Origin of the sequence: Providencia sp. JUb39 (assembly GCF_012272845.1) — a bacterium.
GTDB lineage: Bacteria > Pseudomonadota > Gammaproteobacteria > Enterobacterales > Enterobacteriaceae > Providencia > Providencia lanzhouensis.
The window spans coordinates 2,417,657-2,475,327 of the sequence record NZ_JAAWXD020000001.1; the positions used below are offsets into that span (position 1 = coordinate 2,417,657).

Genomic DNA, 57,671 nt, shown 5'->3' on the forward strand with positions numbered 1-57,671 from the left:
TTCAACCATTACCTTCAATAATCGACGTGCAGTGGCATTGTGAATAGCGCATCCACTCGTCAATGTTTTGACAGTGAAATTATCGTAGCTACGCATCGCCTTGATCAAATCAATCCCTTGTTGATACATGTAATCTTTCACGCAGCCACCCCCATCTTTTTAGCTAACCACTGCGCTTGCTCTATGAATGCTTTGCCGCGCTGCTCTAGCTCTTCACGATTGATGTAATCAAATGCTTTGCCAGTCCAAGTTTTATCGAAAACAACAATTGCTCCGGCGAAAAATGCCCCGGTAGGTTTTTGTTTTTCATCAGCAGGGTTAAACCACTTAGGAACGTCGAAACCGATACGCCCACGAATAAAGCAGATGTGATCCGCATTTTGTGGCCACCAACTTTCACTTGTTGCTGCTTTCAATAAAAAGACATAACGACCGCCCTTTTCACGCATCGCTGAAGCGTAATTCATAATGTGAATAACACCTGTGATGGCCTGTTTATCGTGATATGAAGGTCTTGAATATGGAGGGTTACCAAATGCCACACCGCCGATTTCTTTTAGCTTTTCCGACCAATCTTGAGTGAGCGCATTGTCTTCTGCTGTGTAAAAATGTGGGGCTTTGTTATTTTCACCATCAGTAAATAAATCCAGCGTGAATGGTCCATAGATTGCGTTAGCGCCGTACACCAGGTTTTCGGGAGATTGCCACTGATCCCCAATCTCATTAAGTTTGTGAGTAGGCTTTGACTTCAATACATTGAGTTTTTTAACATACTCGCTCTGTTCTTCTTCCTGTTCGCATAGTAATGGCTCGCATGATTCACTGCATGAACCAGCATCATAGCCACCAGCACCACGGATAGTTGCCGCTATATCATCACGAGAATGATCCGCAAACATGGCAATAATGCCTTCGAGTGAATTATTACCTCGATACATGATTTTATTTTCTTGTTGGCGGCGTTCTACAACACGAACAGATTTATCGGTAATTACATTAAGGAATTGCTGGGCTAGTTCTGGTTCATCACGAGTTGCTAAAGCAATTTTATTAATGCCTTTTTTAACGCAGAAAACGCAATTACCTAAGTGTTCAGGTAGGTCTAGATCGAAAGGTTGTTCAGCCCACCAGTCAAGAATGTCTTGCTTCTCAACATCACTGATATCCGCCAAATATGAAACGCCTTCACGCTCTTTTAGTCGTTTTGGCTCATCAGCTCTAATGCCTAGCCATGTGTGGTACTCACCGTAAGTTTCTGTACAGTAACGAGTGAAAACCTCTGTTTTCATCGTTCGAGTACAAAATGCACCATGAACGTATGGAGTGCCGTATTTGCTGCAAGCATCTATCCACGGTTGTAAGTCATGCCCAATGTCATCAACTGAAATAACTTTGTAGGTGTTGGCTTTTCCAAGTTCCGGATCAATAACAAGTCGCAGGCAAATAAGGTCAATATTCCAGTTTTTGGCAACATTACGGATAAATTCATAGGTTTTAGGATGTTCCGCACCGGTATCCATAAAGACATGTTTTATTGTTAAATTTTCTTTAGCGGCTTTTCGTTCAAGTAAATGGACCATAAACGCTGAAGTGCGACCACCAGAAAAGCTTGATACATTAATCATCAGATGGCACCCCTCTCGCTGCTTGTTCTGCTGCCTGTTGCCAAATACCTGCCCATGCCTTGCGTCCAACAAAATCACTCATTCGACGTACGCCTGATTTACCTGCTAACTCTGCTGCAATTTCTTCGATGCGATTTCGAGGCTTAGAATGTGAGCCGATGATGCGAGTGAATGCCTCATCACGCTGAACTTGGTCGATGGAAACTTTTTGTTCACCCGCTAAACGGAGGGTTAAATCATCCCACTGGGTACGCAGTGTTCTTGGGCACTGAACGTTTTTCTTCCAGAACTCATCATGGCTAACGCGTTTGTAGAATTGGCAAATCTCTTTGTGGGTGCGACCGTCTTGGCTAACCATCAAGCGAACATCGTTAGCCCACTCAGTGAAATTTGGCTCTTTCGGCTCTTGCAGCCCAAGCTCTTTGAAAACTTCACACTTGCGACCAAACAACCACTCAGCACACTTGAGGTCATCCGCAGATCCCCATTTCTGGAAGTTAGGGCTGTAAATCACTGCCTCTGGGTAACGATTTAAAAAATCAATTTTAGGCTTGTCGCTGGATTCGCCAGAATTCTGCGACGAAGAGTTAGTTACTGATGGATCTTGTTTTGAAGTTACTGACGGATCGCCCCCAGATTCTGACGGGTCAAAACGATTATTTTTGCTCGATTCTGACGGAACGGATTTTGATGCAACAGATTTTGACGCGTCAGGATTTGACGTATCAGATTCTGCTGGTTGAGGTAATGCGGCTCTCGCTGGTGAAGCTAATTTATTAACATTAAGCTGATAGATATTGCTCGCATTACGGTTGCCTTTGCGACGCTTTTCTCTCGATAACCAGCCATCTTTTTCTAAATCTTTGATGGCGGTACGTACAGTGCTTTCACCCGCACCAATTTGGCGGGCAATCGTTGGCACCGATGGCCAGCACACGCCCTCATCGTTTGAGAAGTCAGCGAGACGAGCCATGATAGCAACTGAGGTTATCTTCAAACCTGCTGGCGCACAGCCATCCCAAACATAACTTGATAGTTTTACGCTCATACTTACTACCTACTCGACTCTTGTGAATTCATCTTTAAATTTGTACAAAGGGGCGAAGCATTCATGCTCATAGCCGTCACGCAAGTATATGACCCACTGCTTTTCTCGCTCATAACGTATGACACGAACACGAATACCGCGCTTATCCAGATACACCCGATTAAGATTATTTGGGTTTTCATTAGACATGCGCCTCGCCTTTGCTATTGAAATAAAAGTTAGCCCAGTCGTTTCTCAACTCAGCGATATCTACCAATTGCTGCTCAGTCTGGTAGTTGCCAGAGGTATCTGCTGAAGTTATGATTTCTACATATTGAAACGGACCACTTTTAGAAGCTGGTAAGCAGCGGAATTGCTTTTTAGCTCTGATTTGGTTTAAACTGCTCATGCTAATTACTCCACAAATGTTTTTAGCGACCCCGACGCCTCGGACCGCATATCTGGGGCGTCAACCTTTCTAGCTATGCTCATCATTGTTTAATCCCATAAACGCTTTCTAAAGAACCCACGAAGCCCAGTGCGTAAGCAAAGACTTTCTCCATTTTTCTGTAGATAGCTGTAATTTCATCTGGTGTTAAAACGCCGTCAGAAATACTGTCTTTGATTAAAACGCTTAACGCCCCCTGCATTGCCCCCAAACGCATTTGAATATCGAACAATTCAACTTTGTCTAAGCTTTCAGCTTCAATTTTTACTGACGGGGTAATCCCGTGGCGTTCCATGTGATAAGCCACCAGCAACTCAGTACCGGACAACTCTTCAATCGCTTCCAGCTCATCAATTTCAAAAAAGCGACAGCCGTTTTTCTCATACAGCTTGTTGTTGAACGTTGTTTCAGAAATACCCAAAGCACCCGCCATCGCTGAACGACCACCCGGGAATGCCTTACACATCTCTTTCACAACTTCTTTTAGTGTTTGTTTGCACATATCTACAATTCCGTTGTTTTGTTTGTAGTTAACTCTGTTAGTTGGTTTTGTTATTGTTTGCCTGTTCCAATTAATTCATAAAGGTCTGGTCTTATTTCATGAGGTAAGACTGCATTGTTGGTAGCTTTCACAATAGACATAACCAATCTTGCATCTACACCGCCACCATGAAGCCATCGCCAAACCGTCGGCTGGCTCACACCACACAGGTCAGCTAATTTTTTTTGTCCCCCAGCAATATCAATTGCTTTTTGAATTGCTTTGTTTTTCATTTTTTAACCCTTTTAGTATTGTTGTGAGATAAATAATAGCAATGAGTATTAATTTATACAATAGCAATGAGAATTTGATTTTTAATACGCATGACTATAAATTCGCATTCATGAAAACGACACTGTCTGAACGCCTCCAAGAGGCTATGAAATATAGGGGTAACATGACGCAAGGTGCTTTAGCTGAAGCATCGGGTGTTGCTCAGCCCACAATCTGGCGCTTAGTGAATGGAAAAGCTAAAGGATCGGTAAAATTAGTTGATATAGCTAATGCTCTTGGCGTGAATGTTGATTGGCTGGCAAATGGCATCGGCGAAATGGAAGGCCCTAATAGCGAACAAAAGTTTAGACTAGATAAATCTCTTAACATTTCAGTTTGGGATGAGTCTGGCGAAACTGATGATTTCGTCATATCCCCTATGGGTAAGCCATTACCATCTTATCGTGCGTATGTACTGAGCCGTAATACTGGGTGCGCTGAGGCACCGAACGGAAGTATTGCTATCGTAGATACTGAGATAACACCAGGAACGGGGGATCTGGTTATAGCACAGGTTAACAATTCTATTTCTGTATATAAATTTTTAGATGGCGGTAGTCACGGCTTCCTATCAGTTGATGATAACAGAGTGCCATTAATTGAGTTATCCTCTGCACAATTTATCGGTGTTGTCGTCTTTCTTGTTCGTGATTTCAGAAGGTAGCTTGTTCTTTCTTTTTGACTAACAAGCACCTCTCTATACTCACCAGCTCCATTCCTCACCAAAACTATCACCATCGTCTCATTCCTCTCGAATATAACATTATAGCTTTTGGTTGCTTACTGTATATTTATACAGTAAATTGTTTTATACTTTATATTCTCAGGTAAAATTTGCAAGAATTATTCTATGTTAATTCTAATACCCTTTCGTATTTTATTGAAAATGAAAAAAATAACCTCTTAGATTTCATTACCATACACATCACACCAAAATATATATAATATACCCATTGCTATATCTAATACTCATTGCTATATTCACCTTATCAATACAAACGACTAGGTGGGTACAATGCAAACCAATTCAAATGAACCAATCGTAACCTTTAGCGTGCCAATGTCGCAGGAAGATGCGCAGGCATGGATCCTTCAAAAGGCCGCTGAATTTAAAACGCTAGATTCGCTTAAGGCTAAACAGGCTCTGTACGAGCAAGAAAAAGAAGATCTGCAGCGCAAGATAGAAAAACTCGATGATGAAATTTTCGAGCAGGCCGAACGCTGTAAAGTCACTATTAGTGCATAGTTAATTTGATTTTGCGAGGTGATTAGCATGTCCAAAGTAACAAATGAAAGCGCTGGCAATATTATTGAGCTAAAAGTCAATGGCGCCGCGGTGTGTTACTTAAACACTAATGGTGCGGTCGCTGCTGATTACTTATCATTTATCGCTAAAACTACTGAAACCTTAATGTTGGATAGAAATTCGCTAGAACAAGAAGCTAATGCGTTTGGAAAAACCACCCAACATCAATATGGCGCATTTTCCGCAATTAAAGATCCCAAAGGTCTTTAATAAAAGAATCAACACGTATTTGGGAACTACCTTTTGAGAGATCTAGAAAGCGATTAGCAACATCATCAGACAATTCGGTGTTCCATTTATCAAAAGAATGCTTTGGAAAATACTCAGTAAAAATACTTTGCACCGCATATTCACCACCTTTTACGTCAGTGATCATATTGCATTGATAAAGACATTTAGAAATTAAGGTTGATTTTAGCATTTCAAATTCTCTTGGTTGTGTAGGGCTACCAAGAATACCACAGCCGCCTGATGTGGCTAAGTTAGTTCAGGTTCTCATTATCATCTCTATTGGTGTTTTAGTTATTGATAATTTTTGGCGGTGCCATGCCGCCTCTTTTTCTAAATATAAATAAGACCATTGGCATCAGTCCATACGGGTAAATATGTACTTAATTACTGCCAGTGGTCTTATTTATATTGTGGCTAAAATATACTTAATCTGTATGCGGCAGAATGTGGAGGTAATTATGCAAATGCTAACTTTGGAGGAATGGGCGAGCGAACGTTATAGAAGTCGCCCTCCTCGACTGGGGACATTACAACGCTATGCTAGGAGTGGCTTGTTCTATCCACCAGCACAAAAAGAAGGTGGTATTTGGCGCGTGAGAGAAGATGCCGACTTAGTCGGTAATTTGACATCACCGGTTATCAATAAGAGTGATAACCCTAAATTACAAAGGATTTTAAACGATGGCTGCCCGTCCACGTAAAAATAACGTCAATATCCCTAATCTCTACCCACTATTTAGCAGAAAAGCTAACAAGGTTTATTGGCGTTATCGCCACCCTATAACTGGCAAATATCATGCCCTCGGTGACAAGAGGCTGAAGCTCGTGAAATTGCGATTGAAGCTAATAACCGGTTAGCGGAACAACGCAGCCGTCAAGTCATGGCGATCAGCGATAGAGTAGCAAGAATTAAAGGTAAAGAGATCACCGTAAACACTTGGCTAGATCGCTACTGGGTAATACAAGAAGAGCGCCTTGCTGACGGTGATATAAAACAAAACACATATAAGCAAAAAAGAAAACCTGTGGACCTAATGCGCCACTCTCTCGCAATGAAGCCTTTGCCAGCAGTTGATGCGAGAGATATCGCATCAATACTCGATGAATATAAATCTAATGGCCAACATCGCATGGCACAAGTTATTCGATCCGTATTAATCGATGTGTTTAAAGAGGCACAACATGCTGGTGAAGTTCCACCAGGATATAACCCTGCACTCGCCACTAAGCAGCCAAAACGACGGATCACCCGCCAGCGCTTAAACTTGGAAGAATGGCAAAAAATATTTGATATTGCAGATAAGCAGCATAAGTATTTAGGTAATGCGATGCTATTAGCGGTAATTACCGGACAACGACTTGGCGATATTTCAGCAATGAAGTTTAGTGATATTTGGGATGACCATTTACATATCACACAAGAAAAGACTGGGAGTAAATTAGCTATTCCATTAGCGCTAAAATCTGATGCATTGAATATGTCATTGAGAGAAGTTATTTCAAGATGTCGTGACCGCGTTGTCAGTCAGTATCTTATCCATTATTTCCATACAACTTCTCAAGCAAATCGCGGTGAGCAAGTCACAGCAAATACAATAACCACAAATTTTAAAAAAGCGCGAAATAAAACTGATATTGATTGGGGTGAAGGAACGCCAGCTTCATTTCATGAACAACGTTCTTTGTCTGAAAGGCTCTATCGCGAGCAAGGGATAAACACTAAAGATTTGCTGGGTCATAAATCGCAAAGAATGACCGATAAATATAATGATGACCGGGGTAAGAATTGGGTGAAAGTAGTTATTTAACGATCACTATTTTGATTGGTTTTGATAATTCGTTTTGATAACTTTTTGATAACCGTTTCAAATGTTACAATAAAAAACGGGAACTATTAAGTTCCCGTTTTTTATCACACTACGTAATAAATTACATGTGTTTGATGATTGCGTCGCCGAATTCGCTACATTTCAGTAATTTAGCGCCTTCTAATTGACGTTCGAAATCGTAAGTTACAGTCTTAGCCGCGATTGCGCCTTCCATACCTTTAACGATTAAGTCTGCCGCTTCAACCCAACCCATGTGGCGCAGCATCATCTCTGCGGACAGAATGATAGAACCTGGGTTTACTTTATCTTGGCCTGCGTATTTCGGTGCGGTACCGTGAGTCGCTTCGAACAGCGCGCATTCAGAACCAATATTTGCGCCCGGTGCAATACCGATACCACCAACTTGTGCCGCTAATGCGTCAGAAATATAGTCACCGTTCAGGTTCATACACGCGATAACATCATACTCTGCTGGACGCAGCAGGATTTGTTGTAAGAATGCATCCGCGATAACGTCTTTAACGATGATATCTTTGCCAGTTTTTGGATTCTTGATTTTAACCCATGGACCGCCATCGATTAATTCACCACCGAATTCTTCTTGTGCTAATTGGTAACCCCAATCTTTAAATGCACCTTCAGTGAATTTCATAATGTTGCCTTTATGAACTAAAGTCACTGAATCACGGCTATTATCGATAGCATATTCAATCGCTGCACGAACTAAACGTTTTGTACCTTCTTCAGAACATGGCTTGATACCAATACCGCAATCTTGTGGGAAACGAATTTTCGTTACGCCCATTTCGTTTTGCAGGAATTTGATCACTTTATCTGCTTCTGCACTGCCCGCTTTCCACTCAATACCTGCATAGATATCTTCTGAGTTTTCACGGAAGATCACCATATCTGTGAGTTCAGGTTGTTTAACTGGACTTGGTGTGCCTTTGTAGTAACGAACTGGACGTAGGCAGATGTATAAATCAAGCTGTTGACGAAGTGCAACGTTGAGGGAACGAATGCCGCCACCTACTGGTGTGGTTAATGGGCCTTTAATAGAAACGCGGTAATCGCGGATTAAATCGAGAGTTTCTTGCGGTAACCAAACATCTTTACCATATAACTGAGTGGATTTTTCGCCGGTATAAATTTCCATCCAAGAAATTTTACGCTCACCGTTATAGGCTTTTTTAACTGCTGCATCGACAACTTTTAACATTGCTGGAGTGACATCAACCCCAATACCGTCACCTTCAATGAAAGGGATAATTGGGTTGTTCGGAACGTGTAATTTACCTTTTGCATCAATGGTTATTTTAGCGCCTTCTGCCGGAACTACTACTTTGCTATCCATTAACCTCTCCTTCACTTGCGTATTTTGCTTGTTAATTTTTTGTAAGAGACCTGTCAATACTACTGCAATCTGCGTCGAACGCCAATGATTACTAAGCTAAGCTTTTATACAGATCGCATTTAACGCATTATCTCCGCGTCCAAACACTCAATAAAATCAAAACAAATTCAATATAATCATGATATTAAAAAAAAATGTTAACACTCTAAAAAGTTAAATACTAAGCTAAATCACAACCTAAATACTGAACGACCTTATTCCATAGCTTATCTAAAATACCTTATCCAAACATTCGTACTGCTCACAGAAATTAATATATTCTCATATTATCTTTATGATTTAATAGATTTAATAGATTTAATTAAATTATTCGCACTTAATGGTTTTAATGCACGTAAACCGAAATCGCATTGATTTTAAACAATTTTAGATTGTTGCTAATTTGATTGAATTCTATCTAGATAAATAATGAAACACCGTAATAGATTAAGAAAGATAAACTTTTATTTATTAAAAATATAATTATTAATTCAAGATAATATGAAAGGTGAATATATGGAAAAGTTATCAGACTTAATCAATCTCAAACAAAAAGCATTTTCACAGCATCCTTTTTTTCACAATCCTATTAACCCATCGTTACCCATCAAGGAGTCACTGGCGTTCTTACCCAAAATAGCTTTCTTTATTTTGACGTTTGGAGACATTAATAAATACATTCTTCCCTTTGAAAATCCTCAAGATGATTTAGAAATTGCGGTGAATAATCATGCGTTAGAAGATTCGGATCATTGGTATTGGTATATCGATGATCTCCGCACATTGCGTATGAATGAGCCACAACTTTTTACGGATACCTTAGTATGGTTATGGTCGCCACAAATGGAAGCTAACCGTAAGCTCACCTATGAATTAATCAGTGCCATCGTCAATCAACCCGCTAAAATTCGCTTAGCTGTCATTGAAAGCATGGAAGCAACGGGGCGCGTATTCTTTACGTACATTAATCAAATCGCTAAATTATCTCCTGCGCCACTTAAATATTGCGGTGATCTTCATTTGACTCACGAATCTGGTCATGCGATGGGCAGTGATGCAGAATTAATTGATACCATTAATTATACGGATGAAGAACACATTCTTTGTGTGCATTTGATAGAGAAAATATTTATCGCTTTCTCTCGTTTTATCGATGAAATAAATCAGTAAGCCATAAGTCAATATCCGATAAATTAAGGGAGAGCTACCTGCTGATTGCTCGTATCCCTCCCTTAAATAACCAACCAAAACAGCCTTACTTTATCGCCAAAATATCGCTATTCTATTGCCCATTACATGAATGACTCTCAATAAAAGTATTATGAACGCACCTAATCGCAAGCATACTAAGAAAACTGCACCACATTCAAAGCAACGTCGTTCATTGGCAACGAATTCATCTTCTCGCGTGGCACGCCCAACCCAGCCGCACAAAGTGATTATTTTCAATAAACCATTTGATGTACTCCCGCAATTTACGGATGAGCAAGGGCGGGAAACGTTAAAAAACTATATTCCCATCTCTGATGTTTATGCCGCTGGGCGTTTGGATAGAGACAGTGAAGGTCTGTTAGTCCTCACTAATGATGGAAAATTACAAGCTCAGCTTACCCAACCACAGAAAAAAACAGGAAAAATCTACTATGCTCAAGTAGAAGGTATCCCCGATGAAATCGCCCTCGCAAAATTTCGTCAGGGATTAACCCTAAATGATGGACCTACCCTCCCCGCAGGCATCGAGTTAGTCAGTGAGCCAGAATGGTTATGGGTACGAGTTCCACCGATCCGTGAGCGTAAGAACATTCCCACATCTTGGTTAAAGATCACGCTTTATGAAGGAAGAAATCGACAAGTTCGTCGAATGACTGCCAATATTGGTTTTCCCACATTGCGATTAATACGCTACGCCATGGGAAATTTTACGCTCGATAACTTATCTTCCGGCGAATGGAAGGAGGTCACTGTTGTTTAAACCCAATGTTACTGTTGCCACCATTGTCCATGCCCAAGGGCGTTTTTTAGTGGTCGAAGAGTGGGTGAATAACAAACCCACATGGAATCAACCCGCAGGACACCTTGAAGCCGATGAAACATTAGTGAAAGCTGCCACTCGCGAACTGTATGAAGAGACGGGCATTATTGGCGAACCGCAGGCATTAATTAAAATTCACCAGTGGATAGCCCCAGATAAAACCCAATTTATTCGCGTCTTATTCGCCCTTGAACTGGATGCCCCTTGCGAAACCCATCCCCACGATGATGATATCAGCGCTTGTCATTGGGTTAGCGCAGAAGACATCCTGACTAGCCAATGCCTTCGATCCCCTTTAGTTGCCCAAAGTATCCGCTGCTACCAAGAAGGTACTCGCTATCCTTTGAGCGTTTTGGCCGCCTTCGGAGAGCATTACGAATAACATTATTCTCCTAACGCTGGTGCAACAAGGGGGCAACGTGCTAAAGTATGGGGCTTGATTTTTCCGCATTGAGACTATTTCCCATGTCAAATAACAGTACCAAATCAGATAATAGCCAAATTAAGGTCATCGTCGGTATGTCCGGTGGTGTTGATTCATCCGTTTCCGCTTACCTGCTCAAGCAGCAAGGGTATCAGGTGGTCGGTCTGTTTATGAAGAACTGGGAAGAAGACGATAACGAAGAATACTGCACCGCGGCGACTGACCTTGCAGATGCACAAGCGGTATGCGACAAACTCGGTATCGAACTGCGCACCATCAACTTTGCCGCTGAATATTGGGACAATGTATTCGAACACTTTTTAGAAGAATACAAAGCCGGTCGTACCCCAAACCCAGATATTCTGTGTAACAAAGAGATCAAATTTAAAGCGTTCTTAGAGTTTGCTGCCGAAGATCTGGGCGCAGATTATATTGCAACGGGTCACTATGTGCGTCGCCGTGATGTTGACGGCAAAAGCCAGCTATTACGGGGCTTAGACAATAATAAAGACCAAAGCTACTTCCTGTATACCCTCAGCCATGAACAAGTGGCAAAAAGCTTATTCCCAGTGGGTGAATTAGAAAAACCGGAAGTACGTCGCATCGCTGAAGAAATTGGCTTAGTGACTGCGAAGAAAAAAGATTCTACTGGAATCTGCTTTATTGGTGAGCGTAAATTCCGCGATTTCCTCGGGCGCTACCTCCCTGCTCAACCAGGTCCAATAGTCACCGTTGACGGTGAAACCATTGGTCAGCACGAAGGGTTGATGTACCACACATTAGGTCAACGTAAAGGATTAGGCATTGGCGGCACCAAAGACGGTTCTGAAGAGCCATGGTATGTAGTCGATAAAGACGTTGAAAACAATCAATTGATTGTAGCGCAAGGTCATGAGCATCCACGTTTAATGTCTACAGGCTTAATTGCTCAGCAATTAGATTGGGTTGATAGACAAACATTAACTGAGCCATTGCGCTGCGTGGTGAAAACTCGTTACCGTCAAGCGGATATCCCTTGTACAATCACCCCATTGAGCGCCGAGAAAATCCAAGTCACTTTCGATTATCCGGTTGCAGCTGTTACTCCGGGACAATCTGCGGTATTTTATATCGACGAAGTCTGCCTCGGTGGCGGCGTTATTGAAGCCCGTATTCAGGAGTAAATGTGGCTAAAAACTATTACGATATCACGCTAGCCTTAGCGGGTATCTGCCAAGCAAGTCTGATGGTACAAAAGCTCGCTCATGAAGGCACCTTTAATGAGCAAGATGGTAAAACCATGGTCAATAGCCTGACCAACATGAATCCATCCACCACACTGGATGTATTCGGTAATGACGAAGCGAATTTAAAAACCGGTTTAACTGCCCTGCTTGGCATGTTAACCGGGGGTAATAGTGGGATCTCTGCAGAGATGACCCGCTATATGCTTAGCATCATGGCGCTAGAACGCCGCTTAAGCAAAGATGACAATGCCATGAACCAACTCGGTCAACGAATTGAGCAATTTGAGCGTCAAGCTAGCTATTTCGAACCGATGTCTGAAGGTGTTTTTAACGCACTCGCCGGAATTTATGTGGATGTAGTCAGCCCAGCAGGTCCTCGAATTCAAGTGACAGGCTCCCCTGATATTCTGAAAAACACCGTTGTTCAAGCCAAAGTTAGAGCCACATTGCTCGCAGGTATTCGCTGTGCAGTTCTCTGGCAGCAAGTTGGTGGAAGTCGCCTCCAACTGATGTTTTCTCGAAGCCGTCTGTCTAATCAGGCGAAACAAATTTTGTCTCACCTATAAATCTGGAGTTGCTACCAATGGAATTATCCTCACTGACCGCTGTATCCCCGATTGACGGCCGTTACGGTGATAAAGTCAGCGCTTTACGCACTATTTTTAGTGAGTTTGGCTTACTGAAATTTCGTGTGCAAGTTGAAGTTCGCTGGCTGCAAAAACTGGCTGCAACCGCTCAAATCAAAGAAGTTCCTTCATTTGATGCTGACGCAATCGCTTACTTAGATGAAATCGTCGCGAACTTCTGCGAAAAAGATGCAATGCGTATCAAAGAAATTGAACGCACAACTAACCACGATGTTAAAGCAGTAGAATATTTCCTGAAAGAAAAAGTGGCGCACATCCCTGCTCTGCATGCGGTCTCTGAATTTATTCACTTTGCTTGTACGTCGGAAGACATCAATAACCTGTCCCATGCCTTAATGCTGAAAACCGCTCGTGAAGAGGTTTTACTGCCACAATGGCGTCAAATCATTGATAAAGTTAAAGCAATGGCGCACGAATACCGTACTTTACCTTTACTGTCACGTACTCATGGTCAACCAGCAACACCATCCACTATTGGTAAAGAATTTGCTAATGTTGCGTACCGTTTAGAGCGTCAATACCGCCAGTTAGAACAAGTGGAAATCTTAGGTAAAATCAATGGTGCCGTTGGTAACTATAACGCCCATATTGCCGCTTACCCAGAAGTTAACTGGCACGAATTCAGTGAAACATTCGTAACTTCACTGGGCATTCAATGGAACCCGTTCACCACCCAAATCGAACCGCACGACTATATCGCAGAACTGTTTGATTGTGTTGCGCGTTTCAACACTATCGTATTGGACTTTGACCGTGATATTTGGGGCTACGTTGCTTTAAATCACTTTAAGCAAAAAACCATTGCTGGTGAAATTGGCTCATCCACTATGCCACACAAAGTTAACCCTATCGACTTTGAAAACTCAGAAGGTAACTTAGGTTTAGCAAACGCGGTATTAGGCCATTTAGCAAGCAAATTGCCTGTTTCTCGCTGGCAGCGTGACCTGACAGACTCAACCGTTCTGCGTAACTTAGGTGTCGGTTTAGGCTATGCCCTGATTGCTTACCAATCCACAATGAAAGGCTTGAACAAATTAGAAGTTAACGAACAGCACTTACTGGATGAATTAGATCAAAACTGGGAAGTCCTCGCTGAGCCAATCCAGACGGTAATGCGCCGTTATGGCATCGAAAAACCGTATGAAAAACTGAAAGAATTGACTCGTGGTAAACGCGTTACCGCTGAAGGCATGAAACAGTTTATCGATGGTTTAGAACTTCCAGAAAGCGAAAAAGAGCGTCTCAAAGCGATGACGCCAGCCAACTACATTGGCTATGCGATTAATTTTATTGATGAAATCAAGTAATTTATAGTTATTCAAACAGGCGGCATTCGTGTCGCCTGTTTTTCTTTTCCAAAAAATCTCAGATTCGACTATTTTTCCGATCTGTTTGACTTATATTTAGTTAAGATCTTGTTCCCTATCCCATCTCTTTCTACCATACTCATTATAATATTCTCATTTGCATGCTTTCTTTATGTGAGGTTCTCAGATGCGCATTCTTATCGTCGAAGATAACGCCCTACTTCGTCACCATTTAACCGTTCAACTCAAAGAATTAGGTCATCAGGTAGATTCTGCTGAAGATGCAAAAGAAGCGGACTATTTTCTGAATGAAAGCCATCCCGATATTGCAGTCGTGGACTTAGGTCTTCCCGATGAAGATGGGCTTTCTATGATCAAACGCTGGCGCAGTAACCATGTCAGCATTCCGCTCCTCGTCCTAACTGCACGAGAAAGCTGGCAAGAAAAGGTTCAAGCTCTCAATAGTGGCGCTGATGACTATGTCACCAAACCTTTTCAACTAGAAGAGCTGGTCGCACGGATGCAAGCATTGATGCGCCGTAACAGTGGATTAGCCTCCCAAGTGCTTGAACTTGAAAACTTTGTTATTGACCTTTCCCGTAAAGAATTCACCGTTAATGGTGAGTCGGTCAAACTCACTGCATTTGAATACACCATTATTGAAACTTTGCTGCGCAATAATGGAAAAGTGGTCAGTAAAGACTCCCTCATGCGCCAGCTCTATCCAGATGCAGAGCTACGGGAAAGCCACACTATCGATGTGCTTATGGGACGTTTACGTAAAAAAATCCAACAGTTCCATGCCCAAGAAGTGATTGTGACTGTTCGAGGTCAAGGCTACCGTTTCGATGTGAACAGCTAATATGAAACTGCGTAAATTTAGGTTCAAACCCATCTCTTTACAGGCGCGTTTTATTTGTGCAACGTCAGCCGTCATTCTGGCGCTAACCCTCGCTTATGGAATTGTCGCTGTTGTGGGCTATTTGGTCAGTTTTGACCGAACGACCTACACGTTACTACGTAGCCAAAGTAACCTAATTTACAGCCTTGCTCAGTGGCAAGATAATAAAATTGATATTCGCGTTCCCCCAAACTTTACGTTGAACAACCCCTCGCTGATCATTATTTATGATAAAAATGGGCAAACTGTCTGGCGCCAACGAGAAGTCCCCAGCGTCGAGCGTCTTATTCAACTCGATTGGTTAAAAAAGAATGGGTTATACGAAATTGATACCGATTTCGATGAGACGCGCCAATTGATGAACAATAACCCAGACTACAGCCATCGACTCAATGATATAGATAATATCGATGAGCCATTAACTCACTCCGTTTCAGTTAACCAGTATTTAGAAACTGAAACCATGCCAGCACTGACGATTGTCGTCGTCGATACGTTACCTCAAGACTTACAAAGCACGGGCGTTGTCTGGGACTGGTTTGGTTACGTGTTACTCGCCAACTTTATACTGGTGATCCCGCTGTTATGGCTTGCAGCCTATTGGAGTGTGCGCCCCATTAAGTCACTGATTTCACAAATTAGTAGCCTTGAAAAAGGGGAGCGAGAAACGCTGGATGAAAACCCGCCAGCAGAACTGCGAGGCTTGGTACGGAATTTGAATATTTTGCTGAGTAACGAACGCAAACGCTATAGCAAATATCGCACTACATTGTCCGATTTAACCCACAGCCTAAAAACCCCGTTGGCTGTATTACAATCCACATTGCGGCTTCTACGCTCTGGTAAGCAAATGACCATCGAACAAGCAGAACCTATCATGTTGGAACAAATAGGACGCATTTCTCAGCAAGTTGGCTACTATTTGCATCGCGCCTCGAATCAAGGGGATGAAAACCTGATGCTGCGGGAAATCGCTTCAGTACCTTCTATCTTAGATAGTCTCTCTAGCGCACTGCATAAAGTGTACCTCAACAAAGGTGTCTCCATCACCGTCGATATCTCCCCTGAAATCACATGGCTAGGTCAGCCTAATGATTTTATGGAAGTGATGGGCAATATTATGGAAAACGCCTGTAAATATTGCCTTGAATTTGTGGAAGTCACTGCCCTTGTCGATCACGATAGCCTAACCATTTTTGTGGATGACGATGGTCCTGGCGTCCCAGAGAGTAAGCGCAGCATGATATTTATGCGAGGTCAACGCGCTGACACCCTAAGACCAGGGCAAGGTTTGGGGCTATCAATCGCGGTGGATATCATCGACCAATATGATGGTGAAATTACCATTTCAGATAGTCCACTTGGCGGTGCTCGCGTCGCCGTCACCTTTAGGCAGCAAGCAGTGATTGAAGATGCTTAGGTCTTGAATTGAGATAGCTAGGGCATAAACGAAGATAATTCGTTCATCTGCATATGAAGATGGCTAATCTGTGAACTGACGCCCTCTAAGCCCTGTTTTACAATCCATTTCCGGTATACTATTTAGGAAGTTTTGTCATAACTAGGGAACAATAAGATGGATTATAAACTGAATCTTGACTGGCAGAGTTTTCTGGACAGTCATTGGCAGAAACGACCTCTGCTTATCAAACAGGGTTTTACGCGTTTTATTGATCCTATCTCGCCTGATGAACTCGCGGGATTAGCGATGGAAGATGAGGTTGATAGCCGTTTAGTCAGCCATCAAAACGGGCTCTGGCAAGTCGCCCACGGTCCATTCGAAAGCTACGATCATTTAGGTGAAGAAAACTGGTCAATCTTGGTTCAAGCCGTTGACCACTGGCACTACCCAAGTGCCCAACTGATGAAACCTTTCCGTGTCCTTTCTGACTGGCGTATGGATGATTTAATGATCTCCTACTCCGTTCCGGGTGGTGGTGTAGGTCCTCATCTCGACCAATACGATGTATTCATTATTCAAGGCGAAGGTCGTCGTCACTGGCGTGTTGGGGAAAAGATCCCAATGAAACAGCACTCCCCGCATCCTGACTTACTGCAAGTACAGCCTTTTGATGCCATTATTGACGAAGAGATGGAACCCGGTGATATCCTGTATATCCCACCTGGATTCCCCCACGAAGGTTATGCCATTGAGCCATCACTGAATTTCTCTGTCGGTTTCCGCGCGCCTAATGCCCGTGAATTAATGAGCAGCTTTGCTGACCATTTAATTTCCAATGATTTAGGCAGCTATCGCTACAGCGACCCTGACCTTTCTTTCCGTGATAATCCGGCTGAAATTTTGCAAGGCGAACAGATTAAGCTGCGCGAAATGATGGAATCACTGATTCATGATCCAGAGCTATTCCGTAAGTGGTTAGGTGAATTTATTTCTCAATCACGTCATGAGCTGGATTTGGCACCGCCAGAGCCGCCTTATGAACAAGATGAGATTTATAATTTATTGAAAGAACAGCAAGAAACTCTATATAAACTCAATGGGTTGCGTGCTCTTCGTGTTGGTGATCAGTTCTTTGTTAACGGTGAGTCTTTAGAGACTAAATGCTATGAAGCCGCTGATAGCCTGTGCCGTTTCGATTCCGTCAACCATGCAAATCTTGGTGACGCATTAGACGATGTCAATTTTATCGCCTTAATGACAGCATTGATTAATAGCGGATATTGGTATTTTGACGACTAATTAGTCCTATAATTAACCGCCAACAAACAGCAAATGCCCCGAATATCATCACTTCACATCGGGGCATTTTTATCGCTGTTTTTTATATTAAGCACGCATCAAAGCTATTTATCAGTATTGCGTTTTGCATGAATAGCCGTTAATTCCGCAATTCTCATAATCACGCTCACCGCCTGCTCCATTCCTTCTTGAGTAATAAACTCATGTTTACTATGGAAGTTATAGCCACCAGTAAAAATATTCGGGCATGGTAAGCCCCGATATGATAACTGCGCACCGTCCGTTCCCCCACGGATAGGCTTGATAACAGGCTCAATATCACAATCCAGCATCGCTTGTTTCGCTAATTCAACAACATGCGGATATTTCATCACTTCTTTATGCATATTGTAGTAGCTATCATCCAATGTCAGCTCGATATAGCAGCTTGGGTGCAGCCCTTCACCCACTTTTTCTGCGATACGAATAATATTTTTCTTTCTCGCTTCAAAATTGGCTAAATCAAAATCACGGATAATGTAGTTCATTTCCGCTTTTTCCACGTTACCTTTAATGGACGTTAAGTGATAAAAGCCTTCGTAACCTTCCGTATTTTCAGGTGTTTCATCCGGTGGTAACATAGAATGGATTCGCGTTGCTAAACCCAACGCATTGACCATCACACCTTTGGCGCTACCAGGATGTGTATTGTTACCCACAATTTTAATAGAGACATTGGCAGCGTTAAAGTTTTCGAATTCGAGTTCACCGACACCACCACCATCAACGGTATAAGCCCAGCGAGCATCAAATTCTTTAAAATCGATATGTTGTGCACCACGACCAATTTCTTCATCTGGCGTAAAGGCAACACAGATTTTTCCGTGTGGAACATTTTGCCCTTCTAAACGCACAATCGCGGTAATAATTTCTGCGATACCCGCTTTATCATCCGCCCCTAATAAGGTTTTGCCATCGGTCATAATCAGCGTTTTGCCAATCATTTCGTGCAATACAGGGAACATAACGGGGGATAAAACTTCATCACCAATGCCGAGAGCAATATCGCCACCACGATAATTCTCAAGCACTTGCGGGCACACATTTTTGCCCGAATAATCTGGGGCGGTATCCAAATGCGAAATGAAGCCTATCGCAGGCACATCCCAATCGACATTGGATGGCATGATAGCCGTTAAACAGCCATGTTCCGACAGCGTCACTTTTTCAAAGCCAAGGATATTTAATTCTTTGGCTAACGCGCGGGCAAATTTTAGCTGGCCAGTGCTACTAGGTACTGTTTTTGCATTCAGTTTTGATTGTGTATCAAACGCAGTGTATTCAAAAAACCGCTCCAAGAGTTTGTCCATACTTCCTCCCCCTAAATATCAATGGGGATATTATGGGAAAGATCACAGAAACAATTATTGTTTCAAATCAGATTTGCAGCTAAAGAGTGAGGAAGATAACTAATTAATTTAATTTATTGTTCATTTTCGGCTGCACTTTTGGATAACACAACGCGTTAAGTACCATGTTATATAATGGCTATCTTATATAACGAAATGCGCTATAGAATGATTTTTAAGGTGGGAATACGATGGCAAAAACATTTTTAATTTACGGTGTTAGTAAAGGGTTAGGTAAAGCATTAATTGAAGGAGTGCCTGACCAAACGGATACTGTGTACGGAGTTTCTCGCACTGAACCACCTTTTGGTGGTGCGCAATTTCACTGGATACCCGCTGATCTTAGTGATATTCAATCGGCTTCAATTATCAAAAAGCAGCTAGGCGAAAAACCCATTGATACCCTAATTTATAATGTCGGCATTTGGGAAAAACTCGCCTTTACTGAAGAATATGATTTCGAGTCCACCAGTGATGTTGAATTACTCACCATGATCCAGACCAATATCAGTGCCTGCCTGTTGAATTTGAAAGCACTACTCAGTAACTTGCGTTTAGGCAACAATAGTAAAATTATTTTAATTGGCTCTACGTGGGGGCTGGATAATCATAATGGCAAAGAAGTCACCTTTAGCGCGACCAAGTATGCCCTACGCGGGATTGTGCAATCATTGAGAGAAACCTTGCGCCAAGATAATATCGGTATTTCTATTTTGAACTTAGGTTATCTCGCCACGGAATATCCGTTATCTATGCCAGTGAATGAGGTGATTGAAAAAAGTGAAGGTGCGTTAATTCCGCTGCAAGATGTGGTCAATGCCGTGCGCTTTATTCTTAGCACCAGCAGCGCCACCTGCGTAAAAGAAATTACCATGCCCGCCATGTTAGATGAAAACGTGTGATATAAACCTAATTTGCTCAGTGCATAAAAAAGGGAGCAAAAGCTCCCTTTTATGTTTATTCTTCGCTGTTTAACTTTGCCAGTAAGTCATCCACATATTCACTAACCACTTTACTCGCCAGCCCATAATGGCGCTCTTCAAATTCGCTTTCCACTTGGCTTGGTTCTAAATTCAATTGCACGGTATGAGCGCCTTGTAAACGCGCTTCATGCACAAACCCTGCCGCTGGATAAACATGCCCCGATGTCCCGATGGAAATAAACAGCGTGGCTTCTCCAAGTGCTTGATAGATCCTGTCCATTTCAAACGGCATTTCACCAAACCACACAATATGTGGGCGTAGTGGCTGAGGGAACTGGCAGCAGTGGCAACGCTCTTCTACGGATAAATCCCCTTTCCATTCGAGGACTTGGTTTGACCAATTACAACGTACTTTTAATAATTCACCGTGCATATGAACCACGCGCTTGCTCCCCGCACGCTCATGTAAATTATCAATATTCTGCGTCACTAGCAGGAATCTATCCCCTAGCGCTTGTTCTAATTTTGCTAATGCATAGTGCGCTGCATTCGGTTGAATATTCTCTTGTTGCAGCTGGCGACGACGTTCATTGTAAAAGCGCTGAACTAATTGTGGATCACGGGCAAAGCCTTCAGGCGTTGCGACATCTTCCACGCGATGCTCTTCCCATAAACCATCTGCCGAACGGAAGGTTTGAATGCCTGATTCTGCAGAAATACCCGCACCGGTTAATACAACCACGTTAATGTTTTGCATACTGAGCAGTCTATTATCAATGTAGTAAGAACGATTGCGAAGTCGCTGACGGCGTTTACATTTATTTTTACTTATTTTTTTCAATCTACGGCGAAATCGCAACATCGGAAATTTCCTTTCATCCTTGCAGTGAATTTGTCGGTATAAAAAGTGAAAATATAAACATGGTAAATTATGTTATTTATACATAATTTGGATAGTAACATACTAAAACCCTTCATCTCCTGCAAAGTAAAACAAATATCTCAATAACCTCGATTTAATAACTTTTTTATCATCAAAAAGACATTTTTTTCACTTTCAGATGACAAAAAACTTTATCCCCATCACACCTAACGGCTAAAATAGCTGCCATCTCACTATTTTGATTTCTCTTATTTGAAGGATTTCCATGGAAAAGTTTTTTGAAAGAATGATGTACGCTTCACGTTGGATCCTGGCGCCCATTTATTTGGGGCTATCACTGACATTGCTGGCGTTAACCATCAAATTTTTCCAAGAAGTATTTCATATTCTGCCAAGCATTTTTAGCATTCCAGAATCTGATTTGATCCTCACACTGCTATCGCTCATTGATATGGCGCTGGTAGGTGGATTACTGGTGATGGTGATGTTCTCAGGTTACGAAAACTTCGTCTCCCAATTAAATTTATCTGATCATCATGAAAAGCTAAATTGGATTGGTACCATGGATGCAACGTCACTGAAAAATAAAGTGGCTGCCTCCATTGTCGCCATCTCATCCATCCACTTATTGAAGATTTTCATGAACCTCAAAAACGTCGAAAATGATAAGTTGATGTGGTATGTGATCCTTCATTTAACTTTCGTGCTGTCAGCGTTTGTGATGGGTTATTTGGATAAAATGACCAAGAAAGCTAAGTATTAGTTCTCTCTCAATACACACGATTTGGCATAAAATAAGGGAAGCTCACTGTAGCTTCCCTTATTGTTTCAAATATTATTTTTTCAAGAACGGTAAAATGTGGCTCATTAACTGTTCAGGACACTCCTCCGTCACGAAATGACCGCACTCCCCAAGCATCGCCCCTTGTAATTGGGTTGCTCGCCCCTGTAACGTCAATTGCGGCGCATCTCGGGTTGCCTGATCCGCCCCAATCGCCAATACTGGCATGGTGAGCTTTTTCTGCGCTCGCTGTTTATTTTGCTCAATCGTCTGTGGAATAGCACGATAATAAGCAAAACCAGCTCGCAGTCCCCCCGGAGAAGCATACGCATCAATATACGTCTGTGCGGCAACGCGATCACGACGATAAGCCCAATTATCAAAAATAAAGTTAAGATACTCACGCTCTTTACCTGCCGTCAGCGTTTCCGGTAAATCTCGCACTTGGTTGAACATAAAATGCCAGAGGAAAATATTCTCCTCAGGATCAACGAAAATACTCGGTGCTGGCGCTAATCCTGGAATAACCGCTTCAGTTAAGGCTATCTTTTTCACGTCTGCGGGATAATCACTGGCCAGCGCATACCCTACCCACATACCAATATCATGCCCTATCACTGAATAGTGAGTATGACCCAGTTGCTTCATCATTTCGTGCAATGTGGTTGCGGCAGCGCCCGTATCATAGCCACTTTCTGGCTTATCAGAATACCCTGTTCCCAATGGATCAACAGCAATAGCGGTATAACCATTAGCAGCGAGATCCGTCATCACGTAGCGCCACGTGTACCATGTTTGTGGCCAACCGGGGATCAATAAAACTGGCTCACCTTCCCCAGCGGTAACATAGTGAAGGCGCTGCCCGTTCACTTTCACATAGTGATGTTGAAAGCTGGCTTCATTCGCCTCAATGGCTGGAAGAGTAGCACTTTTGGCTGTTTGAGCTAGGTTTCCTGCTACTAACGTAGCTGTTGCTTGCAAAGAGAGCGTCATCAGAGAAACGAGTAACACCTTTTTAAATACCGAATTCATATTTGTTCCATACACTTTTATGTGGGTAAAAAAGCCACTCATTCACGAGTTGCATTAATTATTTGTCGATCAACAATGAATAGGTTAAAGGTTTTTTTAATTCTTTGTCAATCGATAAATAATAATTATTTGTCATTCGACAAAGAAGTGATAATATGAACGCATTCTCATTCAGCGCATCATTATCATGTTTTAAGGGGATCATCGTTATGGCGGGAAGACCAAGAGAGTTCGACCGAGACGCGGCATTAAATAAAGCAAAACTTGTCTTTTGGCAAAGAGGTTATGAAGGTACGTCGATGTCAGATTTAGTCTCTGCTCTAGGCATCGCTTCTGCTCGCATTTATGCGGCATTTGGCTCGAAAGAGAACCTATTTCGCGAAGCTATCGCCCTGTATCTAAGCCAAGAAGGCGCTTTTGCTGATACTGCATTACAAGAGCCTAATACGCGTCTAGCAATAACACAGTTATTAACCCAAGCTGTCGAAACTTACACCCAACAAACGCATCCACAGGGGTGCATGGTAGTTTTATCACTGACCAACTATGCCAGTGAAAATGAAAACATTATGTCTTGGCTAGCGAATTACCGGAAAGACCGTACCACCGCCATCATACAACGTTTAAATGAGGGTGTAACTCAAGGGGATTTACCCAAGGAAACAAACACCCAAGCACTTGGCGATTATATCTCAACACTATTTCACGGCATTTCGATTCAAGCTCGCGACGGGGTGAGTAAAGTGCATTTACTCGCGATGGTTGACGTTGCTATGACTGGGTTTGATTCCTTTATCTCAGCATCAACTGCCCACTGATTATCCGTTTCAATTTTAGGAAAAATTGCTATGTCCTCATTCGGTTCATCTCCCAGTCGTGCATGGGTTTGCACATGGCTTTCAACATCTCAGCCCACCAGCGGTGAAGCATTTCCGTTTCCATTGGAGATCCCAACCTTATTGAATAACCAAACCCTACAGCAAACGCTGCGCATCACATTAGGCGGGCAACAATTACGCCTTGTGTTTTCGAATCGTTATGGCTCTCAGCCCCTAGTGTTGGGTGAAAATGTCATTGTTGTAAAATCGCCATCTGGACAGTCATGGAGCGCCCCTGTTCTGTTTAATGGACAATCTTGTGTTTCTATCCCCGCAGGGCAAATAGTGTACAGTGATGAAATCATCCATCCTATTGACGATTTGTCTGAAGTCACCCTACGAACCTATCTGCCGGCTCCTACCCTTGTAGAGACCTTTCATTGGGATGCGCGACATTATTCTCAATTAACATCGGGTAATGGTGTTCATTCCAAAATGATGAAAGAAAGCCTACCAATCAGTTCGCGTTTATTATTAGAAGCTGTTGAAATTCAGAATCAGGCGCCAAGCCAAGCGATTGTCGTTATTGGCGATTCCATGGTGGATGGCAATGGTGTCGAAATGGGAACTTATCACCGTTGGGTAGATTTTTTTGCTGAGCGTACCGTTTCTCAGCACACAGCGGTGATCAATGCGGGGCAATCGGGTTCTCGCTTACTCAAAGATGGTATTGGTATCAGTACATTATCTCGCTTTACTCGGGATGTTATTGAGCAAGCTGGCGTAACCACTTGCATTGTACAAGTGGGTCTCAATGATATTGGGCTTGCACAAACCGCCCTAGCGCCTGCGGATATGACACCTTCCGCTAGCCAGTTGATTGAAGGTTATCGTCAATTACTTGATATGGCGCATCAGCATCATATTCGCGTTGTCGGCATTACGCTTGTTCCGCTACGCTGTGCAGACGAGTATGGATTAGATAACTTCTATACCTCCGAAAAAGAAGCTATTCGCCAAGAAGTGAACGAATGGATACGCACTAGCGGTGAATTTGATGCATTAATTGACACTGAACAACTTGTGCGCGACTCACAAAATCCTCAGCAATTAGCATTAATCTATGATTCCGGGGATCATCTCCACCTTAACCACGCAGGGCATCTGTTGGTTGCGAATTCAATTTCCCTTGATACTGTTATTGGAGTTTAAAACAGTCATTAGCATTGAAACCATAGGTATGAGAATAACTTTTCGTACCTAATTATTCCGCTATTCTTTGATACAGCTTAACATTACCTTCAGCCACACCATCATTCCTTATGTTACTATCCACCGACCTAATCCATCATTTAAAACAGCCTTGGATAATAGAATGAGTGACCATTTTGTCGGGAAATTTGAAGCTGAAATTAAATTCAAACTACCCAATTCTGACACTTTTCTTAAGCAGCTTATCAATGATAATGCTGAAGCATTTACCGTAAATAATCATGAAATTGATGACTTTTTTGACTATCAAGATGGGCAGTTAGCCGCGCAAAATATCAGTATGTCCGTGCGGGAGATGACACCCTCTGGGATTAAGCTCTGGATAGTCAAAGGACCAAGCAGTGCCGAGTGTAAAGCGATTGATATTGCAGATTGCCAACATGTCAAAAACATGCTGAGCACCTTGGGATATCAATGTTACCTAACGATTGCTAAACAGCGCAGCATCTATTTTCTAGATGATATTCATATCACCATTGATTACTTGGAAGGTATTGGTTGGTTTGCTGAATTTGCGATTATGACAGACGATGAGAGCGAGTTAGACAACTTGTACACCAAATTACTGTCTACCGCGCAACATTATGGTTTTACAGAAGCATTAATTGAAACTCGCAGCTATAAGCAGATGTACCTTGAGAATTTGATGAAATAGCCTTAGTTAACATGATGAAATAAGGCGCGACTGTTTCCACTCGCGCCTTATTGATTACTGACCGCTTAGAATGCGGGCTGGGTCTAACTTACTTGCGCGTCTTGCTGGATACCAGCTAGCTAATAAGCTCAGAACAACCGCGGTGGACAGCACGTAAATCACATCCATCACATGCAGTTCGGAAGGCAGGAAGTCAATAAAATAGATATCCCCTGATAAGATAGGATGACCGATAATCACTTCAAGTCCCTTAATTATTGTGGTTAAATTCAAGGAGATTAGTACCCCCAGCACCACACCGATAAGTGAACCAACCAGTCCCCCGATTAAGCCATACCACAGGAAGATTGCGCGAATTTGCCTATCTTTTGCCCCCAATGTCCGCAGAACTGCAATATCACTGCTTTTATCTTTGACTGCCATCACTAGCGTGGAGACAATATTAAAACAAGCGACCCCGATGACTAAAATCATCGCCAAGTACATGACACTGCGAACCACTTGAATGTCGTTGTACATATAGCCGTAATCGCCTATCCAGCTTTTCACGACCACATGATGCATCGTTTTAAGCCCAGCGTCATACACCACTTTATCGGCTTCGAAAGGATCTTTAGCTTTAATTTCAAAACCGCTAATGCCGTTTCCATAACCGAGATATTCCTGTGCATCCGCTAGCGGAACTAAAGCAAGCTGATGGTCGAGTAATCCACTTAAACGAAAAATTCCCGTCACTTGGACACGAATACGCTTAGGTTGCTGAATTTTCATGCTGTCATCGGTATTCGGAATCATAATTGTTATCCAATCCCCGACTTTTACATTCAGCGAATTCGCCACCCCTTGCCCTAAAATGATTGACTGTTTACCCGCCTCAAAATGTTGCCACGCATCATTTAGGATAAACTCAGGCAATGCACTGACTTGGGATTCCGTCTCGTGAGAAACGCCCATAATCTGGATGGCTTTCAGGTTCGCGCCGCGCTCAAGTAGCCCCGTAAAATTCACATAGGGGCTGACCCCTTGCACACCCGGCGTTTTACGGATCACATTTTGGGCAAATTCCCAATCTTGATAAGGGGCTTCAACCGCGTAGATTTGCCCGTGAGGCACTACCGAGAGTACGCGGTTATTCAGTTCTCGCTCAAAGCCATTCATGGCACTTAAGCCTATAATTAACACCGCCACACCTAAGACAATGCCAAGGGTCGAAACAATCGACACCAAAGACACCATTTCTGTCCGGCGACGTCCTCGGCTAAATCGCAATGCCGCTAATAGCGTCAGAGGCATTTTAATCATTACATTGCCCCCAGCATAATTTCCTGTTGCAAATGACCATCACGCATTTCTAAACGTCGGGATAGACGACTCGCCAGTTTCATATCATGGGTGACCACTAAAAATGCCGTTTTTTGCTTGCGGTTTAGTTCACCCAATAATTCAAAAATCGCATCCGCATTACGCAAATCGAGGTTACCTGTTGGTTCATCCGCCAGCACTAACGCGGGGTCATTCACCAATGCACGGGCAATAGCAACACGTTGGCGCTCACCACCAGATAATTCAGATGGGCGATGATTAGCTCGGTGATCTAACCCTACCGCTTTTAACATTTCGGTGGCTTTCGCAAACGCCGTTGCTTTCGCAATACCGCCAATTAACAGTGGCATCGCCACATTTTCTAGTGCCGTAAAATCAGGTAATAAATGGTGGAATTGATAAATAAAACCGAGATCTTTATTACGAATTGCCGCACGGGCGTCGGAAGAAAGCTGATTAATCTGCTGCCCACGGAAAATGACATTACCTTGAGATGGCGTATCTAACCCGCCAAGCAGGTGTAATAAGGTACTTTTACCGGAACCTGAGCTACCCACGATAGCCATAGTTTCGCCTTCATTCATCGTGAAGCTGACATTCTTTAACACTTCTGTGGAGAGTGCGCCTTCTTGATAAATCTTACTTAAATGTTCACAGACCAGAAGTGGTTGGTTATTCATATCGTAAAGCCTCAGCAGGTTGTACCGCTGCCGCACGCCAAGAAGGATAAAGCGTCGCCAGCAAAGAAATCAGCATCGCGCACAGCGCAATAATTAAAATACCCGGATAATCAAGTACAATCGGGAGTGCCACTCCCCGTGGTAATAAGCCAATTAACGGCATAATTACGTTCAATTGGCTCGATAGCAGCGTACCCAACACGGTACCAATCAATGTACCGATAATGCCCGCGCCCGCACCTTGGATCATAAAGATAGTCAGGATTTTGCTACGTTTGAGCCCTAAGGTTTTCAAAATCGCCACTTCGCCTTGTTTTTCCATGACTAATAAGGATAACGACGTAATGATGTTAAAGGCCGCCACCGCGATAATCAGGCTCAGCAGCAGACCCATCATGTTTTTTTCCATTCTTACTGCTTGGAAAAATTCGCCTTTACGCTCACGCCAATCTGTCCAAACTAACCCTTCCGGCAGTGTCTGTTTGCTCGCCACATCCACTTGCAGAGGTTCGTCCAGATATAAACGCCAGCCAGTAATATTTCCGGTTGGATAACGTAGCATTCGCGCTGCATCAGGCTGAGCAACAATCAATTCGCTCGTATCCGCTTCGCCATTCGTTTGAAAAATACCCGCAACCGTAAATAAACGCTGGCTAGGTATACGCCCCATTGGGGTTAATTGGCTCACGCCGGGAATAATCAAGCGTACTTGGTCGCCGCGTTTTACGCCGAGGGTTTCCGCCAGTCGATTACCGAGAAAAACGTTGTATTCCCCATCGATTAAATCTCGGCGATCCCCGCTTATCAGCTTATCGAGTAACAAGGAGGACTCATCGGAACGAATTCCTCCCATCACGCCCACCCCCACGTTAGTTCGACTTTGTAAAACCACTTCCGACTGAACAATCGGCTCAATTTTCTTAACGCCTTTGAGGTTTTTTAAGTCCGTGATGGGATGTTGATTGGGATCGATATTTCCCGTATTTGAGGTCAATATGGCCTGTGGCATATAAGCAAGTATGCTATCTTGTAACGAACGTTCAAAACCATTCATCACAGACGTCACGGCAATCAATGCCGCAACACCAAGGGTTATGCCTATTGCCGACAAGCTGGACACAAAACGTCCAAATTTATCGACTGCGCGTCCACGCATATAGCGCAGACCTATAAAGAGTGAGACAGATTGATGCATGAAAACGTAATGTCCCTGTTGCCAAAGCGAAGTGTTCAGGGATAATAAAGGGTACGATTGATGAATGGAACCACCCAACCGCGCTTTTGTGGTTTTTTTTATTATAAATACTATTTGTTTAGATCACTTTCAGACTACTCAATGAGTTCTGTGGGTCGTTTAATTAATTTTTAATTGCCTAACTAATCATTAATTAACTAGTTAGCTATGAGAAGCTGAATATTTCTATGTCGTCAAATTATCGTTATGAACTGCCCAGTCGTGCTGGAGATGTCCGCCATTTAGGCTGCTTAATTGGTGCTGCGGGTCCCTTAGAATGCGCAGAAATGATTGAACGCCATCAAGGTCCTGTCGTGATTGTTACGCGTGATATGCAAAACGCATTACGCGTTCGTGATGAACTTCAACAGTTTACCCAACATCCTATAGAGACACTGTCGGATTGGGAAACGCTACCCTACGATAATTTTTCGCCGCATCAAGAAATCATCTCTCACCGTTTATCCACTCTATACCGCTTGCCAACACTGCAAAAAGGGGCGCTGATCCTCCCTGTTAATACCTTAATGCAGAAGGTGTGCCCTGCTGACTTTCTAACGGGACATGCTTTAGTGATGGCTAAAGGCGATAAGCTCTCACGCGATAGCCTGCGAGACGAACTAGATAAAGCCGGATATCGCCATGTTGAGCAAGTACTTGAGCATGGTGAATATGCGATTCGCGGAGCATTACTCGACTTATTCCCAATGGGTAGTGACCTGCCATTTCGTATCGACTTTTTTGATGATGAAATTGATAGCCTACGCACCTTTGACGTCGATACCCAACGCACTTTAGAAGAAGTCAGCGCAATCAACTTATTGCCAGCTCACGAGTTTCCGACCGATAAAGACGCTATCGAGCGTTTTCGTAGCCAATGGCGCGAACGCTTTGAAGTTCGTCGTGATCCGGAACATATCTATCAGCAAGTGAGTAAAAATACCCTTCCAAGTGGGATTGAGTATTGGCAGCCCCTGTTTTTCGCTGAACCGTTGCCCTCTTTATTTGAATATTTACCCGCTAACACCCTGTTTGTTTCGCAAAATCTGCAAGAACCCGCAGAGCGGTTCCAGCAAGATGCTCAGCAACGCTATGAAAGCCGTGGTGTTGACCCAATGCGCCCATTGCTTCCCCCTGCCGAGTTATGGTTAACCGTTGAGCAGCTGAATCAGAACTTAAAAAATTGGCCTCGGGTACAGCTGTCTACGGAAAAATTACCGAAGAAAACCGCCAATACCAATTTAGACTATCAGCCACTTCCGGATATTAGCACTCAAGGGCAAAGTAAAAACCCATTAGAAAAACTGCGTCAGTTCACCGAACAGTTTAATGGCACGATTGTGTTCTCCGTGGAGAGTGAAGGACGCCGAGAAACGGTGAGTGAATTACTCGCTCGCCTGAAAATCCGCCCTGAAATTATCAGCAATTATTTTGATCAAACCCAAGACCGTTTTGCCATTACGATTGGCGCAGCAGAGCACGGCTTTATTCAGCCAGAAAGCCACCGCGCATTAATTTGCGAAAGCGATTTACTGGGTGAACGAGTTGTTCGCCGCCGCAGTGACCAACGCCGCACCATCAATACCGATACGCTCATTCGTAACCTTGCTGAGCTACGCCCGGGTCAACCCGTGGTTCATATTGAGCATGGTGTCGGACGCTATCAAGGCTTAATCACCTTAGAAGCGGGTGGTGTTCCCGCCGAGTATTTGATCCTCACCTATGCAGGCGAAGATAAACTGTATGTCCCTGTTTCTTCATTACATTTAATTAGCCGCTATGCAGGTGGAGCCGATGAAAATGCACCGCTGCATAAGTTGGGTAGTGACAGTTGGGGACGCGCTCGCCAAAAAGCGGCGGAAAAAGTGCGAGATGTGGCAGCCGAACTTCTGGATATTTATGCTCAGCGAGCCGCAAAAGCCGGATTCGCCTTCAAACATGATAAAGAGCAGTACCAAGAATTTTGCCAAGGTTTCCCATTCGAAACTACCACCGACCAAGAGATGGCGATTAATGCAGTATTGAGTGATATGTGCCAGCCGCTGGCAATGGATCGCTTAGTCTGTGGCGATGTGGGCTTTGGTAAAACAGAAGTCGCCATGCGAGCTGCATTTTTAGCGGTCAACAATAATAAGCAAGTGGCTGTACTGGTTCCTACCACTCTATTAGCCCAGCAACATTATGATAATTTCCGCGACCGCTTTGCGAATTGGCCAGTACGTATCGAAATGCTATCGCGCTTTAAAACGGCCAAAGAACAGCAACAAATTATTGCGGAGGCCGCAGAAGGCAAAGTGGATATTTTGATTGGTACCCATAAATTGCTACAAAGCGATATTCAATGGAAAGATCTGGGTTTACTGGTTGTGGATGAAGAGCACCGTTTCGGAGTTCGTCATAAAGAGCGCATTAAAGCGATGCGTGCTGACGTGGATATTCTGACCTTAACGGCGACACCTATTCCACGTACCCTGAATATGGCGATGAGTGGTATGCGGGATTTATCAATTATCGCAACCCCACCCGCTCGCCGCTTAGCCGTAAAAACCTTTGTTCGCCAATATGATGATTTAGTGGTGCGCGAAGCGATTCTGCGGGAAACCTTACGCGGCGGTCAGGTTTATTATCTCTATAATGATGTGGAAAATATCGAAAAAGCCAAAGCGCGTCTTGAAGCTTTAGTGCCAGAAGCGCGATTTGTTGTGGGTCATGGGCAGATGCGTGAGCGCGAACTTGAGCGAGTCATGACGGACTTCCACCATCAACGGTTTAATGTCCTGATCTGCACCACGATTATTGAAACGGGTATCGACATCCCAACCGCAAATACCATTATTATTGAACGTGCTGACCACTTTGGTTTAGCGCAGTTGCATCAGCTACGCGGTCGTGTGGGTCGTTCCCATCACCAAGCTTATGCTTACCTGCTGACACCGCATCCAAAAGCCATGACCACCGATGCACAGAAACGCCTTGAAGCAATATCGTCTCTTGAAGATTTAGGGGCCGGGTTTGCGCTAGCGACTCATGACCTTGAAATTCGTGGAGCTGGAGAGCTATTGGGGGAAGACCAAAGTGGGCAGATGACTACCATCGGTTTCACCTTATATATGGAGTTACTCGAAAGTGCGGTCGATGCACTGAAAGAAGGACGCGAGCCATCCCTGGAGGATCTTACCAGTCAGCAAACTGAAGTGGAACTGCGTATGCCAGTACTGCTGCCTGATGAGTATATCCATGATGTGAATATCCGCCTGTCTTTCTATAAACGTATTGCCAGCGCTAAAAATCAGACCGAACTGGATGAGCTGCGTATCGAGCTAATCGACCGCTTTGGTACTTTACCTGATGCAGGTAAATTCTTGCTGTCGACAGCAGGCATTCGTTTACAAGCCCAGAAACTGGGCATGAAGCGGATTGAAGCTCATGAGAAAGGCGGATTTATTGAGTTTAATGAACGCAACAAAGTCGACCCAATGTTCTTGATCAGCTTACTGCAAAATCAGCCGAAAACGTTCCGCATGGAAGGGCCTGTCCGTTTGAAATTCTTCCACGATTTAGCCGACAGAGCGACGCGTTTAGACTTTATCAAGCAGCTAGTCGCTGATTTTGATGAGCATCAGCTGGTGTCGTAGGGGCAACCATTCTCAACAAGAAAGCCATCGATTCATTACGATTCGATGGCTTTCTTTTATGTGGTTTTAACCAATAAATGACTACTTTTTATTATCTATCGAATGACCTATCGCTTCTAAGTGCCCCAGAGCATCGCTATTGCCCTGCGCCGCAGATTTCTGAAGCCATTCTAAGGATTGGTGAGAGTCATCAGATAAACGCTCACTGGTTTCATACATCATGCCCATCATATATTGCGCTTGAGCATGCCCTTGGCTAGCCGCTTTTAGATACCACTCAATGGCTTTTTCCTCATTCTCTTCAACGCCTTCCCCCACATCATACAGAGTACCAATCTCGTACTGTGCATCGAGGTCACCACTTTTGGCTTTCAACATGAGTTCATTAAATGAGGGGATATTGCGTGACCTGAAACCTAAAAATTCCAATAATTTTTTCAGCATGGTTTCTCTTTCTACTCAAACATTCCAAAGGTATTTTTACCCGTTTTAACTTCCAGTACGGTAGACGGTTGGTAAGCTTTTGGTAGGTCATCTGGCTTCATACAGTAGAATGGCAAAATGCCTTTTGCCCCTTCACGCAGGGTTTCACATGCCGCTTTACTGGACATGGTTAAATCTAACTGCCCATTTTCATTTAGAGGAATAAACACCGTTGGCTCATATGGCATTCTCACTTTACCAATCGTATCGCCAATACGGTAAATCACATCATAACCCACAATAATCTGCTCTAAACTTTTGGTGATCACACACGTTCTTGGTTCATTGCTGGAGAATGGAGGTAGCGACCTGCCCTGTAAGGATTGGATCATCAAAATGGTTCTGCATTCGCGTTGAGCGGGATGCCAACGAGATAACGACTCTTGCGTGAATGTGCCTAAAATACCCGTGACCGAACAGTTTTCATGTTCCACCATACGCGTTGCCCTAATGGGTTCGGTAGATAAAACAGTGGCAATTTTCACTTCGTCACTGCGCACAAAAGAGAAATAAACGACAGCAATTAGGCAAACAACAACGAATGCGGCTAACAACAACTTAATTTTTAGCTTCATCGCTTGCCCTTTTTTTAAATAGTGAATGTGTTAGCTATTGTAGCTTATCTAGTATCAACTACATTAATTACATACAATAAATATGGTTTTTTAGATTAGTCTGAGTATGAGACATACATCTTATTTACTTACGCGTAATAAGTTTACCGTGAATAGTCGTAAATAATTAACTAAATCCATTTCAATATATTACACCAAATAAAAACCCATCTACTTCTTTGTTTTATAACAAAAAAATAAATACCCCAATGAATAGATATCATGAGTGATTTAAATTAACAATATGATGCCTTTTTGTATTAAATCACACTTAACCCAAACTCATTAGGGTAATTAGCTGACTTTATGGCGTTTATTTAATGAATAAATATTTAAAATATATGTACCGCTTTAACAGAAGACTATTATTTTAAATACATCTTTATTCTGATTTGAGGATACACACGATTATTCACTGATAACCGTGTGTATCCTTGCGATTGCAGAACTGAAAAAAACGATAACGACAGATTAATGTAATTTCAGTTTAGGTCGAATAATACGGTTAATACTACCAACCAGCATCATTAAGCCCGTTTTTATATAGCCATGTAATGCAATTTGGTGCATGCGATATAGGGAAATGTAGACAAAACGCGCTATACGCCCTTCTACCATCATATCTCCACGCATTAAGTTCCCCATCAAGCTACCTACAGTACTAAAGCGAGATAACGAAACTAATGAACCATGATCTTTGTAAATGTAGTTTTTCAGTGGCTTATCTTTCATTAATGCCACGATATTGTCATAGCATAAGCTCGCCATTTGATGAGCGGATTGTGCTCTTGGTGGGACAAAACCACCTTCTGGTTTTGCACAAGACGCACAGTCACCAATAGCGAAAATCCCATCATCCAACGTGGTTTGTAATGTCGGCTTAACCACCAACTGATTGATACGGTTTGTTTCTAAACCTGCAATATCTTTCATAAAATCAGGAGCTTTGATCCCAGCCGCCCACACCATTAAGTCAGCATAAATTTTGCCGTCTTCTTTGGTATTTAAGCCATCGGCATCCGCGCTGGTCACCATGGTTTTGGTTAACACTTTCACGCCCAATTTATTCAGTTCTTGGTGTGCTGCGCTTGAAATGCGTGGAGGTAGCGCAGGTAAAATACGCTCACCCGCTTCCACTAGCGTCACATTTAACGCATCAGTGTCTAACCCTTTAAAGCCATAGCTTGTTAACTGCTCCACTGCATTATACAGCTCAGCAGAAAGCTCAACCCCCGTTGCCCCACCGCCGACAATGGCGATATTCACTTTTTCTTCCGCATTATCACATACTGAATAACGCAAGAATAAATTCAGCATTTCATCGTGAAAGCGGTGAGCTTGTGCAGGACTATCAAGGAAAATGCAGTTTTCTTTTACACCTGGAGTGCCAAAATCATTTGAGGTACTTCCCAACGCCATGACTAAAATATCGTAATCAATTTCACGCAATGGCACTAACAGCTCGCCATCTTTGTCACGCAATTCACCGAGAACCACTCTTTTATTTTCTCGGTCGATATTCGTGAGGGAGCCTAATTGGAAGTGAAATGCATTGTGACGAGCATGGGCTAAATAGCTAATAGCATCAACACCATCATCCAGTGAACCTGTCGCTACTTCATGAAGTAATGGCTTCCATAAATGGCTTGGGTTACGGTCAATCAGCGTGATATCCGCACGTTTTTTACGCCCTAATTTACGTCCTAAACGTGTTGCCAGTTCTAAACCACCAGCACCACCGCCTACAACAACGATTTTAGGTTGAGTTAAGGTCATACGCCCCTCATATAAAATATATTAATGTTATTTAAGATTTCTAATAACAAAAAACTTAAATAACACCAATTCGCCATCTTTTATTTTGTTTGGGTTTGAAGAATATCATGCCTGGTTATTTGGTCATACCAAATGTTGATGCAAATCAATTTAGTTGATTATTATGACAACGATCACGCTCGTCAAATCATTTTTTGAAAAAAAAGAAACGAGTCAGCTTTATTTAACTTAGAGACAAAAAAGCCCGAGAATGGCGTTATTCTCGGGCTTGGAAACCTAGCATTTTGTGAGGATATTTTACTTCACTTTCTTAATACGCTCGTCCGTCGGTAACTGAATTGGCGAGTTATCTTTGAAGTATTTCATCAGCGCTTCGTTATCCGGCAGGCTATAGATACGGTCTTTACCTTGTTTAAAGGCAGAGAAACGGCTACCACCGGTTGCCAGAAATTCATTGGCAGCGACACGATAGCTTTTCTTCATATCGATTGGCTTACCATTTAATTTCATTGAGCTTGCAATCACTTTATCGCCTACCGCACGACTGTCATCCCATTCGTAATAAAAACCATGGGAAACTGGCATGACTTGCGGGCGTTCACGATCCCACTGTTGCTCTAACGCTTGTTTGATTTGCGCGCCAGTTAATGATTGCGTAACGACCACATTCGAGAATGGCTGCACTGTAAAGATATCACCGTAAGTCAGCTCCCCTGCTTTGAGATCAGCACGAATACCGCCGCTGTTCATAAAGGCAATTTGAGCGCCGCCCGCATCTGGAGTTGCAGCAACATATAACTGAGCATCGGCGATAATTTTACCTAATGTTGAATCCCCACCCGCCGCTAGTTTTTTATCCGCCGGCGCACTCAACGTACCCATCACTTGTTCAGCAATCGGTTTGGAGATACGTTCATAGTTTTGGATAAAACGGCTTAATTGTGGATCTTTCTCATAACGGCTGGTTTCAACCGGAATGTTTTTCGCGTTAATGCTAACAATATCCTTGGTTTTTCTATCGATTTCAATATTCAATTGAGACAATAATGTCCCGTTAGATTGCGCTGAAATCACTTTTTTACCATTGATATCACAGTTATACGCTTGATGCGTATGGCCGCTCACCACAAAGTCCACATCCGCATCGAGCTGCTTAACGATCTCGACAATAGGTCCTTTGATGTTATCGCAACGGTTAATATCTTTAACCTTGGTATCCACTTGCTGAGTTGCCCCTTCGTGGATCAAAACACCAATACTGCGAATACCTTGCGCCTTAAGCAATTTCACTTGCTGGTTAATGGTTTCGGCTTCATTGTTAAACTCTAAGCCCGCAGTACCACTTGGTGTAACGATGGCAGGCGTTCCTTCCAGCGTTAAGCCAATAAATGCCATTGGTACGCCATCAAATTTCTTAACGTAATAAGATGGGAATAGTGTTTCACCGGTCTCTTTGACAATCACGTTCGCGGCTAAATAGTTAAAGTCTGCACCAGCAAAAGACTCTTTACCCACACAGCCTGCGGTAGGATGGCATCCCCCATTTTGCTTTCTCAGTAACTCGATTTTACCTTTGTCGAACTCATGGTTACCGACTGCACTGGTCTCAAGACCAATTGCGCTAAGCGCTTCAATGGTCGGCTCATCGTAGAACATCGATGACAGTAATGGACTCGCACCCACTAAATCCCCTGCTCCGACAATAATGGTGTTGTCGTTTTCCGCTTTTAATTGCTTAACCAGTGTCGCAATGGATTCGATTCCACCGAGTTTACCATCCCCCGGCGCTTGTAATGCACCGTGGAAATCGTTAATACCAATGACTTGAACTTTTACGGTATCGCTCTGTTTTGTGGCACAACCTGCTAATAAAGCACCTGATACCAGCAATGTCACTAAACTGATTTTATGATTCATCTATTCATTGCCCTCAATTACATTTTAAAGCGATAAGTGGTTGTCATCGAACCGGATAAAGAATGTGCACGACGCGACTCACCATCATACAGTTTTGGCGTGGAGTTATCAGACTCTTGCTGATGGTGCCAGCCCATACCGCCACTTAATGAAACGGAAAGGTTTTCAGTTGGTTTCCAGTAAGTAAATAAGCCAACCTGACCTTGTTTTAAACGCTCACCTGAGTAAGAGAATTCACTGTAGTTACTGTTAGCCCCGACAGACCAAGTTGGGTTAACTTGATATTCGGCTTTTAACGCCAACATGGTTTCGCCATCACGAACATAGTCGATATCGGCATAGGCTGGTGAATTAAAACGTCCACGAGTGTTACCAATTGGGTTACGTGCAAATTGCCCTACGCCATTGGTTTTATGTGCGGTGGTATGCGTGATGCCCGTCATTAAAGTCCATGGTGTTTCTGGAACGCGCCACTCAATTTCACCCGCATAGTGCCAAGCACGCTTATCAAAGTTTTGTTTGCCACGTTTGGTATCTGTCGATGTACGCTTACCATCGCTACCGTATTCATGACCATAAATTTGAGAAGATAAGGTGATATCTGAGTTAAGCTTATATTTGATCTCTAAGCCTTGTTGACGGAAAACATCATCGGCCTGACCAATAAAATAAGAAGCTTTCAATGGTTTGGTGTTGTAGTTAATGCCACCTGTAACCACATGGTTGATATCGTGATTAACACCATTTCCGTCACGGAAATACATTCTGTCAATATTCGGGCTATCACGACGCATCACTTTGCCATCGAGATAGAGCAAATCTAAGTTCCAATCGCTAATTGCGGTGTTGGTATAATAACCATTATAGGTGTTTAAAGATAAACGCTGAGAGTTGGTAAAAATCCCCGTATTTTTCAACGTGAACCAACCCGCTTTACCTTTGAAATTAACTGGTTCAAAATCTAATTTGAATTTAGCGTAACGCTGACCAATTTTGTTATAGCCTTTCGCTTCACCATCATCGTTATACAAAATAGCTCGAGAGGCGAAGTCTTTACTTGCTGCCAGTTTGATCGCGCCATAATAAGAAGCATCAAATCCGATAAAATCAGCAAAATATCCTGATTGGTAATCTAACTGAATATTCTGACCCCAAGCTTGTGCAACTTGTTTTCTGTAACGTTGCTCATTAGCATCGTAACGGTTTTCTGACTTCAGATATTTCCACATATTTCGCGTAGAAAGTTCTAATTCAGAATCTGCAACAAATGAGTTTTCCTTGATGGCATTTTCCCAATCGCCAGCATTAGCCCCAAATGCAACGAAACAAGATGGAAACAATATTAACGCTATTTTTTTGACTGTCATTTAAATTAAACCTAGTCGTGATTATTAGAATATAACTACCCGCACCCAATTTTCATTGAGTGTTATGGCACCTTGCTATCTTTCAATAAGTAACAATTTTATTTAGCTTTAATTACTGCAATAGTCTTTAATGATTATTTAATTTAAGTTGCATCCTCTATTCTTTAAGCACAATTTATTTTCTTGGCGTTAAGAATAAAATTTAATTATTTTATAAGTCGAAATAATTAATCCAAACGTGCGAATTTAATTTAAGTTCACACCATGATTTCAAACTTATTTGGGCAATATTCAACCGCACTCTGATAAGGAGCACTTTGCGCTGATATTCATAATGAAAAGTATGCTAACGTAATTTTATGTCAATTAACACGATCATCGTCACAACAAACCAGATACATTGCAAATCACACATCATTCGATGTGATATCAATCACTTTATTGGCTCTTGCAGCTATTAATTGAATTCCATATTTAAACAATAATTTTGCTATTTTAGTCATCTATATTTTAATGAAATGTTATTTACTAAAGTGAAATAACATTTTTATTTAAATCAATAACATTAACCCATAACTCAGACCTTCTATTTAAATAAATGGCTAAGTCAATCATTCTGTTTTTAAGCGATATACTGGTTTGATTAGTTGAAATGAAGAATATTTATCGTCTATAGGGAAATTATTTAATGCCAATTAATCATTCTAACTAGGAATTATTCCTAGTTAATTCCATGTAGCAACTAATATTAACGTGTGATTTTTACACACATATTGAATATATATACAGTATTACTAATCAAATTAGACAATCTCTATCTTTGCTCCTATTCAATTTATATCACTGAGGTTACCCGTAACTTATTCAATGAATTTAGGATAAAAAAAACCGATGGGTGATTATCCCATCGGTTCAATTTCAACACAGTTTAATTAGCGGTTACGGTGTTCTTGCCATTTTTCATGTAATTCGACTAATTGACGGTGACTTTGCTTCCAACGATCCACCGATTGTAGCTCATTCAGTGAATACTGGCGGCCACTGTGGTACAGCTTAGAAGCGCGGCTGTCACTTTGTTTCGGTAAATTATCCAGTACGCTCACCGCACCTTCACGATTATTACAAACAAGGATCATGTCACAGCCCGCATTCAATGAGACTTTCGCTCTCTCTGGGTAACTTCCCATAATGGCAGCACCTTCCATCGATAAGTCATCAGAGAAGATAACGCCATCGAAACCAAGCTGCTCACGTAATACCGATTTTAGCCAGAATGGTGAACCACTCGCAGGACGGTCGTCCGCTTGAGTATAAACCACGTGAGCAGGCATAATCGCATCAAGCAATTCACGCTGAATAAAGTCTTTAAAAATAGACATATCTTTGCCACGAATTTGCTCCAGTGGGCGATCATCTCGTGGCGTTTCTTTATGGGAATCGGCTTTGACGGCGCCATGCCCTGGGAAGTGTTTACCTGTGGTTTTCATTCCTGCGCTATGCATACCGCGAATAAAACGCTCTGCCATCACCATCGCAATTTCAGGATCTGCATGGAATGAACGCTCACCAATAGCGATGCTTTCATGCCCTAAATCCAGTACAGGTGCAAAGCTAATGTCGATATCCATAGCAATCATTTCTGCGGCCATTAACCAGCCTGCTTCTTGTGCTAATTTAGCACCATCCATCTGATTGTTCAGTGCAGCAAAAGCTTGTGCAGAAGGTAATGCGGTAAACCCATCACGAAAACGCTGTACACGGCCACCCTCTTGATCCACAGCAATCAATAAACGGTGTCTTGATGCATCACGGATTTGTCGCACTAGCTCACGCAACTGTGCCGCATCATGGAAGTTACGGGTAAATAAAATCAACCCGCCTACCAGTGGATGAGCTAAAATTTCACGCTCTTCGTTGTCCAGTTCATAACCCTGAACATCCAGCATTATCGGACCCATAACATGCCTCACTTGATTAATTTTCACAAATTCTCGTGTATTCACAGAGATTTTATATTACCCAATCAAAGACCAAAATAGTCTCGTAATGGGGAAGAATCGTTTAAAAACTGCGCTTCTTGACGCTGGCTCCACTGGACTTCATACCACATCAACGTCATGTATTTGACCCACGGCTCCCATTGCAGGCAGTGCTCTGCCAAACGGAATTTATCTTTATAGGCGCCATAGGTGTAGCAATATTGCGTCAAGAAATAATCTCGCTGTTCTACCGTCAAGCTATTGAATTGAAAATAGGTTTCTAGGGACAAACCAATATCGGTATTTGCCGCATATTCCCAATCCACCAGCATTTTTGGTACTCCTTGCTCACACAGCACATTGCCCGGATGAATATCCATATGAGCGGGTGCGAGCTTTAATACCTTTGGCATTGGCGTGCGTAGGAAGTGACGATGTACCCGCTTCCAGCGTGCAGAGACTCTTTTATTATCAATTAAATAGCCGTAATGAGCAATCTCATTGCGTAACGGTAATCGGTAATTTAATACGTCATGATTATGGAGCTTAGCAACGATCTCTGCCAAGTTTTTTTGAAATTCAGAGGAAAGAAATTGTTCGTAGCTAGGATGGTTTCCATCAACCCATTCCAATAATAACCAATGGGTATTACGCCCGATGACTTGAGGTGAATAAGGAAAATCTTTCAGTTGCTTAAGAATATGCGCTTCTTTACGGCGATTAACATACAACGCATTTTGCGCTTGCCCATCTGAGCGGGCGATTAATTTAATGGAGGGAACCGTATCTTGAGTTTGAGTCGAGCATCGATATTCAACTAAATAGCTGCCACCTGATAACCCTGCTAATGGCGAGACTTCCCAGCATGATGCTAAAACAGCTGGGAAGCATTCAGCAAGTAATGCAAACAGTAATGATTGATTACTCAATACTCTGTTTTCCAGACCACACAATCTCACCGGTTTGCACGTCCATTAACTGCATTTCAATGCTGCGTTCTTTAGAAGAGCCTGACATGACACTGTAAATCACATATTGCGCTTGGACGTAACGTCCTAAACCAATCGCTTTACTGCGAGTTACCAGACTATCATCCTGCGACAGTCCCAATGTTTTGCGGGCAGCACTGACGACACCTTGAGGAACCACTTTAAACTTATTGGTTTTCATGACTTCATTGGTTAATGCAGCTGTGACTGCCTGTGAAGGTAAGCTTCCGCTGGTATTATTTTTGACAGAATCGACCAGCAAAACTTTGCCACTTTCAACACCATCGTCCGCGACCATTTTCTTGACTAACGGCTGTAATGCTCCAGCCCAATCAATGGTTTGCTGCTTTGGTGGCATCGGTACTGTGTCCGTTGGTGGTGGAGGTGTTAATTCCGGCTGCTTTTCAGGCTGTTTCGGTGTTACACCCGGTTCAACTGGAACAATCGGGGGTTTAGGCCCTTGAGGGACTGACGGACAACCTGCCAAAATAAATGCTGCTGCTGCGACCAATAAGATCCGTTTCATTGTGACTCTCCAGCTATTGAAGGTAAGAAAACATAGATACGCGCATTACGTGCAAGCGGGGATGTTGTGACTTCTTTTAGCATCACTGACGAATTAGCAGGGATGACTTGAGGTTGACTCTTTGTTGAATCCACTCTCAGTCCTTGCTCGTCATACCAAAAGATACGATACATCACAGTGACCGGTTTCTTTTCAATATTGCTCATATTGATAGTTGCGGTCGCCGTTACACTACCGACCTTGATCACTGGTTTTTCTACAATCACGCCCGCGGCTAGCACGGAAGGCTCCATCACGATGCGCTGCTGATCATTAAATGATAACCCTGTTTTTTTATTCCAAGCACAACCACTGAGAAACAACATGAGTAAGCTCAGTGTGGCGATGTATTTTAAGGTTGATGCAGCGCGTTTCATGATGAATTACTTAGCCAATAATGGGCCTAATGGACGTCCACCCACTAAGTGCATATGAATGTGGAAGACTTCTTGCCCTGAATGCTTGTTGCAGTTCATAATCAGGCGATAGCCATCTTCAGCAATCCCTTCTTCTTTCGCAATTTTCGCCGCCACGGTAAATAAGCGACCTAATGCCTGCTCATCATCAATCGTCACATCATTCACGGTTGGAATTAATTTGTTCGGAATAATCAAAATATGTGTCGGCGCTTGTGCCGCAATATCACGAAATGCAGTGACCAGTTCATCTTGATACACGATCTCAGATGGGATTTCACGTCGAATAATTTTACTGAAAATAGTCTCTTCTGCCATGACAAATTCCTTAATAATTTAATCGTTATCTATTTATTGCCCAGCGTGTAAATGGAATAAACGGTTGAAGTTTTCGGTGGTGATGCGTGCCATTTCTTCAACGCTCACCCCTTTCAATACAGCCATATACTCCACCACATCACGCACATATGCAGGTTGGTTCTCTTTGCCACGATGCGGTACTGGGGCTAAGTAAGGTGAATCTGTTTCCACTAAAATTCTATCTAATGGCACAACTCGCGCCGCTTCTCGGATCTGTTCAGCATTACGGAACGTGACAATACCAGAAAAAGAGATATACATCCCTAAATCCAGTAAGTCGATGGCCGTTTGTTGGTCTTCCGTAAAGCAATGCAACACACCGCCACACTCGTCAACTTTCTCTTCACGTAAAATAGACAATGTATCTTCTCGAGCGGAACGAGTATGCACAATCACGGGCTTATTCACTTGACGACCAATGCGAATATGCTGACGAAATGACTCTTGTTGTAGTGCCGCATTTTCTTGCTGATAATAGTAATCTAAGCCCGTTTCACCGAGCGCGACTACTTCACTCCCCGCCGCTAATTGCGCCAATTTTTCAAAATCATAACCTTCATCCAAGTTTAATGGATGAATACCGCAAGAAAACGCGACATTGTCGCGCTTCCCAATTAACTGTTTCATGCTTTCAAAACCAGGCAAAGTGGTTGCCACGGCTAACATAAAGCCGACATCTCGTACAGATGCCTTTGCGATAACATCATCGACGTTAGTGTGTAATTTTTCATAATCTAAACAGTCGAGATGGCAGTGTGAATCAACAACAAACATAGTCTACTCTTTTTATCTTGAAGGCGAAGCGAATAACGCTTCCCAGTGTAATAATTGGTTGGTCAGGATCAATTCCTGATTCAGTGCAGGCACGGTTAATAGCTGGTAACGACACGCTTGCCACTGGCTATACACATCCAATAGCTGCGAGCTGCTCATGGATGTCGCCAATAAAGTGACGCACGCTATTTTATCTTGGTTAACAACGTACTGTCCTGCTTTTTGCTGCAATTTTATGCCATCGGCAATTAACCCGAGTAGCCAATTAATGCATTCAGGCCCATTGTCAGTATTTAACGCTGGCAAAAGCTTTAAAAAATCTTTCTGACGTAAGCTCTGCTCTAACTCATTGCACAATAGCTGACGTCGTTGCCACTGCTCCGGCTTAAGCAACTGTAATGCGGCAACAGGCGCGCCTTGGCACAATTTTAACGCAGTCACAGCATCTTCTGCGGATAAGCCAGCCTGCTGTTTTTGCAGCCAATACAACGCAACTTGCTGATCCGGTGCAGATAAAAAATGAGTTAAACAGCGACTTCTTAATGTCGCCAGCAAACTATCAATTTTTTCACAACCTAATAAAAAGTAGGTTTGCCCTGCGGGCTCTTCTAAGGTTTTGAGCAGCGCATTAGCCGCGGCATCCGTCAGTGCTTGTGCATCGGGAATGGAAACGACTTTTGCGCCACTTTGCTGCGCATGACCACTTAACGTTTCTGTCAGCTTACGAACCGCATCAACACTGATGGTTGTTTTCCCTTTTTCAGGCTCTAGAACATGATAATCAGGATGTGTACCTGCCAACATTAAGCGGCAGCTATGACACTCTCCACAGCTTTTTAAACCGTCTTTATCTTGGCAAATCAACCAACGGCTCACCCCATAGCTTAATGCCTCAGCCCCATTGCCCGCTATTGAGTGAATCAACAACGCGTGGTGTCCACGCCCTGCTTGATAGGCGCTAATTAATTGACGATAAGTCTCATTAAGCCACGGATACCAATTCATCATTAGTGCCTTATTTTGCCAGCCACGTCAGTAAAGTACTGCGAATATCGGCTTGCACTTGTTCAATATTTTGGCTCGCATCGATGGTTAAAATCGTGTCGTCTGCCGCTGCCAATTCTAAATAACGCGCTCGGGTACGTTCAAAGAAAGCCAGTGATTCTTTCTCAATACGGTCTAATTCACCGCGAGAGCGGGCGCGTTGTAAACCCAATTCTGGCGGTAAATCTAAATAGAGCGTCAGTGCAGGTTTAAATTCACCAAGGACGAGATCTCTTAATGAAGCCATTAAGTGGCGATCGATTTCACGGCCACCACCTTGATAAGCTTGGGAGGATAAATCATGTCTGTCACCGATAACCCATTTTCCTGCAGAAAGCGCAGGCTTGATGACGGTATCAACTAACTGAACACGCGCCGCGTACAACATTAATAGCTCAGCTTTGTCGGTGACTCTATCACCTTCAATGCCTTGCTTTATCAATTCACGTAGTTTTTCCGCAAGCGGCGTACCACCCGGTTCACGGGTAAACACCATATCATGGATGCCAGCTTGTTTTAATGTGTCAACAACGGTATTGATTGCCGTCGTTTTACCCGCACCTTCTAATCCTTCAATAACAATAAATTGGTTTTTCATTTCGTTTATCAATTCTTTTGCTCAATTTGTCGGTAAACCTTAACAGCGCGGTTATGGTCGTTAAGATTGCGACTAAAAGTATGTCCGCCTGTACCGTCGGCGACAAAGTATAAATAATCTGTTTTTGCTGGGTGAGCTGCCGCTTTTATCGAAGCCAGACCCGGCATGGCAATTGGCGTTGGCGGTAAACCATCGATTTTATATGTGTTATACGCGGTATAGTTATCCAAATCACTACGGTAAATTTTACCACGATAGTTTTCCCCTAACCCGTAGATAACCGTAGGATCTGTTTGTAAGCGCATGTTTTTCTTCAAGCGATTCACAAACACCGAAGCAACCTGCGCACGTTCGTTGTCCACTCCAGTCTCTTTTTCAACAATCGATGCCATGATCAACATTTCATAGGCATTCTTATAGGGTAGATCTTTATCGCGACCTTTCCACTCTTCGTCCACCGCAGCTTGCATGCGTTTATAAGCGCGCTTGAGTATCTCAACGTCGCTGGTTCCCGCAGTGTATAAATAGGTATCGGGGTATAACCAACCTTCGAGGTTATCTCCCTCTTTAAAATCCAGCATGGCATAAAGCTCAGTTGGCGTAGCATCTTGAGTTTTATGTTGCATATAGGGAGCATCACGCAAAATATTGCTCCAATCAGCCAATTTGTTACCTTCAATAAAACGAATACTAAATTGTGCTTCTTTTCCACTGGCGATCAATGCTAATAATTGCTCCACAGTCATATTTGGCTGTAAGCGATAGGTGCCCGCTTTGAATTGAGCTAATTCAGGACGCGCTTTAAGAAGAAGTTGGAAATTATGCCCTTCTTCAATGAATTTTTCTTTGATAAGCAACGCTTCTAAGGCCACTCGCCCTGTTCCAGAAGGCACAGTAAAAATTGTTTCTTGGACAATGTTTATGGGCTTTTTCGCATAATCAAGAATTTGGCGATATTGCAGATACACCACAATTGCGCCAATAACCGCAAGGACAAAGACAATCAGTGTTATTTTTTTCGCTAATTTCATTATGGGTCACTTAAGTGCATTGTTTGTCGATGAATGATATTAGTTAAATGGTTATCAGCTTTAAATTTGTCGCTGTAATAATAAATACTCAAACAGTTCTCTTGATTGATAACTGATTGTTTTATCTCCTGAAAACCGGATGCTTTTCACCGGTAAAACAGGCATTAAAGCATTGCAAATAATCACTTCATCACATTGAGTCAAAATGGCGGGAAAGCGCTCGACTTCTGCCAGATGGTACTGACTATTATTGAGCTGCGCTATGATCTTTTGTCTCATTAATCCATTGACGCCGGAGTGACTAAGAATCGGAGTGTAAACATCACTCCCTATACGCCAAAAAATATTGGCGCTACAGCATTCAACGATGGCGCCATTCGTATCTAACACCACGGCCTCGTCTAATTTTACATCATCAATTTCTTGGCGGATCAACACTTGCTCTAATCGATTTAAGTGCTTCATGCCAGCTAAGAGTGGATTGCGGCTTAATGGAATTTGACTGAGCAGCAACGATGCCCCTTGGCACTGTAATGCTGTGTAGTGTTTTGGGAAAGGAGAAACCATCACGATAATCGTCGGATGTTCAAATCCTTGAGAGCTATAACCTCGACCGCCCTGACCACGACTTAACATGACTTTCACCACAAACTCTTCATCCGTTTGCTGCTCACAAACTTCTTCAATATGTCGCGTCAGTTGTGGCCAATCTATCACGGGTAATTTGAGACGAGCGGAATCTTGCTGTAAGCGTAAAATATGCTTATCTAACATCTTCGCTTGCTGATTCACACCATGAATAGTCGTAAAGCAGCCATCACCAAAGGCGATAGCGCGATCGGTGATATCAATTTGTTGACAAGAAACCCCGTTAACCCAATAAGTCATGACCATTTCTTATAATAAAAGCTGATAAATCAGGCAGTAACATAGTGTGTAATATCATAAACTAAAGCAAAGAGTACTGCAAAAAGAAGGCAAAAATAAAGCCCCAGTATCAAAGACACTGGAGCTTAGAAATGCACGGTATTATTAATTATTCCGCGTGATAACGACGGAAAATTAAGGAACCATTAGTACCACCAAAGCCGAATGAGTTACACAGAGCATACTCCATGTTTTCAACTTTACGAGCTTCACCCGGAACAAAATCAAGCTTACAACCTTCATCAGGATTATCTAAGTTGATTGTTGGTGGAATGATTTGGTCGCACAGAGACAGAATAGTAAAGATAGATTCAACCGCACCCGCAGCACCTAATAAGTGACCTGTCATGGATTTTGTTGAACTGACTAATACATTCGTGTCTTCACCAAATACAGAGATAACCGCTTGCGCTTCCGCTAAGTCACCTGCTGGTGTTGATGTACCGTGAGCATTGATATAGCCAATATCACTTGGCTTAATGCCTGCATCATTTAACGCATTTTTCATCGCTAATGCAGCGCCTTCACCATTTTCTGGTGGTGACGTCATGTGGTAAGCATCACTGCTCATACCAAAGCCTGCGACTTCTGCGTAAATTTTCGCACCGCGCGCTTTAGCATGTTCATATTCTTCAAGTACGATAACCCCTGCACCATCACCCAGAACAAAACCGTCACGGTCTTTATCCCATGGGCGACTAGCCGCTTGTGGGTCATCATTACGGGTTGATAATGCACGTGCTGCACCAAAGCCAGCAACACCTAATGGTGTTGTTGCTTTTTCGGCACCACCTGCCAACATGACATCAGCATCACCGTACGCAATCATACGTGCTGCGTGCCCAATATTATGAACACCAGAGGTACATGCAGTAGCGATTGAGATGCTAGGACCACGGAAGCCATACATAATGCTTAAGTGACCAGCAACCATATTGATGATTGTTGAAGGTACGAAGAATGGGCTCACTTTACGAGGACCACCGTGTAACATAGACTCACAGTTGTCTTGAATGAGACCTAACCCGCCAATACCAGAACCAATCGCCAAACCGATACGAGTAGCATTGGCTTCTGTTACTTCCAATTCAGCATCTTTGATAGCTTGATAGCCCGCAGCAATACCGTATTGAATAAATGGGTCCATCTTCTTCGCATCTTTGCGAGAGATGTCAAAATCTTCGTAATTGAAATCTTTTACTAAGCCTGCAAATTTAGTTGCGTGGTTAGTAGTATCAAAATGATCAATTAGGCTGATACCACTCTGTCCGCCACAAACAGCTTTCCATGATGAATCAACTGTATTGCCGACAGGAGATAACATGCCAAGTCCGGTTACAACTACACGACGCTTAGACACGTATGTCCTCCAAGGAGGGAATTAGTTACAAAAGAAACATAGGCGATCGAATGATCGCCTAGATAAGTTTTACCGCTATTACTCAGATGCTTTGACGTAGTCAATTGCAGCCTGTACTGTAGTGATCTTTTCAGCTTCTTCGTCAGGGATTTCGCAATCGAACTCTTCTTCCAGAGCCATAACCAGTTCTACTGTGTCAAGAGAATCAGCGCCCAAGTCATCAACAAATGAAGCTGTATTCACAACTTCTTCCTCTTTAACACCCAGTTGTTCAACGATGATTTTCTTAACGCGTTCTTCGATAGTGCTCATACTATTAAAATTCCTATCAAAACTCGCTTTCGCGATGGTTTTCGTAGTTTATGAAATACAGGAAAAGATACAACCCAATCCCGGCTGTGGAAACCATTATTTTGCATAATTTTGTATTAGATAACACAAAAATATGCAAATGGTTCCCTCATTTCTTTAGATCATGTACATGCCACCATTGACATGCAATGTTTCACCTGTGATGTAAGCAGCTTCGTCAGAAGCTAAAAATGCTACAGCACTGGCAATTTCTTGTGCATCACCCAGTCTATTCGCAGGAACCTGAGATAAAATGCCTGCACGTTGTTCGTCTGTCAATGCCTTAGTCATATCAGTTTCGATAAAACCAGGCGCTACAACGTTAACAGTGATACCACGAGAAGCGACTTCACGAGCTAATGATTTACTAAAACCAATCAGCCCAGCTTTCGCTGCCGCGTAGTTTGTTTGTCCCGCATTTCCCATGACACCGACAACAGATGCGATGGAAATAATACGCCCACAACGTTTTTTCATCATGGCACGCAAAACGGATTTAGACAAACGGTAAACGGATGAAAGATTCGTGTCAATAATATCTTGCCACTCATCATCCTTCATACGCATCAATAAGTTATCACGCGTAATACCAGCATTATTAACTAAAATATCAATTTCGCCAAATTCCGCACGGATCTGGGTCAATGTTTCTTCAATTGATGCTGGATCTGTCACGTTTAACGCTAAGCCTTTACCTTTGCCATCTAAATAGGCAGTAATCGCTTCCGCGCCTTTTTCGCTTGTTGCAGTACCGATAACGGTCGCACCGCGTGCAGTCAAGGTTAAAGCGATTGCTTTACCAATCCCACGGCTAGCACCAGTTACCAGTGCAATTTTTCCTTCAAAGCTCATTGTCGTCCTCAGATAGTTTCTAAAGCCGAGTCTAATGATACAGGATCATTGACTGCAACGGCAGTTAAATTAGAGACAATTCGCTTGGTTAGACCAGTCAGGACTTTACCTGGGCCCATCTCAACCAATTGCTCAATGCCTTGTTCTGCCATGAATTCGACTGTTTCAGTCCAGCGCACCGGATTATATAATTGGCGCACTAATGCATCACGGATATTTTTCGCAGACGTTTCCATTTTAACATCAACGTTGTTAATAACTGGATAGGTCGGCTCACAAAATTCAATTTTTTCTAATGCTTCAGCTAATTTATCTGCAGCTGGCTTCATTAATGCGCAGTGAGAAGGCACGCTAACAGACAGTGGCAATGCACGTTTTGCGCCGGCTTCTTTACAAGCAGCACCTGCACGCTCAACCGCAGCTTTCTCACCCGCAATAACAACCTGCCCCGGTGAGTTAAAGTTAACAGGTGAAACCACCTGCCCTTGTGCTGCTTCTTGGCATGCTTTCTCGATAGATTCGTTATCTAAACCGATGATTGCATACATTGCGCCCGTGCCTTCAGGAACCGCTTCTTGCATCAGTTTACCGCGCAGTTCCACTAATTTAATGGCTTGCTTGAAGTCGATAACACCCGCACAAACTAATGCTGAATATTCGCCAAGGCTGTGACCTGCCATCAATGCAGGCATTTTGCCATTTTTTGCTTGCCAAACACGAAAGATAGCTACAGACGCAGCTAATAATGCAGGCTGAGTCTGCCATGTTTTATTTAACTCTTCTTCGGGTCCATTTTGAACTAGTGCCCAGAGATCGTAACCCAATGCTTCAGAAGCTTCAGCGAATGTTTCTTTAACCAGCTGATTTTGTTCTGCTAAATCAGCTAACATCCCTAAAGACTGGGAACCTTGTCCCGGGAATACCATAGCAAATTGTGTCATGTTTGTTTTCTCAGTAAATTAAAAACGAACCAGTGCGGAGCCCCAAGTAAAGCCGCCACCAAATGCTTCTAATAACACTAATTGGCCACGCTGAATGCGACCATCACGCACTGCTTCATCGAGTGCTGTTGGGACTGATGCCGCAGAAGTATTTCCATGACGATCCAACGTAACAACCACTTTATCCATGGTCATATCCAATTTTTTTGCGGTCGCGGAAATAATTCGTAAATTTGCTTGATGTGGTACTAACCAATCAAGTTCTTCTTTTGCAATGTCGTTTTGCGCCAATGTTTCATCAACAATATGGGCTAATTCACGCACAGCAACTTTGAATACTTCGTTACCTGTCATGGACAAGTAAGCTTGGTCATCTGAACAGCGGCTACGGTTTGGTAAGGAGAGTAAATCTCCATAACGCCCGTCGGCATGTAGATGTGTAGAAATGATACCCGGTTCTTCAGAGGCGCCAATTACCACAGCGCCTGCAGCATCACCAAATAGAATAATGGTTCCGCGATCATTCGGGTCTAACGTTTTAGATAACGCATCCGCACCAATCACCAATGCTTTTTTAGTCATGCCCGTTTTAACGAACTGATCAGCGATACTGATAGCATAAGTAAAACCAGCGCAAGCTGCTGCTACATCAAATGCCGCACAGTCATTAATTTCCAGCATTTGCTGAATTTGACATGCAGCGCTTGGGAATGCGTGAGTTGCGGATGTTGTCGCGACAATAATTAAACCAATTTCACTGCTGTCGACCTGTGCCATTTCCAGCGCATTTTTTGCTGCTTGGAAACCCATTGTGGACACGTTCTCATCGTCAGCTGAAATTCGTCTCTCTTTAATACCCGTACGCGTTACAATCCATTCATCAGAAGTATCAACCATTTTTTCCAGATCAGCATTGGTACGAACTTGCGATGGCAAATAGCTGCCTGTTCCTAATATTTTACTGTACATAGGTTATTGATCACTCCTGGGTAAAACAATATTAAGTCGAGCTGTTATTCTTTCGGGAACTTGTCGTTCAACAGCCTGTACCGCACGTTCAATCGCGGCTTTAAACGCATTCTCATTCGCTGCGCCATGACTTTTGATGACAATCCCTTTTAATCCTAACAGAGTCGCGCCGTTATACTGGTCGGGGTTCATATCCCCAAAACGCTTCATTAGCCGTTTTTTCAACCATTTCTTAGCGAGTTGCATAAACCAACTGCTTTTTTTGTTCTCTTCACCGGCTGATTTTAACAATGAAAGAATGACACGAATCACCCCTTCCATTGTTTTTAGTGAGACATTACCTGCGAAGCCGTCACACACTAATACATCTGTTTTACCTGTCAGCAACTCGTTGCCTTCAACGTAACCAATGTAATTAATTGACGCCGTTTCTTTTAACATAGCGGCGGCTTCGCGGATATTGTCCAGCCCTTTACTCTCTTCTTCACCAATATTGAGTAAAGCGACTTTAGGTTGATTGATGTTGGCAACTTCTTCCGCCATCACTGAACCCATCACTGCAAATTGCACGAGCATTTCACTGCTGCAATTCACGTTAGCCCCTAAATCGAGGACAACGGTTTTTCCTTTTTTCTGATTTGGCAAAATGGTCATTAACGCTGGGCGTTCGATACCCTCAATTGATTTTAACATCAATTTTGCCAAGCCCATCAATGCACCCGTATTACCCGCACTCACGCAAGCCTGCGCTTGACCTGTCTTCACTAACTCTAATGCCACTCTCATTGATGTCCCTTTGCTTTGGCGAATTGCATGGGATGGCTTAGCATCGTTAGCAATGACGTTTTCAGCAGGGATAATTTCGATACGCGAAATTCGCTCAGCACTTTGTTGTGCAAGCAAGGGATGAATGGCTTCGGGTTGACCGACAAGCAGTAATTTTAATGCTGGATTAGATGCCAGTGCCTGCAATGCAGCAGGCACCGTGACGCGGGGACCAACATCCCCGCCCATGGCATCTAACGCGATGGTTAGACTAGCCAAAGTATCAACAATTACTTGCTGATAACCTTACGGCCACGGTAGTAACCATCTGCAGTCACGTGGTGACGCAGGTGAGTTTCACCGGAAGTTTTATCTACAGAAACTAGGGTAGCAGTCAGTGCATCATGTGAACGACGCATACCGCGTTTTGAACGAGTTGGTTTATTCTGTTGTACGGCCATTGACCTTACTCCTTAAGTACTTTTCTTTAAACTGGCTAATACGGCAAATGGATTTGGTTTCTCTACCTCAGGAGGCAGTTCACCATACACCATGTCCGCTTCGGACACTTCACAGTGTTCAGAATCATGAACCGGAACCACTGGTAGGGATAGAATTATTTCATCTTCTAACATTCCCAGCAAATTTATTTCACCAAATTCATCTACATAAACTGGTTCATACTGTTCCGGTAATGCTTCGGCCTTTTCGTCACTGACGACAGGACTAAAACAATACGATACGTAGACATGATGTTTGAAATCTTTTCTGCAACGTTGGCATTGTAGGGTGACATCCAATTCAGAATGTCCCTCTATGACTGTCAAGCGCTGATTATCAATTTTAAATGATAATTTGCTTTCAACATCACTATCTACACTGACTACTGATTCGGCAATTCGTGTAACTTGCTCAGGTGTGTAACTCCCGACATAGTCGAGGTTTTTCTGAGCTGCACGCTGCGCATCGATAGTCAGGGGTAATTTTACCTTTTGCATAAGGCGCGCATATTAACTTTGTAATGAACTATAGTCAAAGAAAAAGGCGGGATAAACTCGCCTTTTCACCAAAAAATCGCCGGTTAAGCGGATATAGTTTAAAATGAGTTAACCCTTTTGGCTATGAGTTTCGAGAAAAATCATGAAATCGATTATTTTGGCGTCAACCTCTGAATACCGACAAGCCTTGCTGAAGAAACTGGGCATCCCATTTCTCGCCGCTGCCCCCAACATTGATGAAACCCCTGTTTTACAGGAATCGGCTCAAGCTTTAGTGATGCGCTTATCTCACGAAAAAGCCAATGCATTGGCTCAACAGTATCCACAACATTTAATTATTGGCTCTGACCAAGTTTGTGTCATTGACGATAAAATCGTCGGAAAGCCACATAATTTTGATAATGCCTTTAAACAACTCAAGGCAGCGTCAGGTCATCGGGTGACTTTTTATACTGGGCTTTGCTTATTAGATAGTGCGACAGGTAAATTCAATCTTCAGTGCGAACCCTTCGATGTCTATTTTAGACAGCTCACTGATGAAGAAATAACCCAATACCTAAATAAAGACGAACCTTATCAATGTGCGGGTAGTTTTAAATCGGAAGGACTAGGCATTAGCCTGTTTGATAAACTTTCAGGGCGAGATCCAAACACATTGATTGGTTTGCCGACGATTCTATTGCTAGAAATGTTACGCCAGCATGGCGTCAATCCTCTCTTAGACTAAATAATAAGGTTAGCTAACCTCCGGGGGCTGCTAACCTTTATTATCATTATTACTGCGCTTTTTTCGCTCTCAAGACTTTCAGGCACTGATTCAAATCGTTATGTAGCGGCGCAACGACTCGCATCTCTTCACCTGTTTTCGGATGAGTAAATTTCAGTGAATACGCGTGCAAAAACAAACGTTTCAGCCCTGTATCTGCCAGCTGGCTATCAAATTGCCTATCACCATAACGATCATCAAAAGCAATTGGATGACCTGCATGCAAAGTATGTACGCGGATCTGGTGAGTACGCCCGGTTACTGGGCTCGCTTTAACTAACGTTGCATTTTCAAAACGTTCTTCAACTTTAAAGCGTGTCTCGGAAGGCTTTCCTTCGCTGCTCACTCGAACAATACGCTCACCGCTTTGCAGAATATTTTTTAATAATGGTGCTTGAACAACTTTCGTGTGCGACTGCCAGTTACCACGAACTAACGCTAAATAATCTTTTTGCATCTGTTTTAAACGCAGCTGCTCATGAAGTGCACGTAATGCCGAGCGCTTTTTAGCCACCAATAAGATACCGGAAGTATCTCTGTCTAAACGATGTACCAGCTCTAAAAAGCGGGCTTCTGGACGTAATGCGCGCAGCCCTTCAATCACACCAAAGCTTAATCCACTACCACCATGAACCGCGGTACCTGATGGCTTATTAATGACTAGAATGGATTCATCTTCAAATAGAATGCAATCTGTTAATGCTGCCACCTTATCCAATTTCGCTGAAACAGGTGCGGTTTCACGTTCAGCCACACGCACTGGTGGCACGCGAACTTGATCCCCTTCGAGTAGTTTGTATTCAGGCTTAATTCGCCCTTTGTTGACGCGCACTTCACCTTTACGGATGATGCGATAAATCATGCTCTTAGGAACACCTTTTAACTTGCTCAGCAAGAAATTATCAATGCGTTGCCCTGCTTCGTCATCGCTAATATCAATAAATTGGACTTGGTTTTCTGTTTTCATTCGGGAATGCGTTAACTCTGATTGATGAATAAATAGTCTCACTTACATCGTTATATCATACCGACTCCACGAATTTTTTTATGTTTTTTTTTAAATTGGTCAATTTCTGCATGATTGGCTCAATTTCTTAATAAAATTTCCATATAACTTACGTTGCACTTGCTATAATGCACTTGGCAATGGAATAATAAGCGGCGCCAAGATGTTTAAAAAACGAAAATTGGCTTTGCTATGTTAGCTTTAGGTGTTTTTGCACTTTCGGCTATAATTATTTTTAGCTAGTAGAATACAAGTTAGACGTAATACTGTAGGAATTTATTATTTGATGGCGTAACGATGCTGCAATGGCGTAAGACATCTAACTAAATCAAATAAATTAGCGAGCAACGAATTTTAGCTTATTGGGTTGGGAGTCTCCGTTTTCTAAGAAATCTACGGCATCCTGATTAAGAACGCTGAATTTTTAATCTAAAAATCAGGTTCACCGAATACTGCGCGTCTCTATACGAACGACTGCCGAGAGGTAGACGGCTTTGTAAAAATCATGAGGCCATCGGTTTACAGTAGCTCCTTCTTTCGCTGCTCTTTATTATTTAAAAAATAATGAGTAAGTAATAACATGAAAAGAATGCTAATCAACGCAACTCAACAGGAAGAGTTGCGTGTTGCCCTTGTTGACGGGCAACGACTCTACGATTTGGATATTGAAAGCCCAGGTCATGAGCAAAAAAAAGCCAACATTTATAAAGGTAAAATCACCCGTATTGAACCAAGCCTCGAAGCTGCTTTTGTTGATTATGGCGCTGAAAGACACGGTTTCCTGCCTATCAAAGAAATCGCTCGCGAATACTTCCCTAGCAATTACCACTCCCAAGGTCGTCCTAACATCAAAGATGTGCTGAAAGAAGGCCAAGAGGTTATTGTTCAAGTTGATAAAGAAGAGCGTGGTAACAAAGGTGCAGCCTTAACCACATTCATCAGCTTAGCGGGTAGTTATTTAGTTCTGATGCCAAACAACCCACGTGCAGGTGGTATTTCTCGCCGCATCGAAGGTGAAGATCGTACAGAATTAAAAGAAGCGTTATCTTGCTTAGAAATTCCAGATGGTATGGGGCTCATCGTCCGTACTGCGGGTGTGGGTAAATCAGCAGAATCCCTGCAACAAGATTTACTGTATCGCTTACGCCACTGGGAAGCGATTCAAAAAGCCGCTGAAAACCGTCCAGCGCCGTTCTTAATCCACCAAGAAAGTAATGTGATTGTCCGTGCTTTCCGTGATTATTTACGTCCTGACATCGGCGAAATCCTGATCGATAACCCGAAAGTGGTTGAGATGGCACGTAACCATATCGAAGCGATTGGTCGTGGTGATTTTGCTAGCAAAATTAAGCATTATAGTGGCGATGTTCCTCTGTTTAGTCACTATCAAATCGAATCTCAAATCGAATCTGCGTTCCAACGTGAAGTGCGTTTACCTTCTGGTGGTGCGTTAGTTATCGATACAACCGAAGCATTAACAGCTATTGATATCAACTCCTCACGCTCAACCCGTGGCGGTGATATCGAAGAAACGGCATTTAATACTAACCTTGAAGCCGCTGACGAAATTGCACGTCAATTACGTTTACGTGACTTAGGTGGGCTGATTGTTATCGACTTTATCGATATGACCCCAGTTCGCCACCAACGTGAAGTTGAAAACCGCCTACGTGAAGCCGTTCGCCAAGACCGTGCGCGTATTCAAATCGCACGTATTTCACGCTTTGGTCTGTTAGAAATGTCTCGTCAGCGCCTTAGCCCATCACTGGGTGAGTCCAGCCATCACGTCTGCCCACGCTGTACAGGTACGGGGACTATCCGTGATAACGAATCGCTGTCACTGTCAGTACTGCGTTTAATCGAAGAAGAAGCACTGAAAGAAAATACCCATGAAGTGCATGCGATTGTCCCTGTGCAAATCGCGTCATACCTGTTAAACGAGAAACGCCAAGCAGTCACGGAAATTGAGCAGCGTCAGCGTAACGTGCGCGTTGTGATTGTACCGAATGACCAGATGCAAACGCCTCACTTCCACGTCATCCGTATCCGTAAAGGTGAAGAAGTTCAAACCCTGAGCTACAACTTAGCCCAGTATCATGAAACTGAAACTTTAAACCACGGTGAAGAAGCGGCGACTGAGCGTAAAGCACCAGAGCAACCTGCTATTTCAGCATTTGCACTGCAAGAGCCAGTTGAAGTTCCTGCACTGAAACCAAAAGAAGCTCCGGCTAAAGCACCTGTTCGTGCCAAAGTGGATGAACAACCTAAAGTTGGTTTATTTAGCAAAA

At 43.0% G+C, this 57,671-nt stretch carries 59 protein-coding genes and 1 pseudogene (2 of these 60 running past the window's edge); 22 read left to right on the plus strand and 38 right to left on the minus strand.

Annotated features, from left to right (window positions below; all coding sequences use genetic code 11):
* The 7 genes from HFU86_RS11215 to HFU86_RS11245 form a co-directional block, all read right to left on the minus strand.
* Positions 1–141: the 5' portion of a hypothetical protein gene (locus HFU86_RS11215; RefSeq protein WP_132495216.1), read on the minus strand. Its footprint begins 330 nt before the window's first position; the window shows 141 of its 471 coding nt (coding positions 1–141); the start codon lies at positions 139–141; its stop codon lies off the left edge, out of view.
* Complete coding sequence (locus HFU86_RS11220; RefSeq protein ID WP_132495224.1) at positions 138–1,625, minus strand: phage N-6-adenine-methyltransferase; 1,488 nt, start codon at positions 1,623–1,625, stop codon at positions 138–140. The genes HFU86_RS11215 and HFU86_RS11220 overlap by 4 nt, the downstream gene beginning before the upstream one ends.
* The gene (locus tag HFU86_RS11225; RefSeq protein ID WP_187129279.1) at positions 1,618–2,673 is read right to left on the minus strand and encodes a helix-turn-helix domain-containing protein; all 1,056 of its coding nucleotides are present in this window, start codon (positions 2,671–2,673) and stop codon (positions 1,618–1,620) included. The genes HFU86_RS11220 and HFU86_RS11225 overlap by 8 nt, the downstream gene beginning before the upstream one ends.
* Positions 2,674–2,682: 9 nt before the next feature.
* Positions 2,683–2,862 (minus strand): DUF4222 domain-containing protein, encoded by a 180-nt coding sequence (locus HFU86_RS11230; RefSeq protein WP_112860049.1) that lies wholly within the window; start codon positions 2,860–2,862, stop codon positions 2,683–2,685.
* Positions 2,855–3,061, minus strand: coding sequence for a hypothetical protein (locus HFU86_RS11235; protein ID WP_187129280.1), 207 nt, complete (start codon positions 3,059–3,061; stop codon positions 2,855–2,857). The genes HFU86_RS11230 and HFU86_RS11235 overlap by 8 nt, the downstream gene beginning before the upstream one ends.
* Positions 3,062–3,143: 82 nt before the next feature.
* Positions 3,144–3,602, minus strand: coding sequence for a YmfL family putative regulatory protein (locus tag HFU86_RS11240; RefSeq protein WP_187129281.1), 459 nt, complete (start codon positions 3,600–3,602; stop codon positions 3,144–3,146).
* Positions 3,603–3,652: 50 nt separating this feature from the next.
* Positions 3,653–3,874, minus strand: a complete 222-nt coding sequence (locus HFU86_RS11245; protein ID WP_006657725.1) for a helix-turn-helix domain-containing protein — start codon at positions 3,872–3,874, stop codon at positions 3,653–3,655.
* A 146-nt stretch (positions 3,875–4,020) separates the two neighbouring features.
* On the opposite strand from HFU86_RS11245, the gene HFU86_RS11250 reads away from it, so the two are divergent.
* The 5 genes and pseudogenes from HFU86_RS11250 to HFU86_RS11270 all read left to right on the plus strand — a co-directional run bounded on the left by HFU86_RS11250 (position 4,021) and on the right by HFU86_RS11270 (position 7,259).
* A complete protein-coding gene (locus HFU86_RS11250) occupies positions 4,021–4,578 on the plus strand; it encodes a helix-turn-helix domain-containing protein (protein WP_224120099.1) in 558 nt (185 codons plus the stop codon).
* Positions 4,579–4,929: 351 nt separating this feature from the next.
* Complete coding sequence (locus tag HFU86_RS11255; RefSeq protein WP_187129282.1) at positions 4,930–5,160, plus strand: hypothetical protein; 231 nt, start codon at positions 4,930–4,932, stop codon at positions 5,158–5,160.
* Between the two features lie 27 nt (positions 5,161–5,187).
* A complete protein-coding gene (locus HFU86_RS11260) occupies positions 5,188–5,430 on the plus strand; it encodes a hypothetical protein (protein ID WP_222717614.1) in 243 nt (80 codons plus the stop codon).
* Between the two features lie 479 nt (positions 5,431–5,909).
* Positions 5,910–6,152 (plus strand): excisionase, encoded by a 243-nt coding sequence (locus HFU86_RS11265; RefSeq protein WP_154609795.1) that lies wholly within the window; start codon positions 5,910–5,912, stop codon positions 6,150–6,152.
* Positions 6,133–7,259, plus strand: a pseudogene (locus HFU86_RS11270) (site-specific integrase). The gene HFU86_RS11265 and the pseudogene HFU86_RS11270 overlap by 20 nt, the downstream one beginning before the upstream one ends.
* Before the next feature lie 121 nt (positions 7,260–7,380).
* Here HFU86_RS11270 and icd read toward each other — a convergent pair.
* Positions 7,381–8,634 carry an NADP-dependent isocitrate dehydrogenase gene (gene icd / locus HFU86_RS11275; protein WP_187129283.1) on the minus strand — a complete coding sequence of 418 codons (1,254 nt, stop codon included), beginning with the start codon at positions 8,632–8,634 and terminating at the stop codon, positions 7,381–7,383.
* 555 nt (positions 8,635–9,189) lie between these two features.
* On the opposite strand from icd, the gene HFU86_RS11280 reads away from it, so the two are divergent.
* The 9 genes from HFU86_RS11280 to HFU86_RS11320 all read left to right on the plus strand — a co-directional run bounded on the left by HFU86_RS11280 (position 9,190) and on the right by HFU86_RS11320 (position 17,911).
* The gene (locus tag HFU86_RS11280) at positions 9,190–9,843 is read left to right on the plus strand and encodes a hypothetical protein (RefSeq protein WP_187129284.1); all 654 of its coding nucleotides are present in this window, start codon (positions 9,190–9,192) and stop codon (positions 9,841–9,843) included.
* Positions 9,844–9,994: 151 nt separating this feature from the next.
* Positions 9,995–10,645 (plus strand): 23S rRNA pseudouridine(2457) synthase RluE, encoded by a 651-nt coding sequence (gene rluE / locus HFU86_RS11285; RefSeq protein WP_187129285.1) that lies wholly within the window; start codon positions 9,995–9,997, stop codon positions 10,643–10,645.
* Entirely contained in the window at positions 10,638–11,087 is a 450-nt protein-coding gene (locus HFU86_RS11290; RefSeq protein ID WP_187129286.1) for an NUDIX hydrolase, read from the plus strand. The genes rluE and HFU86_RS11290 overlap by 8 nt, the downstream gene beginning before the upstream one ends.
* An 83-nt stretch (positions 11,088–11,170) precedes the next feature.
* Positions 11,171–12,292: a tRNA 2-thiouridine(34) synthase MnmA gene (gene mnmA / locus HFU86_RS11295; protein ID WP_154603604.1), complete on the plus strand. Its 1,122-nt coding sequence runs from the start codon at positions 11,171–11,173 to the stop codon at positions 12,290–12,292.
* A gap of 2 nt (positions 12,293–12,294) precedes the next feature.
* Positions 12,295–12,921 (plus strand): high frequency lysogenization protein HflD, encoded by a 627-nt coding sequence (gene hflD, locus HFU86_RS11300; RefSeq protein WP_132495244.1) that lies wholly within the window; start codon positions 12,295–12,297, stop codon positions 12,919–12,921.
* A gap of 17 nt (positions 12,922–12,938) precedes the next feature.
* Positions 12,939–14,309, plus strand: coding sequence for an adenylosuccinate lyase (gene purB, locus HFU86_RS11305; RefSeq protein ID WP_036953131.1), 1,371 nt, complete (start codon positions 12,939–12,941; stop codon positions 14,307–14,309).
* A gap of 187 nt (positions 14,310–14,496) precedes the next feature.
* On the plus strand, positions 14,497–15,171 hold the full coding sequence (phoP, locus tag HFU86_RS11310; protein ID WP_036953130.1) for a two-component system response regulator PhoP: 675 nt from the start codon (positions 14,497–14,499) through the stop codon (positions 15,169–15,171).
* 1 nt (position 15,172) lies between these two features.
* Entirely contained in the window at positions 15,173–16,630 is a 1,458-nt protein-coding gene (gene phoQ / locus HFU86_RS11315) for a two-component system sensor histidine kinase PhoQ (protein WP_187129287.1), read from the plus strand.
* A gap of 156 nt (positions 16,631–16,786) precedes the next feature.
* Entirely contained in the window at positions 16,787–17,911 is a 1,125-nt protein-coding gene (locus HFU86_RS11320; RefSeq protein WP_132495248.1) for a ribosomal protein uL16 3-hydroxylase, read from the plus strand.
* Between the two features lie 104 nt (positions 17,912–18,015).
* On the opposite strand, the gene pepT is transcribed toward HFU86_RS11320, so the two are convergent.
* Positions 18,016–19,260, minus strand: a complete 1,245-nt coding sequence (gene pepT, locus HFU86_RS11325) for a peptidase T (protein WP_187129288.1) — start codon at positions 19,258–19,260, stop codon at positions 18,016–18,018.
* Positions 19,261–19,490: 230 nt separating this feature from the next.
* Here pepT and HFU86_RS11330 point away from each other — a divergent pair, with 230 nt between their 5' ends.
* Entirely contained in the window at positions 19,491–20,201 is a 711-nt protein-coding gene (locus tag HFU86_RS11330) for an SDR family oxidoreductase (protein ID WP_187129289.1), read from the plus strand.
* Positions 20,202–20,256: 55 nt separating this feature from the next.
* Here HFU86_RS11330 and cobB read toward each other — a convergent pair whose 3' ends face one another.
* A complete protein-coding gene (cobB, locus tag HFU86_RS11335) occupies positions 20,257–21,081 on the minus strand; it encodes a Sir2 family NAD+-dependent deacetylase (protein ID WP_132495819.1) in 825 nt (274 codons plus the stop codon).
* 289 nt (positions 21,082–21,370) lie between these two features.
* On the opposite strand from cobB, the gene HFU86_RS11340 reads away from it, so the two are divergent.
* Positions 21,371–21,868: a TIGR00645 family protein gene (locus tag HFU86_RS11340; protein ID WP_036953122.1), complete on the plus strand. Its 498-nt coding sequence runs from the start codon at positions 21,371–21,373 to the stop codon at positions 21,866–21,868.
* 72 nt (positions 21,869–21,940) lie between these two features.
* On the opposite strand, the gene HFU86_RS11345 is transcribed toward HFU86_RS11340, so the two are convergent.
* Positions 21,941–22,918 carry an alpha/beta fold hydrolase gene (locus HFU86_RS11345; protein ID WP_187129290.1) on the minus strand — a complete coding sequence of 326 codons (978 nt, stop codon included), beginning with the start codon at positions 22,916–22,918 and terminating at the stop codon, positions 21,941–21,943.
* 209 nt (positions 22,919–23,127) lie between these two features.
* Here HFU86_RS11345 and HFU86_RS11350 point away from each other — a divergent pair, with 209 nt between their 5' ends.
* The 3 genes from HFU86_RS11350 to HFU86_RS11360 all read left to right on the plus strand — a co-directional run bounded on the left by HFU86_RS11350 (position 23,128) and on the right by HFU86_RS11360 (position 25,663).
* Complete coding sequence (locus HFU86_RS11350; RefSeq protein ID WP_187129849.1) at positions 23,128–23,736, plus strand: TetR/AcrR family transcriptional regulator; 609 nt, start codon at positions 23,128–23,130, stop codon at positions 23,734–23,736.
* 30 nt (positions 23,737–23,766) lie between these two features.
* Positions 23,767–24,948 carry a GDSL-type esterase/lipase family protein gene (locus HFU86_RS20165; RefSeq protein ID WP_187129291.1) on the plus strand — a complete coding sequence of 394 codons (1,182 nt, stop codon included), beginning with the start codon at positions 23,767–23,769 and terminating at the stop codon, positions 24,946–24,948.
* Positions 24,949–25,111: 163 nt separating this feature from the next.
* Positions 25,112–25,663, plus strand: coding sequence for a class IV adenylate cyclase (locus tag HFU86_RS11360; RefSeq protein ID WP_132495256.1), 552 nt, complete (start codon positions 25,112–25,114; stop codon positions 25,661–25,663).
* Positions 25,664–25,717: 54 nt separating this feature from the next.
* Here HFU86_RS11360 and lolE read toward each other — a convergent pair whose 3' ends face one another.
* Genes lolE through lolC form a run of 3 tightly spaced genes read right to left on the minus strand, consistent with a single transcriptional unit; the run spans position 25,718 to position 28,861 of the window.
* Positions 25,718–26,965: a lipoprotein-releasing ABC transporter permease subunit LolE gene (gene lolE / locus HFU86_RS11365; protein ID WP_036953114.1), complete on the minus strand. Its 1,248-nt coding sequence runs from the start codon at positions 26,963–26,965 to the stop codon at positions 25,718–25,720.
* A complete protein-coding gene (lolD, locus tag HFU86_RS11370) occupies positions 26,965–27,666 on the minus strand; it encodes a lipoprotein-releasing ABC transporter ATP-binding protein LolD (protein WP_132495258.1) in 702 nt (233 codons plus the stop codon). Before lolD ends, lolE begins: the two co-directional genes overlap by 1 nt.
* Positions 27,659–28,861 carry a lipoprotein-releasing ABC transporter permease subunit LolC gene (gene lolC, locus HFU86_RS11375; RefSeq protein WP_036953110.1) on the minus strand — a complete coding sequence of 401 codons (1,203 nt, stop codon included), beginning with the start codon at positions 28,859–28,861 and terminating at the stop codon, positions 27,659–27,661. The genes lolD and lolC overlap by 8 nt, the downstream gene beginning before the upstream one ends.
* 227 nt (positions 28,862–29,088) lie before the next feature.
* Between lolC and mfd the strand changes: the two genes are divergently transcribed.
* The gene (mfd, locus tag HFU86_RS11380) at positions 29,089–32,535 is read left to right on the plus strand and encodes a transcription-repair coupling factor (RefSeq protein WP_187129292.1); all 3,447 of its coding nucleotides are present in this window, start codon (positions 29,089–29,091) and stop codon (positions 32,533–32,535) included.
* A gap of 81 nt (positions 32,536–32,616) precedes the next feature.
* Here mfd and HFU86_RS11385 read toward each other — a convergent pair whose 3' ends face one another.
* The 23 genes from HFU86_RS11385 to yceD form a co-directional block, all read right to left on the minus strand.
* Complete coding sequence (locus HFU86_RS11385) at positions 32,617–32,979, minus strand: tetratricopeptide repeat protein (RefSeq protein WP_132495262.1); 363 nt, start codon at positions 32,977–32,979, stop codon at positions 32,617–32,619.
* 11 nt (positions 32,980–32,990) lie between these two features.
* Complete coding sequence (gene umoD, locus HFU86_RS11390) at positions 32,991–33,593, minus strand: UmoD family flagellar biogenesis regulator (protein ID WP_036953106.1); 603 nt, start codon at positions 33,591–33,593, stop codon at positions 32,991–32,993.
* Between the two features lie 510 nt (positions 33,594–34,103).
* Positions 34,104–35,408: an NAD(P)/FAD-dependent oxidoreductase gene (locus HFU86_RS11395; protein ID WP_187129293.1), complete on the minus strand. Its 1,305-nt coding sequence runs from the start codon at positions 35,406–35,408 to the stop codon at positions 34,104–34,106.
* A 297-nt stretch (positions 35,409–35,705) separates the two neighbouring features.
* Entirely contained in the window at positions 35,706–37,325 is a 1,620-nt protein-coding gene (locus tag HFU86_RS11400; RefSeq protein WP_187129294.1) for a bifunctional metallophosphatase/5'-nucleotidase, read from the minus strand.
* A 17-nt stretch (positions 37,326–37,342) separates the two neighbouring features.
* Positions 37,343–38,692 carry an OprD family outer membrane porin gene (locus HFU86_RS11405; protein WP_187129295.1) on the minus strand — a complete coding sequence of 450 codons (1,350 nt, stop codon included), beginning with the start codon at positions 38,690–38,692 and terminating at the stop codon, positions 37,343–37,345.
* 932 nt (positions 38,693–39,624) lie between these two features.
* Positions 39,625–40,662, minus strand: coding sequence for a beta-N-acetylhexosaminidase (gene nagZ, locus HFU86_RS11410; RefSeq protein WP_442959169.1), 1,038 nt, complete (start codon positions 40,660–40,662; stop codon positions 39,625–39,627).
* A 53-nt stretch (positions 40,663–40,715) separates the two neighbouring features.
* Entirely contained in the window at positions 40,716–41,600 is an 885-nt protein-coding gene (locus tag HFU86_RS11415; protein WP_187129297.1) for a phosphotransferase, read from the minus strand.
* Complete coding sequence (gene lpoB / locus HFU86_RS11420; protein WP_132495270.1) at positions 41,593–42,186, minus strand: penicillin-binding protein activator LpoB; 594 nt, start codon at positions 42,184–42,186, stop codon at positions 41,593–41,595. Before lpoB ends, HFU86_RS11415 begins: the two co-directional genes overlap by 8 nt.
* Positions 42,183–42,602: a YcfL family protein gene (locus tag HFU86_RS11425; protein ID WP_132495272.1), complete on the minus strand. Its 420-nt coding sequence runs from the start codon at positions 42,600–42,602 to the stop codon at positions 42,183–42,185. The genes lpoB and HFU86_RS11425 overlap by 4 nt, the downstream gene beginning before the upstream one ends.
* Positions 42,603–42,608: 6 nt before the next feature.
* Positions 42,609–42,959, minus strand: coding sequence for a purine nucleoside phosphoramidase (hinT, locus tag HFU86_RS11430; protein WP_132495274.1), 351 nt, complete (start codon positions 42,957–42,959; stop codon positions 42,609–42,611).
* Positions 42,960–42,992: 33 nt separating this feature from the next.
* Positions 42,993–43,775 (minus strand): metal-dependent hydrolase, encoded by a 783-nt coding sequence (locus tag HFU86_RS11435; protein WP_187129298.1) that lies wholly within the window; start codon positions 43,773–43,775, stop codon positions 42,993–42,995.
* Between the two features lie 12 nt (positions 43,776–43,787).
* A complete protein-coding gene (holB, locus tag HFU86_RS11440; RefSeq protein ID WP_187129850.1) occupies positions 43,788–44,780 on the minus strand; it encodes a DNA polymerase III subunit delta' in 993 nt (330 codons plus the stop codon).
* A gap of 10 nt (positions 44,781–44,790) precedes the next feature.
* Entirely contained in the window at positions 44,791–45,417 is a 627-nt protein-coding gene (tmk, locus tag HFU86_RS11445) for a dTMP kinase (RefSeq protein WP_036953082.1), read from the minus strand.
* A gap of 8 nt (positions 45,418–45,425) precedes the next feature.
* The gene (gene mltG / locus HFU86_RS11450; protein WP_154599456.1) at positions 45,426–46,448 is read right to left on the minus strand and encodes an endolytic transglycosylase MltG; all 1,023 of its coding nucleotides are present in this window, start codon (positions 46,446–46,448) and stop codon (positions 45,426–45,428) included.
* A gap of 60 nt (positions 46,449–46,508) precedes the next feature.
* Positions 46,509–47,336 (minus strand): aminodeoxychorismate lyase, encoded by an 828-nt coding sequence (pabC, locus tag HFU86_RS11455; RefSeq protein WP_187129299.1) that lies wholly within the window; start codon positions 47,334–47,336, stop codon positions 46,509–46,511.
* 148 nt (positions 47,337–47,484) lie between these two features.
* On the minus strand, positions 47,485–48,735 hold the full coding sequence (gene fabF / locus HFU86_RS11460; protein ID WP_132495282.1) for a beta-ketoacyl-ACP synthase II: 1,251 nt from the start codon (positions 48,733–48,735) through the stop codon (positions 47,485–47,487).
* A 78-nt stretch (positions 48,736–48,813) separates the two neighbouring features.
* Positions 48,814–49,047 carry an acyl carrier protein gene (gene acpP, locus HFU86_RS11465; RefSeq protein WP_006660807.1) on the minus strand — a complete coding sequence of 78 codons (234 nt, stop codon included), beginning with the start codon at positions 49,045–49,047 and terminating at the stop codon, positions 48,814–48,816.
* A gap of 156 nt (positions 49,048–49,203) precedes the next feature.
* A complete protein-coding gene (gene fabG / locus HFU86_RS11470) occupies positions 49,204–49,938 on the minus strand; it encodes a 3-oxoacyl-ACP reductase FabG (RefSeq protein ID WP_132495284.1) in 735 nt (244 codons plus the stop codon).
* 8 nt (positions 49,939–49,946) lie between these two features.
* Complete coding sequence (fabD, locus tag HFU86_RS11475) at positions 49,947–50,879, minus strand: ACP S-malonyltransferase (RefSeq protein WP_108477953.1); 933 nt, start codon at positions 50,877–50,879, stop codon at positions 49,947–49,949.
* An 18-nt stretch (positions 50,880–50,897) separates the two neighbouring features.
* Positions 50,898–51,848 carry a beta-ketoacyl-ACP synthase III gene (locus tag HFU86_RS11480; RefSeq protein ID WP_036953071.1) on the minus strand — a complete coding sequence of 317 codons (951 nt, stop codon included), beginning with the start codon at positions 51,846–51,848 and terminating at the stop codon, positions 50,898–50,900.
* A gap of 3 nt (positions 51,849–51,851) precedes the next feature.
* Positions 51,852–52,892, minus strand: coding sequence for a phosphate acyltransferase PlsX (plsX, locus tag HFU86_RS11485; RefSeq protein ID WP_187129300.1), 1,041 nt, complete (start codon positions 52,890–52,892; stop codon positions 51,852–51,854).
* A gap of 11 nt (positions 52,893–52,903) precedes the next feature.
* A complete protein-coding gene (rpmF, locus tag HFU86_RS11490; protein ID WP_006660802.1) occupies positions 52,904–53,074 on the minus strand; it encodes a 50S ribosomal protein L32 in 171 nt (56 codons plus the stop codon).
* Positions 53,075–53,086: 12 nt separating this feature from the next.
* A complete protein-coding gene (gene yceD / locus HFU86_RS11495; protein WP_036953067.1) occupies positions 53,087–53,611 on the minus strand; it encodes a 23S rRNA accumulation protein YceD in 525 nt (174 codons plus the stop codon).
* Between the two features lie 142 nt (positions 53,612–53,753).
* Between yceD and HFU86_RS11500 the strand changes: the two genes are divergently transcribed.
* Positions 53,754–54,338: a Maf family protein gene (locus HFU86_RS11500; protein WP_154603575.1), complete on the plus strand. Its 585-nt coding sequence runs from the start codon at positions 53,754–53,756 to the stop codon at positions 54,336–54,338.
* Between the two features lie 49 nt (positions 54,339–54,387).
* On the opposite strand, the gene rluC is transcribed toward HFU86_RS11500, so the two are convergent.
* Positions 54,388–55,344 (minus strand): 23S rRNA pseudouridine(955/2504/2580) synthase RluC, encoded by a 957-nt coding sequence (rluC, locus tag HFU86_RS11505; protein WP_036953062.1) that lies wholly within the window; start codon positions 55,342–55,344, stop codon positions 54,388–54,390.
* A gap of 619 nt (positions 55,345–55,963) precedes the next feature.
* On the opposite strand from rluC, the gene rne reads away from it, so the two are divergent.
* Positions 55,964–57,671, plus strand: the 5' portion of a protein-coding gene (rne, locus tag HFU86_RS11510; protein ID WP_187129301.1) for a ribonuclease E. The gene runs 1,487 nt beyond the window's last position; 1,708 of the gene's 3,195 nt are visible here — the first part of the coding sequence; its start codon is at positions 55,964–55,966; its stop codon lies beyond the right edge, outside the window.

Bases quoted from the DNA above. Each gene is read 5' to 3' on its own strand.
- HFU86_RS11220 (WP_132495224.1), bottom strand. From the start codon at position 1,625: ATGATTAATGTATCAAGCTTTTCTGGTGGTCGCACTTCAGCGTTTATG.
- HFU86_RS11225 (WP_187129279.1), bottom strand. From the start codon at position 2,673: ATGAGCGTAAAACTATCAAGTTATGTTTGGGATGGCTGTGCGCCAGCA.
- HFU86_RS11230 (WP_112860049.1), bottom strand. From the start codon at position 2,862: ATGTCTAATGAAAACCCAAATAATCTTAATCGGGTGTATCTGGATAAG.
- HFU86_RS11235 (WP_187129280.1), bottom strand. From the start codon at position 3,061: ATGAGCAGTTTAAACCAAATCAGAGCTAAAAAGCAATTCCGCTGCTTA.
- HFU86_RS11240 (WP_187129281.1), bottom strand. From the start codon at position 3,602: ATGTGCAAACAAACACTAAAAGAAGTTGTGAAAGAGATGTGTAAGGCA.
- HFU86_RS11245 (WP_006657725.1), bottom strand. From the start codon at position 3,874: ATGAAAAACAAAGCAATTCAAAAAGCAATTGATATTGCTGGGGGACAA.
- HFU86_RS11250 (WP_224120099.1), top strand. From the start codon at position 4,021: ATGAAATATAGGGGTAACATGACGCAAGGTGCTTTAGCTGAAGCATCG.
- HFU86_RS11255 (WP_187129282.1), top strand. From the start codon at position 4,930: ATGCAAACCAATTCAAATGAACCAATCGTAACCTTTAGCGTGCCAATG.
- HFU86_RS11260 (WP_222717614.1), top strand. From the start codon at position 5,188: ATGTCCAAAGTAACAAATGAAAGCGCTGGCAATATTATTGAGCTAAAA.
- HFU86_RS11265 (WP_154609795.1), top strand. From the start codon at position 5,910: ATGCAAATGCTAACTTTGGAGGAATGGGCGAGCGAACGTTATAGAAGT.
- icd (WP_187129283.1), bottom strand. From the start codon at position 8,634: ATGGATAGCAAAGTAGTAGTTCCGGCAGAAGGCGCTAAAATAACCATT.
- HFU86_RS11280 (WP_187129284.1), top strand. From the start codon at position 9,190: ATGGAAAAGTTATCAGACTTAATCAATCTCAAACAAAAAGCATTTTCA.
- rluE (WP_187129285.1), top strand. From the start codon at position 9,995: ATGAACGCACCTAATCGCAAGCATACTAAGAAAACTGCACCACATTCA.
- mnmA (WP_154603604.1), top strand. From the start codon at position 11,171: ATGTCAAATAACAGTACCAAATCAGATAATAGCCAAATTAAGGTCATC.
- purB (WP_036953131.1), top strand. From the start codon at position 12,939: ATGGAATTATCCTCACTGACCGCTGTATCCCCGATTGACGGCCGTTAC.
- phoP (WP_036953130.1), top strand. From the start codon at position 14,497: ATGCGCATTCTTATCGTCGAAGATAACGCCCTACTTCGTCACCATTTA.
- phoQ (WP_187129287.1), top strand. From the start codon at position 15,173: ATGAAACTGCGTAAATTTAGGTTCAAACCCATCTCTTTACAGGCGCGT.
- HFU86_RS11320 (WP_132495248.1), top strand. From the start codon at position 16,787: ATGGATTATAAACTGAATCTTGACTGGCAGAGTTTTCTGGACAGTCAT.
- pepT (WP_187129288.1), bottom strand. From the start codon at position 19,260: ATGGACAAACTCTTGGAGCGGTTTTTTGAATACACTGCGTTTGATACA.
- HFU86_RS11330 (WP_187129289.1), top strand. From the start codon at position 19,491: ATGGCAAAAACATTTTTAATTTACGGTGTTAGTAAAGGGTTAGGTAAA.
- HFU86_RS11340 (WP_036953122.1), top strand. From the start codon at position 21,371: ATGGAAAAGTTTTTTGAAAGAATGATGTACGCTTCACGTTGGATCCTG.
- HFU86_RS11345 (WP_187129290.1), bottom strand. From the start codon at position 22,918: ATGAATTCGGTATTTAAAAAGGTGTTACTCGTTTCTCTGATGACGCTC.
- HFU86_RS11350 (WP_187129849.1), top strand. From the start codon at position 23,128: ATGGCGGGAAGACCAAGAGAGTTCGACCGAGACGCGGCATTAAATAAA.
- HFU86_RS20165 (WP_187129291.1), top strand. From the start codon at position 23,767: ATGTCCTCATTCGGTTCATCTCCCAGTCGTGCATGGGTTTGCACATGG.
- HFU86_RS11360 (WP_132495256.1), top strand. From the start codon at position 25,112: ATGAGTGACCATTTTGTCGGGAAATTTGAAGCTGAAATTAAATTCAAA.
- lolE (WP_036953114.1), bottom strand. From the start codon at position 26,965: ATGATTAAAATGCCTCTGACGCTATTAGCGGCATTGCGATTTAGCCGA.
- lolD (WP_132495258.1), bottom strand. From the start codon at position 27,666: ATGAATAACCAACCACTTCTGGTCTGTGAACATTTAAGTAAGATTTAT.
- lolC (WP_036953110.1), bottom strand. From the start codon at position 28,861: ATGCATCAATCTGTCTCACTCTTTATAGGTCTGCGCTATATGCGTGGA.
- mfd (WP_187129292.1), top strand. From the start codon at position 29,089: ATGTCGTCAAATTATCGTTATGAACTGCCCAGTCGTGCTGGAGATGTC.
- HFU86_RS11385 (WP_132495262.1), bottom strand. From the start codon at position 32,979: ATGCTGAAAAAATTATTGGAATTTTTAGGTTTCAGGTCACGCAATATC.
- umoD (WP_036953106.1), bottom strand. From the start codon at position 33,593: ATGAAGCTAAAAATTAAGTTGTTGTTAGCCGCATTCGTTGTTGTTTGC.
- HFU86_RS11395 (WP_187129293.1), bottom strand. From the start codon at position 35,408: ATGACCTTAACTCAACCTAAAATCGTTGTTGTAGGCGGTGGTGCTGGT.
- HFU86_RS11400 (WP_187129294.1), bottom strand. From the start codon at position 37,325: ATGAATCATAAAATCAGTTTAGTGACATTGCTGGTATCAGGTGCTTTA.
- HFU86_RS11405 (WP_187129295.1), bottom strand. From the start codon at position 38,692: ATGACAGTCAAAAAAATAGCGTTAATATTGTTTCCATCTTGTTTCGTT.
- lpoB (WP_132495270.1), bottom strand. From the start codon at position 42,186: ATGAAACGGATCTTATTGGTCGCAGCAGCAGCATTTATTTTGGCAGGT.
- HFU86_RS11425 (WP_132495272.1), bottom strand. From the start codon at position 42,602: ATGAAACGCGCTGCATCAACCTTAAAATACATCGCCACACTGAGCTTA.
- hinT (WP_132495274.1), bottom strand. From the start codon at position 42,959: ATGGCAGAAGAGACTATTTTCAGTAAAATTATTCGACGTGAAATCCCA.
- HFU86_RS11435 (WP_187129298.1), bottom strand. From the start codon at position 43,775: ATGTTTGTTGTTGATTCACACTGCCATCTCGACTGTTTAGATTATGAA.
- holB (WP_187129850.1), bottom strand. From the start codon at position 44,780: ATGAATTGGTATCCGTGGCTTAATGAGACTTATCGTCAATTAATTAGC.
- tmk (WP_036953082.1), bottom strand. From the start codon at position 45,417: ATGAAAAACCAATTTATTGTTATTGAAGGATTAGAAGGTGCGGGTAAA.
- mltG (WP_154599456.1), bottom strand. From the start codon at position 46,448: ATGAAATTAGCGAAAAAAATAACACTGATTGTCTTTGTCCTTGCGGTT.
- pabC (WP_187129299.1), bottom strand. From the start codon at position 47,336: ATGACTTATTGGGTTAACGGGGTTTCTTGTCAACAAATTGATATCACC.
- acpP (WP_006660807.1), bottom strand. From the start codon at position 49,047: ATGAGCACTATCGAAGAACGCGTTAAGAAAATCATCGTTGAACAACTG.
- fabG (WP_132495284.1), bottom strand. From the start codon at position 49,938: ATGAGCTTTGAAGGAAAAATTGCACTGGTAACTGGTGCTAGCCGTGGG.
- fabD (WP_108477953.1), bottom strand. From the start codon at position 50,879: ATGACACAATTTGCTATGGTATTCCCGGGACAAGGTTCCCAGTCTTTA.
- HFU86_RS11480 (WP_036953071.1), bottom strand. From the start codon at position 51,848: ATGTACAGTAAAATATTAGGAACAGGCAGCTATTTGCCATCGCAAGTT.
- rpmF (WP_006660802.1), bottom strand. From the start codon at position 53,074: ATGGCCGTACAACAGAATAAACCAACTCGTTCAAAACGCGGTATGCGT.
- yceD (WP_036953067.1), bottom strand. From the start codon at position 53,611: ATGCAAAAGGTAAAATTACCCCTGACTATCGATGCGCAGCGTGCAGCT.
- HFU86_RS11500 (WP_154603575.1), top strand. From the start codon at position 53,754: ATGAAATCGATTATTTTGGCGTCAACCTCTGAATACCGACAAGCCTTG.
- rluC (WP_036953062.1), bottom strand. From the start codon at position 55,344: ATGAAAACAGAAAACCAAGTCCAATTTATTGATATTAGCGATGACGAA.